Genomic DNA, 56,097 nt, shown 5'->3' with positions numbered 1-56,097 from the left:
CACTCGAAGGCAAAACCGCACTTGTGACCGGCAGTTCGCGCGGCATCGGACGCGCCATCGCGGAGGGGCTGGCAACCAAGGGTGCTGCCGTGGTCGTCAACTATGTCGGCAACGAGAAAGCCGCCAGGGAAGTCGTTGCCGCCATTGAAGGGAATGGCGGAAAAGCCGTCGCCATCCAGGCGGACGTCTCCAGCATCCCCGACATTCGCAGGCTGTTCGACGAAACCGAAATGCAGATGGGGCCAATTGACATCGTCGTCGCCAATGTTGGCGTCGCCGTCATAAAGCCGCTCGTCGAGGCTACCGAAGCAGACTTCGACCATGTGTTCGGCACCAATGCCAAAGGCACCTTCTTCACGCTTCAGGAGGCCGCGCGCCGCGTTCGCGACGGTGGCCGCATCATTGCCGTCTCCACCGGTGGAACCAAGATGTTTTTCACGCAGACGGCGCTCTATCTCGGCAGCAAGGGAGCCGTCGAGCAGTTCGTCCGCGTCCTCTCGCGCGAACTCGGCCCGCGCGCCGTTACCGTGAATGCGCTGTCGCCAGGCTTCACCGACACCGACCTGCTTCCGGAGCGGGACCGGGCCGTGGCCGCAGGCATGTCGCCCTTCGACCGGATCGGAGCACCGCGCGACGTCGCCGATGTCGCGGTTTTCCTGGCTTCGGACGAAGCTCGCTGGCTGACCGGCGAGAACATCCAGGCCGGCGGCGGAGTAGCCTGACTACGGGGAGGTGAATATGAATGGTGGTGACGATTCACCGAAGCGGACGGAACGCAAGAACTGCTTCCATTCACCATCAACTAATCGGCCATCGTCTCCAGGCTGGCAAACCCCTGCGGTGCATCGCCTTCGTCGAATGGCGTCGCCACCTCGACGAAAGTATCGGGATAGAAGCCGTTGAACCGTGTCCGGAGTGACAGCGAATAGGCGCCGATATGGCCGATCTCGATCCAGTCACCGGTATCGACGGTTTCGGGCAGCCAGAACGGCCGCGACAGTATATCCACGGAATCGCAGGTCGCGCCACAGACCTTGAACGGCACGATGGTCCTGTCCTCGCCATTGCGCGAGCGGATCGCCGGATCGGGGATGAAGCGTGCCGGCAGCGTGATCTTGCCGGTCCATGAATCCGACAGCGACGCCCAGATGCCGTCATTGATGTAGAGCCTTTTGCCCTTGCGCAGCAGCACGCGCACGATCAGCGACAGGCAGCGCGCCACGATCACGCGGCCGGGCTCGGCCACCAGCTGCATCTGGTCGAATTGGTACTCCTGGAGGTCGCCCGACAGCCGCGACATGATCTGGCCGAGCGACGGCATTTCCGGCTTGCGGCTGTTCGGATCATGACCGTATTCGGCGGGAAAGCCGCCGCCGACATCGAGCCCGGCAATGTCGAAGCCGACGCGGTTGCGCACCCAGTCGGCGGAGGCCAGCGCCCGCTCGTAGGTGTCGGGATCCTCGATCTGGCTGCCGACGTGAAAGCACAGCCCGACCTTGTAGCCGGTTCGGTTCAGCCGTTCGGCCAGTTCGACCGCATTGGCCGGTCCGGCGCCGAACTTCTTCGACAGTTCGTAGGCCGCCGAGCCTTTCGTCTGGATGCGCACGAACACGGTGATGGCGCCCGGATCGATGTCGAGAGCCCGCACCACCCTGGTCAGCTTGGTGATCTCGTCCTCATGGTCGAGCGAAATGACGCGAATGGCGTATTTTTCCAGCGCCAGCCTGATGTCCGACTGCGCCTTCACCGGGTGCATGTAGAGCATCTCGGCGTCCGGCGAGACGGCGCGCACGGCGGCGAATTCGCCGGGCGAGGCCACATCAAAGGCGCTGACGCCGGCCTCGACCAGCGCGTTGAGCACGATCTGCTCGCCATTGGTCTTGACCGCATAGGCGGTCTTGCCGGGAAACATGCCCATGAACTGTTTGGCGTCCGCCTTCAGCACCTGCGGGCGGAAGCAATAGATCGGATCGTCCGGGCGAAGCGCCAGCGCTGCCTCGCGGGCATTTTCGAATCGCTGCATGGACGAATCCCTTGACTGAGGCTGCGCACAATTAATCCAAGCTAGCGGCTAATGAAAACAATTCTATGTCTCGCCGCCCTGGCTTCGCGGCGCTACGCCGTTCTGTGCGCCGGTTATGAGCGAGCTAGGCCATCACTCAGGTTTCGGGTGGCCCTTGCCGCCGGACCGGTAGAGCGTGAACAGATGCCTGAAGAGAGCAAGGCATCTCGTCTGGGAGGACGACCAATGGCGATAGCTGCCACCACCACGATGCGCGGGCCGATGGTGCTCAAGGACTGGGCCCAGCTTCTGCTGCTCGGCGCCATCTGGGGCGGTTCGTTCTTCTTTGCCCGCATTGCGGTGTCGGAACTCCCTCCGCTGGTGCTGGTGCTGTTTCGCGTCGCCATCGCGGCGACCGCGTTGCAGCTCTACCTTGCGGTTCGCGGTCCGTCGTTTCGCCTCGCCTTGCCGCATGCCGGACTGTTTTTCCTGCTGGCGCTCGCCAACAATGTCATCCCTTTCTCGCTGATCTTTGCCGGCCAGACCGAGCTCGGCGCCGGTGTCGCCTCGGTGCTTAATTCGACCACGCCGTTCTGGACGCTGATCCTCGCCAACGCCCTGACCAGCGACGAAAAACTGTCGTGGAACAAGCTTGCCGGCATCGCCCTCGGTATCGCGGGGACGGCGGTGATGATCGGTCCTGGCCTTGTCGCCGGGCTCGGCGGGCCGGTCTGGGCGAAATTCGCGCTCATCGGTGCCTCGGTCTCCTATGCGGTTGCGCTGATGATCGCCCGCCGCTTCAAGGGTGTGCCGTCACCGGTCATTGCCGCCGGACAATTGACCTGCTCGACCATCATCATGATCCCGGTCGTTCTGTTCACCTATGACGCTGCCACTCTGTTTTCGGCCTCGCCGCCGGTATGGGCGGCGGTGCTGGCGCTGGCGCTGCTGTCGACCGCCTTCGCCTACATCCTCTATTTCAACCTCGTCGCCTCGGCCGGCGCCACCAACGCCTCGCTGGTCACGCTCATCGTGCCGGCCAGTGCCATCCTGCTCGGCTTGCTGTTCCTGGGCGAGCGGCTCGAACTGTTCGAATTGGCGGGCATGGCGCTGATTGCGCTCGGCCTCGTCACCATCGACGGTCGCTTGTTCGGGCGGCGTTAGAGCATGTTCCCCGACTCTCAGCTCGAAATCGATTCCGATTTCCGCCGCGGTAGCGCTGCCATGCTCGTTGCTGCCCCGGCTTCGCCACAAATTATTCACAGGTCCAACGCCGGCTTTTGACCAAGAGTTTCAATACCTAACGGCAAACGGCAGGTCGCAAATTCCACAATCTCGTCGCATTGCAGCAAAGTTTCTGCTTGCCTGTGGCACAAATGACCCTAGACTCTCGCCATAGCTCTTAAGAGGAGGCTATGACATGGGACTGACGAGGCCGATCAACGCATTGATGATTTGTGCTGCGTTTGCATTCATCGGCGCCCTCATTATGGGCGTCCTTCCATAAGGCCGCTGAGCGGGGGAAGACCAGCACCGAATATTACAAACCATTGAAAAGGCCGGGCATTTTGCCCGGCCTTTGCATTCCCCCGATCTTTGACATTTCAAAAAGGAGCTTGCCGCCTTACGCCGCGGCGGATCCCGCAGCCTCGACTTCGTGCGACCTGATGCCGATCATGTGGCAGATGGCGAAGACCAGATCGGCCCGGTTCATCGTGTAGAAGTGGAAATCGCCGACGCCGCGCTCGACAAGGTCCAGCACCTGCTCGGCGGCCACGGCAGATGCCACCAGCGCATGCGTTTGCGGATCGTTCTGCAGCCCATCGAAACGCTCGGCCAGCCATGCCGGCACCAAGGCGCCGCACCGCGCCGAGAAGTTGGCGACCTGGGTGAAATTGTGCACCGGCAATATGCCCGGCACGATCGGTATGTAGATGCCGGCCCGCCGTGCCCGCTCGACATAGCGCTCATAGAGATCGTTGTCGAAGAAGAACTGGGTGATCGCCCGCGTCGCCCCATTGTCGGCCTTGCGCTTCAGCATGTCGAAATCGGTGGCGAAATCCGGACTCTCCGGATGTTTTTCCGGATAGGCCGAGACCGATATGTCGAAATCGCCGGCGCCCTTCAGCGCATCGACCAGTTCGGCGCCATTGGCATAGCCTTCCGGATGCGGCCGGTAAGCCGCGCCGACGCCCTCGGCCGGATCGCCGCGCAGGGCGACGAAACGCTTGACGCCCATATCGGCGAACTCCCGGATCACCGCATCGACCTCGTGGCGCGCCGCGTCGACGCAGGTCATGTGCGCCGCCGGCGTCAGCGACGTTTCGTTGAGGATGCGCTTGACGGTGCGGGCCGTGCGCTCGCGGGTCGAACCACCGGCGCCATAGGTGACCGAGACGAATTTCGGCTTGAGCGGCTCCAGCCGGGTGACCGTGTCCCACAGCCTTGCTTCCATCTCGTCGTTTTTCGGCGGAAAGAACTCGAACGACACCCTGACCTTGTCGCCGATGTCGGGACGGCGGGAGAAGCGGAACTGGTTCATCAGGCGGTTTCCCCTATCGGATACGCATTGGCCGGTTGTCTGTCGTTGGAAGGCTCGGCAATCAGCATGCGCCGATCGCGGCCGAGCCAGAGTTTGACGGTGAGCTTGGCCTCGTTGCCACCGCGCGGTTCGAATTCCTGGCTGTCCTCGAGCTCGAGGCCGGCCTCGGAAAACCAGTCGGCGATTTGCCGGTCGGAAAAGCCGAGGCGCATATGCGCGTGCTCCTCGCGCAAGAACTCCAGCGTGTGCGGCGCGAAATCGACGATCACCAGCCTGCCAGCCGGGCGCAACAGACGCGCCGCCTCTCGGATGGCGCGGGCAGGATCGTCGAGATAGTGCAGCACCTGATGGATGGTAACGAGATCGAAGGCGTCGCGTTCGACCGGCGGCGCGAAAATGTCGCCCTGCCGCACCTGCGCATTCGAAATGCCGGCCTTGTCGAGATTGGCGCGCGCCACCGTCAGCATTTCGCGCGACATGTCGATGCCGATACCGCGCCGATAGAGCGGCGAAAAGATCTCGAGCAGCCGTCCGGTGCCGGTGCCGAGATCGAGCATCGACTGGAACGGCCGCTTGCCGACGAGCTTGATGAGGGCTGCTTCGACGGCGCGGTCCGGCACATGCAGCGAGCGGATATGGTCCCAGCTTGCGGCGTTGACCGAGAAATATTCGGCAGCCCGGTCCTGCCGCTTGCGCTTGACCGCGGCCAGCCGTTCGAGATCACGCTCGACCTGCGGATCGGCGCCGCGGATGCCGGAGACCAGCCTGAGCACAAAATCGCGCGACGTGTCGGAATCCGAAAGCCGGAAGAAAGCCCACGAGCCCTCCTGGTAGCGGCCGATCAGCCCTGCCTCCAGCAGCAATTTCAAATGCCGCGAGACGCGCGGCTGCGACTGGCCGAGGATTTCGGTGAGATCTGAAACGGTCAGATCGCCGCGCGACAGCAGCGCCAATATACGCAGCCGGCTGGATTCGGCAGCCGCCTTCAATGTATCTACCATCGTGTCGAGAGCGACATGCATGCGAGCATTCTCTTTGAAAAGATATAAACATATGTTTATGTCGGTTTTGATAGGCTTGCAAGCGCTATGTCGCTTCCGGACAAGAAAATGACGCATGCGCAGCGGATCGCGCAAAGCCGGATGCATCGAGGCGAGGCCCATGGTCGAAACGCGCAGCGGCGAAAAGCTCCTGGAAACCGACCCGGCAACGATGCCGCCGGATGGCCATGTCGTCTTCATCGGCCGCATCGCTTCGCCTTGGATCACGCGGGAGACTTGCCCCAAAAACATGAAGGCCGCGCGGGAGACGGGACAGCCGGCGCACTTGGTCATCGACCCGCTTTATCGTGAGGGCCTGCTTGGGCTGGAACGCGCCAGCCACGTGATCGTCCTGTCCTGGCTGCACCATGCGCCGCGGCAACTGATTATCCAGAAACCCCGCCATGCCATGGAGCCGAAAGGCGTCTTTTCGCTGCGCTCCCCTGCCCGGCCGAACCCAATTGGGCTGCATGTCGCCAGGCTGGTTGCCGTCGATATCGATACCGGCCGCATCGATCTCGATGCCATCGACGTGCTCGACGGCACGCCGGTCATCGACATCAAGCCCTACTTCGCCTCGACCGATGCCTTCGCCGCGGCGACCATGGCCGGGCGGGACGAGTTGTCCAGATCGGACGGGCAGTGAGCGCCCCGACCGGCCGCCGCCGCGCCATCGCCAAGGCACTGACAGCGCTCCTGCCGCTGGCGCCCTATGCCGACATGGAAAAGATCCGTGCCGATGCCGGCGCCGTGCACATGAAGACCTTGCCACCGAGCATTGCCGTGTGGCTGGCGACGATAGCGCATATTCGCCATGCCCATACCGACTACGAAAAGCTGCTGGCCGAAGGATATGACCGCGATTCCGCGCGCTTCTTCGTCATCGAGCAAACCAACATCGTGCTAACCCGCTGGCGTGCCACCCGTCTGCTCGATGATGAGGACGAGGAATAGAGCGATGGCAGACACACGCGTCGAGTTCTACGGCGCCCCCCTCTGTCCTGCCGACGTCAGGCCGGCAACATCGGAACTTTCAAAGCCAGAAACAAAAAAACCGCCTCGGAGGGCGGATCGTTGGAGCCAATTAGCACCATACCGAAATTAGTAGCATAGCTGCCGGCACAAAGCAAGAACAAAATACGCCGCGCGCGGCTTTGACTGGCTTTGCCGGCTTGCCTAGCAAACAATCAGGCCCGGTAAATCCACTGCTCCGGCACACGCACCGAAATCTCCTCGCCGGCAGTGATCGTGCCGGGTTTCTCGACCCAGGCGACGAGCCCGCGCAACCGCTTCGCCGCTTTCGGGAACAGCAGCGCGCCGGCCTCGACGTCGGCCATCCCGGCATTCTCGGCGACCGACCTTCCCGCGATCCGGCAAGGCCCGTTCTGCGCGTCGACCTTGACGGTCGCGCCGCCTTTGAAGAACAGCAGCGTGCCGGATGGCAACATCGAGAGGTGCGGCAGGCCTTCGATCACGAGATTGGCGCCGATCCATTCCGGCTTGATCTCGGCGATGCCCATCCGTTCGGCGACAATTGCCAGTTCGTCCGCTGCCACGATCGACAATTGCCGTTCGTTGCGCATCTCGGTGCCGCGCGGATACCAGGGTTCCCGCCCGCCGGATCGCCGCGTCGTGCCGGCGTGGAAATCGCCGTCGATGCCGTCGAAGCCGAGCTGCAACATGTCCACTGCCCGTGTCTCGAAATGATCGAACGGTGCGAGGTAAAGCGCTGCCACCCTGGCGGCGAGTTTTCGCGCGGCCACGATCTCGACCGGAGTTTCGGCTTCGGGAAAAAGATCCAGCATGGGTTCGTGCCTCGCGTGATACGCGCAATTAGCCGCGGTCAGCTCATCAGGTCCAGTCGAAAGCGCTGATGCTCCGATCAAGCGGACTGATGCGATTTGCCAGGCGCGCTCCGATGCCGGTGCCGTCCGTGCCGAAATAGTCAGAGCATGCGCAACAGCGCGCCGCCGATCGAGTAGCCGGCGCCGAACGCGCAGAGCAGGCCGTAGTCGCCGGCCTTCATGTCGGCATGGTTCTCCGACAGGGCGATGATGGCGCCGGCGGCGGCGGTGTTGCCGAGGCGCTCCAGCACCATCGGCGCGCGGTCATGGTCGACCTCATGACCGAAAGATAGTTTCAGGATCATGGCGTTCATCCGCGCATTGGCCTGATGCAGCCAGAAACGCCGGATCGCTTGCGGCGTCAGCCCGTGCTCGGCCAGAAACTCGACGATGAATTTGTGGCCGGCAACGGTGACTTCCTTGAACACCTTGTTGCCGATCTGCTTGATCAGATTGCCTTCCAGATCGATCATGTACGGATCGTCCTGGGTGGCGCGGGTATAATAACCGAGATTGGTGCGGATGCTGTTCGACATCTGCGTCCAGGTACGCGTATCCAGCACCTCGAATCGGCCCGGCCGCTTCTCGCCCTGGGCGAGCCCTTCGACGACCATCGACACGGAAGCGTCGCCAAAGATGAAATGCGTCTGCCGGTCGCGAAAATTGAGATGGCCGGTGATGATCTCCGGCGTCGACACCAGCACGCGTTTGTGCGCCCCTGCCCGCACCAGGTTGACGGCGATGTGCAACGCGGCCGCCGCCGACGAGCAGCCAAGCCCCATATCGAAACCGGCGCCTTTCGTACCCAGTGCCTGCTGCATCTCGATGGCGATCGCCGGATAGGGCCGCTGATGGTGCGAGGCCGAGCAGATCACCAGGTCGATATCCCCTGGCTTCAGCCCGGCATGATCGAGCGCCTTGCTGGCCGAGGCGATGCCGAATTCGGCCTCCAGCGACAGCGCATCGTCGGGCCGCGCCGGGAAGCGCGGCGCCATGCGGGTCGGGTCGAGGATGCCCTCCCGTTCGATGACATGGCGGATCTGGACGCCCGAGGCATGGACGATGAAGGCACTGTCCGATTTCTGCAGCAGCGGCTCGCCGGACACCTCGCGGCGGACGTTCTCCATGTCCACCCAGCTGTTGAAGCTGGCGACGAGTTCCTCATTGGTGATCGAAGCCTCGGGGATTTCAACGCCGATGCCGCTGATGATGACGCGATGCATTTTCAGTTCGTCCCGTGCGCAGGCGTTGCGGCTTCATGTCGGCGCCGCAAAAAGCTCGGCGCAACCTCTTTTGCACCTAGCCAGTTTATGCCGGCTTAAATCAAGTCCCTGGAAAGGGTCTAAAAGTTCCTAAGCAGCGCGCCGCGCCACGATGAAGAGACGGGGAAAGCGCAGCAACACCTTGCCGCTTGCCGTTTTCGGATAGGCTTCGCTGATCCTGGCCGCGTAGCGCTTCAGGAAAAGCTGCCGCTCGTCTTCGTCGAGCGGATCGAGGAACGGCTTCAGCCCCGTCGACTTCACCCATTCGACGATCGCCTCGGCATCGGCCAGCGGATGGTTGTAAATCGTGTGCCAGATATCGAGCCGATCCGAGAACGGCGACAGAAGGTCGTAATAGAACGAGACCGGCAGCAGCGGCGCGCGAGCCGCGCGCTCGAGCTTTTCGGTGAACGAGATCTCGGCCGCGGTCTCGCGCATCAGCCGGTGCGAGGGCTCAGCCATGTTGTCCGGCATCTGCACGGCAAGCGCGCCGCCGGGCGCCAAAAATCCCATCAGCCGCTGGAAGACTGCCGGATGCTCCGGCAGCCATTGAAACACCGCATTGGCAAAGATCACGTCGACGGGTTCGGTCGGCTGCCACGCCGCCGCATCCGCCAGCGCAAAGCTGACGCCGGGCAGACGCACTTTGGCCTTCTCGATCATGTCGGGCGAGGTATCGAAGCCGCTGATTTGCGCCTGCGGCCAGCGCGCGACCAGCAATTCGGTCGAATTGCCCGGTCCGCAGCCAATATCGACCACCCGGCGCGGTTCTGGCACCGGCACCTGCACAACGAGATCGCGCGCGGGCCGCGTGCGCTCATCCTCGAATTTCAGGTAGAGGGCGGCGGACCAGTCTTTTCCTGTTTTGAAAGTTAACTTTCCGCCCCGTGAATCTTTCTGTGCCGTCATAACGACTCGCCGCCATGCGTTGATTGACGTTCACGCATATTGCGTAGACCCTTTGACCATGAAAATGGGATTCCAAGAGACTCAAGCAGCATACGACAGCGGTTCGCAAAGCGCGAGAATCTGGACGGAGCGGTGGGCGTCAGAATGGCTGTACTGCCCCAACTGCGGGAATTCGCGCCTGACGCAGTTTCCGGCAAATCTCCCTGTGCCGATTTTTACTGCGATAAGTGCGATGATCAATACGAACTAAAAAGCGCAAAGAAACCGTTCGGCAGAAAACTCGCCAATGGTGCGTATAGCAGAAAAATCGAGCGGCTGAATTCGTCAACGAACCCCAACTTTTTTCTACTCAAATACGATTTTAACCAGCGACTGGTGGAGTCCGTCTGCGTTATCCCAAAACATTTTTTCACGCCAGCAATCGTAGAACGCAGGACGCCGCTCTCCCAAGCAGCACGCCGCGCCGGCTGGATTGGTTCGAATATCCTTCTTAGCCGGGTCCCTGAAGCGGGAAGAATCCACCTTGTCAGAAACGGTGTGATCACCTCGAAAGAAGAGGTTTTGGCAGCTTGGAAGCGAACTGTGTTCCTACGCGATGCGCCCCATGACACCAGGGGATGGCTCGTTGAGGTCATGCGATGTATCGAGTCGATCGGCACAGACGAATTTGACATCGACCAGGCCTACGCATTTGAGCCACAGTTGGCTCTCCTTTACCCGAACAACCAGAATATTAGACCTAAAATCCGTCAACAACTTCAGTTTCTTCGCGACAAGGGATATCTTAGGTTCCTGTCCCGTGGTCGATATCAGGTAGCGCGATAACGCAGGTGATCTACGTCAGATCGTTTTTGGTCAGGTCTAACAATGGCTTGGTATCTCAACAACTACAGATGTTATAAATGTCACAGGTATTGGGCTACTGATTGGTCCTGCGCCTGTGACGACGAGTGTCCATATTGCCAAGCGCGCAATGCGACAGCCATCGATAGCGTCGATCTGACCAACATTGTGGTTCAAGAGAACGACGCGTTTATAGTCCTTAACTCGCCACCGACGGCAGAACACCACCCCGACTACCGGGAAGTTGCGCGGTTCTCTTCAGCCAAACTCGCCGAGGACTTCATAGAGACACTCGACAGAGAATTCTAAACGAGGCGCACGGACTATCTTGTCAGCCGCTTATACGTCATGCGGTGCGGGTTGACGGCTTCCGGCCCGAGTCTACGGATCTTGTCCTGCTCGTAATCCTCGAAATTGCCTTCGAACCATTCGACATGGCTGTCGCCCTCGAAGGCGAGGATGTGCGTTGCCAGGCGGTCGAGGAACATGCGGTCGTGCGAGATGATGACGGCGCAGCCGGCGAAGTTTTCTAGCGCGTCTTCGAGTGCGGCCAGCGTTTCGGTATCGAGATCGTTGGTCGGTTCGTCGAGCAGCAGCACATTGCCGCCGGTCTTCAGCATCTTGGCCAGATGCACGCGGTTGCGCTGGCCGCCGGACAGGTTGCCCACCTTCTGCTGCTGATCGCCGCCGCGAAAGTTGAACGACGCACAATAGGCGCGCGTGTTGGCCTCGAACTTGCCGAGCTTGACCACTTCGGCGCCGCCCGAGATTTCTTCCCAGACGGTCTTGGTCGGGTCGAGCGCGTCGCGGCTCTGGTCGACATAACCGAGCTTGACCGTCTCGCCGACGCGAATGGTGCCGGCGTCCGGCTTTTCCTGGCCGGTGATCATGCGGAACAGCGTCGTCTTGCCGGCGCCGTTCGGGCCGATGACGCCGACGATGCCGCCCGGCGGCAGCTTGAATTCGAGGTCTTCGATCAAAAGCGTGTCGCCAAAGCCCTTCGACAGGCCCTCGACCTCGATCACTACATTGCCGAGCCGCTCGCCATGCGGAATGACGATCTGCGTGTCGCTCGGACGCCGCTTGTCGGCTGCATCCAGCAGATCCTGGAAGGCCTGGATACGGGCCTTCGACTTGGTCTGCCGGGCTTTCGGGCTGGACTGTATCCACTCGCGCTCGCGGCCGATCGCCCGCTGGCGGGCATCGTCCTCGCGGCCTTCCTGCTTGAGCCGCTTGGCCTTGGCTTCGAGATATTTGGTGTAGTTGCCTTCGTACGGGATACCGCGGCCGCGATCGAGCTCGAGGATCCAGCCGGTGACATTGTCGAGGAAGTAGCGGTCGTGGGTGATGATCATCACCGCGCCTGGATAGGCACGCAGATGCTTTTCCAGCCACGCCGTCGTCTCGGCGTCGAGATGGTTGGTCGGCTCGTCGAGCAGCAGCAAATCGGGCTGGCGCAGCAAGAGCTGGCAGAGCGCGACACGGCGGCGCTCGCCGCCCGACAGCTTGGTGACATCGGCCTCCTTGGGCGGACAGCCGAGCGCTTCCATCGCCATCTCGACCTGCTGTTCGAGATCCCAGAGGTTGAGCCGGTCCATCTCGTCCTGCAGCTTGGCCGACTCGTCCGCCGTCTCGTCGGAATAGTTCATCATCAATTCGTTGTAGCGCTCGATGATGGCGGTCTTGGCCGCGACGCCTTCCATGACGTTTTCGAACACGTTCTTGTTCGGATCGAGCGCCGGCTCCTGCGCCAGGTAACCGACGGTAGCACCCTCGGCCAGCCAGGCCTCGCCGCTCCACTCCTTGTCGATGCCGGCCATGATCTTGAGGATCGTCGACTTGCCGGCGCCGTTGGGGCCGAGGATGCCGATCTTGGCGTCCGGGTAGAAGGACAGATGGATGTTCTCGAGCACCTTCTTGGTGCCGTAGGCCTTGTTGAGGCCGGCCATGTGATAGATGAACTGGCGTGCCACGCGCGCTTTCCCTGAAAAGTCGACTGATGTCGGATTGAATGGAAGTTGGGGGCTATGTAAGCGATGCGGCCCCGAACGGCAAACAGTTTTGGCCCCAAGCGGATTTGGTCGCACCCACAAACGCTTAGCCGCTTCATTTCGTGCCGGCACCCAGGCGAAAGCTCCGGTTAACCATTCCGCGTCAAACAATGTTGGATAGGAAATCGCTGGCAGCCGCGATTTCGGGGAGAGAGATCGGGCCGTGTTGAACAGTTTCCTGCTTTTTGCCGAAGCGGTTCTCTATTTCGGCATCATGGTCACGCTTTTCCGGTTCAGGGGCCGCATCGGCCTCGGCGTCTTTGTTTGCGCCCTTGGCGTCATGCATTTCCTGGAAACCTATCTCGCCAGCGTCTTCTACGTCGCGCTGCCGTTCGGCATGGTATCGCCGGGCTCGGCTGTGCTGTTTTCCGGCAAGCTGGTCATGCTTCTGTTGCTCTACATCAAGGAGGACGCGGCGACCGTCCGCCAGCCGATCTACGGCCTGCTGCTCGGCAATGGCCTGATGATCGGGCTCGTGCTGATCCTGCGCCTGCACGACATCGCACCGCTGCCCGACGGCAAGCTTCCCGACATCGGCTTCATCGACGAGATGGGCTGGCTGATGGTGTGGGGCACGACGCTGCTGTTCGTCGACGCCATCCTGATCATCCTGCTCTATGAAAAGCTCGGCAAATATCTGCGCAAGGCGCTTTTCACCCGCATCCTGGTCTCCGTTGCGTGCGTGCTCACCTTCGACCAGGCAGGTTTTTTCACGGCGCTGCATTTCGTCACCGGTGCGCCGGTCGCCGTGTTTTTCGGCGGCTGGTTCGCCAAGATGGCAGCGGCCTTGGTCTACAGCACCATGCTGGTCGCCTATATCAGGTGGTTCGAGGCGCGGCAGGTGCCGGCGCCGCGCGGGCTTTCCGACATTTTCGACACGCTGACCTATCGCGAGCGCTATGAGGCGCTGGTCGAGCATGTCGGTCGCGACGGCCTCACCGGCCTGCTCCACAGGGGGCGCTTCGACAGCGACGGCGAGGCCGCCGTGGCCACCAGCCTGCGGACCGCCAGGCCGCTCAGCCTGCTGATCATCGATGTCGACCACTTCAAATCGATCAACGACCGCTTCGGCCACGCCGAGGGCGACAGGGTGCTGAAAGCCCTGGCAATTTTGCTTGGCGAACTTGTCGGGACCGACGATCAATTGTTCAGGATCGGCGGCGAGGAATTCGCCATCCTCGGCTGGCGTCCGCAGCCGCTCGCCAGACTGCTGGGCGAGACCGTCAGGCAAGCGGTCAAGACGTCCGCGAGCACCAGCCGGTTCGACATTACCGTCAGCGCCGGCATCTCGACGGTCAGCGAGACGACCCGTTGCCTTGCCGATCTCTTCGCGCTGGCCGACCAGCGTCTCTACAAGGCCAAATCCACGGGACGCGATCGCGTTGTCGGCGAACCGGGCGGCAACGAAGCAGACGGGCGCAACACATGGACCAGGCCGGAGCGCAGCGCCGGCGCGTAACGCTACCCTGGCCTGCGATTGGCTCAATCAGGGTTGTTTGCGCCGCTGCCATGCGCCGATCGCAACCGAAACCGCCATCAGCGCGATCGCCAGCCATTTCAACGCGGTAATAATCGGGCCGGCTTCGATGTCGTAGGCAATGAACAGAAGAATGCCCGGTACCAGCAGGCCGCAGAGCACGAGCGTGATCCGGTTGATCTGCCATGACACTTTTGCCGCAAGCGCCTGATCGCCGGGCACGGCGACAAGTGCGGCCCGCATTGCCTTCGGCGCCACCAGCGCGGTCGAAAGACGCAGCGAGATAGGCAGGCCGATGCCGATGATCAGCAAGGCGCATGCCGCCAGGAGCAGCGAAAACTTGAGCGCATTGGTTTCGGCCGGTAGCGGGAACAGCAGCGCCGCCAGCGGCAGGAAGATACAGAATATCCCGAACGCGGCGATGGCGATGAAGATCGCCGCGTTGACCAGCGTGAACAATTGGTACGTGCCGCCGTCGACGGGTTTGGCGAGCGTGGCCATGCGCGCCCACTCCACTTCGGTGTAGGAAAAGCCCGGCCACTCCATATGGCCGTCGCGGGTCGCCGTCATGCCCTTGGCCCAGAACGCCAACCGCGCCAGCGCGCCGCTCGTCACGCCACTCATCGCCACCCCCTGCGAATGATACCCCCCGGGATCATACCATCCCCGGTGCAAAGCGACAGTCGCGTACGGCCTGTTTACTGGAACCCGACGGCATCGACCGCGCCCTTCGGGCAGCCGGCCTTGGCTGTAGGCGCCGAGGCAAGCAGCAGGGCACCGAGCGAAGCGTTGGAAGCGATCGGGCCGGTCAGGCCGAGCGTCAGCTCGCCGATCAGCCGCCTGCCGTTCGAGGGATCGACCACGCAGGAAACGCGGACCCGGTCGCCCGCGCCTTTGCCGAAGGTAACGTCGAAGGTGCTGCGGATCTGATCGGATGTCAGTTGCTTGCCGATGTTCTTGATGAAGAGATCGCGCACCGGCGAAGCGTTCACCGCGCGCATCAGGTTCAAGGCGTCGGAGAAATACTCCTGCTGGCTCTTGCCGTAGCAGGTGCCGTGCTTGATCCACTCGTGCCTTTCGAGTGCGGACGCGGTGCCGGGCATCACCTGGTCGAGTTCCGATCGCGTTTTCGGGTCGAGGGTGACCGGCGGCAAATCCCGCCAGTGTGCCGGATCGTCGTTCGCCTTGTCGCTTGCCGCGACCTGGCAATAGAAATTTCCGTTCGGCTGCGGCCACAATCCATGCAAGGTGAAGTGGGTCGCATCGAAACCGGCGGCGGTCTGCGCCCGGCATTCGGTCTTGCTGGATTTGGTCTCGCAGAAAGCCGGCTGCCAGCTCAGCGCGAAGACATATTCCGGCTTTCCGGACGCCGATGGCTTGTTCGGCTCGGCAGGCGCCGGTGCAGCCGGCATCGTCGACGCGCTGTCGCCCGAAACATGACCGCAGCTGATCTTGACCCAGCGGCGCTCCGGATCGGCGCCCGGCACGCGAATGAGATAGTGCGTGGGCGCGTCCTTGTTGCCGGCCAGCAGATCATAACTCTGACCAGCCGCGGTCGAGACATTGCCGGGATTCTTGGCGCTCTTGATCGCCTGCGTTGCCGGACAGGCGGCATCGGCGACGAAAGAGCCGGTCATCTTCACATCGGCCCGCGCCGCGCTTGCGCCAGCAAACGCAAGAAACACCGTCCCCCATATCGCCCAAATCCGCATTCCGGCACTCCTCGTGATTCACGCCGCAAGCTAGAAACTTGCGACATGTCAGAATTACGATTTCTTTCGCCGGCCGTAAAAACAATCGCCAGCGCATTGAGAGGCTCCCGCGTGGTCGATCAGGATCCGCCCGCCTCCACCCGTTCCGTCAGGGTGCGCAGCAGATCAAGCGAGGCTTTCAGCGCGTCGGCGTCCATACCCTCCGAAATGCGGTTCGCCCAAACATGCTGGCGTGTGCCGATATTCTTGACCGCTGCCCGGCCGGCATCGGTTATCGACAACAGCTTGGCGCGGCGATGCGCCGGGTTGTCGGCGTAGACGGCAAGCCCCTCCGCAGCCAGTATGTCGGCCAGCCGCTGTACACTCTGACGGGCGAGACCCATGTCGCGGGCGATGTCGGCCACAGATTTCGGCTCCTTCAAAACTGCACCCAAAACCTGCCAGCGCGCTGCCGTCAGCCCGGTTGGAGCGGCCAGCCGGTCGGCCGCGTCCAGAAGACTGCCGTTCATCCTGAACACGGCAAGCACCAGTTCGGTGAGCACATTTGCCGCTTCGGTCCTGGTCGTCATTTCTGGCCGGCCTCGATGGTCGCGACGAAATTATTAACGGCTTCGGCTACGACCTCGGGCTTGTCAAGCATCACCCAATGGCCGCTGCCCGCCACGATCTGGCGCGGAATGTCCGTGCGCAGCCGGTGGAGCGCGGCTGGAGTGTCACTGGCCTCGGTAGCCAAAACGAACATAGGCCCGCGATACGCATCGAGTGCCGGCTCCGGGTTCCATTCGGCCAGCGCCTTGCCGACACCTGCCCTCGCCGCCGGATCGACCACTGCCGCATCGGCCAGAACACGCTGGCGAACAGCCGCGTTAGGGCCGGCAATCGACGTGTAATAGGCGTTCAGGACATCACGGCCTTGCGGACCGGCCAGATCGCGGACAAAGCCGTCACGAATCGCCTGCGGCAGCGCACGAGGATCGGTCGCCGGGTCGACGAGCAAGACACCGGCGACCCGGTCGGCATGGCTGGCGGCATAAGCGAGCGCCACGCCACCGCCGCCGCTGTGCGCGACAATGAGAAACCGCTTCAGGCCAAACGCGTCGGCCACGGCACCGACATCCATTGCACGACCGTCATAACCGTAGTCACCGTCCTGCGCCGGCGCGGAGGCGCCATGACCGCGAAAATCGAAGGCTACCGCCTCGCGGCCTTCGACGGAGAGCTGCATCACGCGGTCCCAGTGGGAAGCGCGGCTGCAATCTCCATGCAGGAACATGATCGGCAGGCCATTGCCGGCCTTGATCCTGTAAGTGGCAAGCTGGCCTTGCGGGCCTGGAACAGTGGACGTCATCATGGTCATCTCCCTGGTTTCCTGACTGAAAGCAGCAATCCCTGACAACAGGGTGGCCGTCGTGAAGGCGAAGCCCGCCAGCAAGATTGCACGCCGCGAAATGGCCCCGGTGGTTTTCACAGTCATACCGCCAATCTGCCGCTGACCATTTGACAGTATGCTGTCATGCAATCACATTGACAGCATGCTGTCAATTACGTCGAATGGGCACCTACGTCCCTTGACGTCGATCGCTGCGTCGCCCAACAGTCGCCGACGGGAGCGAGACATGCCATTTGACAAGCAGAGGATGCTGGCATCGCCGACGGGCGCCGAGCTCAACCTTTATGTGAAACACGCCAGCGGCCAACCGCACGCCATTGTCCAGATCAATCACGGGCTGGCCGAGCACGCGGCGCGCTATGCCCGCTTCGCCGATTTCCTCGGCGAGCGCGGCTACCAGGTCTACGCGCACGACCACCGTGGCCACGGCGCCACCAAGGCGCCCGATGCGCCACCGGGCAGGTTCGCCGATGCGGATGGCGGTGCCAAGGTCATCGCCGATGTCGCCGCCGTCCATGATCTCATCGCCAGGGAACAACCTGGCCTGCCGGTCATCGTCTTCGGTCACTCCTTGGGCGCGTCGGTCGCGCTGAACTTTGTCCTCCGCCACTCGCCACGCATCCATGCCGCCGCGATCTGGAACGGCAATTTCTCGGCCGGACTGCTCGGCCAAATCGCGCTGGGCGTGCTTGCCTGGGAAAGGTTCCGGCTTGGCTCAGACGTCCCGTCGCGCATGCTGCCCCGGCTGACGTTCCGGGCCTGGGGCAAGGCAGTGCCCGATCGCCGGACGCCATTCGACTGGCTGTCGCGCGATGCCGCCGAAGTCGAGAAATACATCGCCGACCCGCTCTGCGGCTGGGACGCATCGGTGTCGATGTGGCAGGACATCGTCAAGATGACGCTGCATTGCGGCAGCGACCGCAATTTTTCCGGCGTGCGGCGCGACCTGTTCGTCAATCTGGTCGGAGGCGAGCAAGATCGGGCCTCGGACAGCGGCAAGGCGGTCAGCCATCTTGCCGGCCGGATGCACATGATGGGTTTTTCGAATCTCGTTTCAAAGGTTTACGCCAAAACTCGCCATGAAAGCCTGAACGAGATCAACCGAGACGTCATCATGGAGGATTTTGCCGCCTGGGCCGACCGCGTGCTGAGGGCACAGTGATACTGGCCCATTGCAAGGGCCGTGACAGCGGCGCGCGGGATTGATAGAGGCTGCGCTTTCGACCAACCATGGTGATCCATGACTGAGCCGCCGCTCAAAGGCATCCGCGTCATCGAACTCGCACGCATCCTTGCCGGGCCATGGGCCGGGCAGCTGCTTGCCGACCTCGGCGCCGACGTGATCAAGGTCGAGAGCCCGGACGGCGGCGACGACACCCGCAAATGGGGACCGCCCTTCGTCATCGGCCATGACGGCGAGAACCTTTCAGCCGCTTATTACCATTCCTGCAACCGCGGCAAGCGCTCCATCGCTATTGACTTCTCGACGCCCGAGGGTGCCGAGACGGTGCGCCGGCTGGTCGCGACATCGGATGTGCTGATCGAAAACTTCAAGGTCGGCGGACTGAAGAAATACGGCCTCGATTATGACAGCCTGAGGAAAATCAACCCACGGCTGATCTATTGCTCGATCACCGGTTTTGGCCAGTCGGGGCCGTACGCGCCGCGCGCCGGCTATGATTTCATCATCCAGGGCATGGCCGGCATGATGTCGATCACCGGCGAAGCCGGGCGCGAACCGCAAAAGGCGGGCGTCGCTATATCGGATGTTTTCACCGGGCTTTATTCGGTCATCGCCATCCAGGCGGCGCTTCGCCATGCCGAGAAGACGGGCGAAGGCCAGCATATCGACATGGCGCTCTACGACACCCAGATCTCGACGCTCGGCAACCAGAACCTCAACTACCTCGTCTCCGGACAGTCGCCGGTGCAGATGGGCAATGCGCATATGAACATCGCGCCCTACGAAGTGGTGCCGGTGAAAAATGGCCACATCATCCTGGCGGTCGGCAATGACGGCCAGTTCGCAAAGTTCTGCGCTGCCGTCGGCCTCGACGAGCTGGCGTCGAATCCTGACTTCGCCACCAATCCCGCCCGCGTCGCCAACCGGGCAAAGCTGCGCGAGCACATGATAGAGGCGCTGAAGGCCTTCGATCGCGATCCGCTGCTGGCCAGGCTCGAAGCCGCTGGGGTTCCTGCCAGCCCGATCAATAACATCGGCCAGATGTTTGCCGACCCGCAGACCATAGCGCGCGGCATGCGGCTCGACCTCGATGACGGCCATGGCAATCTCTTGCCCTCGGTGCGGGCGCCGATGGTCATGTCCGGCACGCCGCTGGTCTATGAACGTCCGTCACCGCGTCTCGGCGAACACACCGAAGAAATCCTTGCCGAACTGGAGAGGTCAGGAAAATGAAGACCGGCGGACAACTCATCGTCGATGCGCTCGAAGCCAACGGAACGGACCGTATCTATTGCGTGCCCGGCGAATCCTATCTGGCGGTGCTCGACGCGCTGCACGACTCGCCGATCCGCACCATCGTCTGCCGCCAGGAGGGCGGTGCCGCGATGATGGCCGACTGCCACGGCCGCCTGACCGGCAAGCCCGGCATCTGCTTCGTCACCCGCGGCCCAGGCGCCACCAATGCCTCGGCCGGCATCCACATCGCGATGCAGGATTCGGTCCCCCTGATCCTGTTCATTGGCCAGGTCGCCAGCCACGCCAAGGGGCGCGAGGCTTTTCAGGAAGTCGACTACGTCAGGTTCTTCGGTGATATCGCCAAATGGGTGGTCGAGATCGACGACGCCGCACGCATCCCCGAATTTGTCACGCGGGCCTTTTCGGTGGCGACCTCCGGCCGGCCCGGCCCGGTCGTCATCTCGCTGCCCGAGGACATGCTGACCAGCCTCGCCGAGGCACCGCAAGCCCGGCATTACACCCCTGTCGAGACGCGGCCCGGCGAAGTCGAGCTCGACGCGCTGGAAGTGTTGCTCAACAAGGCAAAGCAGCCCTTCGTCATCCTTGGCGGTACGCGCTGGGATGCGCAGGCTGTTGCCCAGATGCGGACGATAGCCGAAGCCTGGTCGCTGCCGGTCGGCTGCTCCTTCCGCCGCCAGATGCTGTTCGACCATCTCCACCCGAATTATGCCGGCGATGTCGGCATCGGCATCAACCCCAAGGTAGCAACCGCCATCAAGCAGGCCGACCTCGTGCTGCTCATCGGCGGCCGTATGGGCGAGATGCCGTCATCCGACTACACGCTGCTGAAGAGCCCCTACCCCGACCAGACGCTGGTCCATGTCCATGCCGACGCGGGCGAGCTCGGCCGCGTCTACCGGCCGGCGCTGGCGATCAATGCCTCGCCTGCTGCTTTCGTCGAAGCCTTTGCCCGACGCAAGCCGGCTGCAACGCCGGTGTGGGCGGCTGAGGCAGCGAAGCTGCATTCCGCCTATCTCGACTGGTCGACGCCTCCGGAGAGCGGCCCCGGCGCCGTCCAGATGGGGCCGATCATGAATTATCTCGAAACGATACTGCCGGACGACGCCATCCTCACCAACGGCGCCGGCAACTACGCCACCTGGGTGCATCGTTACCATCGCTTCCGGCGTTTCGGCACGCAGGCAGCACCCACATCCGGCTCGATGGGCTACGGCACGCCGGCGGCGGTCGCCGCCAAGCAGCTCTATCCCGACCGCGACGTGATCGCCTTCGCCGGCGACGGTTGTTTCCTGATGAACGGCCAGGAATTCGCCACCGCCGTGCAATACGCACTGCCGATCATCGTCGTTGTCGTCAACAACGGCATCTACGGCACGATCCGCATGCACCAGGAGCGCGAATATCCCGGCCGTGTCGTCGCCACGGATTTGAAGAATCCCGACTTCGCGGCGCTCGCGCGTGCCTATGGTGGTCATGGCGAAACAGTCGAGAAGACCGCCGACTTCGCGCCGGCCTTCGAACGCGCCCGCGCCAGCGGCAAACCGTCGATCGTCGAGATCAGGCTCGATCCCGAGGCAATCACGCCGACGCGGACCATGACCCAGATACGGGACAGGGCCTGAGCGCCAACGGGAGGTCGAATCCCTTCCCAAGCTTCAACAGGTTGATCGCAGCGCTATGATCGCTGCGCTACATCGTCGACGGCGCCTTTTCTATCTGCCCGCGGATCTCGCCATCCGCGTGGGCCGCGGTGTGGATGTTGACGTAGTACTTGCCCGCCTCCAAATCGGTCGCCTGGGCATCGGTCAACGTCGCCGAGCCCTTGATCGGGCTCCTCAGCTTGCCTTCGAACGGTATCACCGGGTCGGCGTTTTCGCCCTTTGCCGCCGGGCCGTGAATGTGTGCGGCCTTCGCCGGCCCGCTGAGGCCGGAATATCTCACTGTCCAGCTGAGTTTCTTGGTTGTGGTGTTGAACCTGAGCGTGGCGGTGCCCTTGCCCTTCGTTGTGACGGGCGGGCTCTGCTGAGCACCATCGAGCGTCGCAGTCATCTTTATGGTTTCGGCCAGGGCCGGTGAAGCAGAGAAGATGGCTGCAGAAATGGCCAGCGCCGAAAGCATCGGCGTGAAGGACTGGATGCGCATGGAAACCTCCGTTGTGACACCCTTGAGGCGGATGCACCGGCACAACGATTTTGCAAGCGGATGTTTCCGCCGGTAACGTTCATTTTACATCCCACTAAAAAGGGGCGGTCGCCCGCCCCTTTTCCGCTACAAGCCAGTTTGACAGCCCTATTTGATGGCCTTGTCGGTGATCGCCGTCGTGTAGGCGCCGGTAGGCTCCTTGCTGATGATCTTCTGGTCGAGCAGCGCCTTGGCGGTGCGCTCGTAGGTCGCCGGATCGAGCTTGCCATCGGCATTGTCGATCAGCTTGGCGACTTCGCCCATCATGCGTTTCTGGTGATTCTCGTCCTGGCCGCCATTGTCCATGACGATGCCGGCCGCTTCGTCGGAATTGTCGACGGCGTATTTCCAACCCTTCATCGAAGCGCGCACGAAACGCACCATCTTGTCCTCGAAGGCCGGATCCTTGAGCTTGTCCTCCAGGGCATAGAGCCCGTCTTCGAGCAGATCGTTGCCCATGGCGGAATAGTTGAAGACGGTCAGCTCTTCCGGCTTGTAGCCGGCGTCGATGAGCTGCCAGTACTCGTTATAGGTCATCACCGAAATGCAATCCGCCTGCTTCTGGATCAGCGGCTGCACGTCAAAGCTCTGCTTGAGCACGGTGACGCCGTCCGGCCCGCCATCGGTCTTGAGGCCAAGCTTGTTCATCCAAGCATAGAATGGATACTCGTTGCCGAAGAACCAGACGCCGAGCGTGTGGCCCTTGAAGTCGGCTTCTGTCTTGACCGGCCCGTCCTTCGGGCAGACCAGCTCCATACCGGCTTCCTTGAACGGCTGGGCGATGTTGACCAGCGGCACGCCCTTTTCGCGGGCAGCCAGCGCGCCGCCCATCCAGTCGACGATGACGTCGGCGCCGCCGCCGGCGATGACCTGCTCCGGCGCAATATCAGGACCGCCGGGCTTGATCTCGACGTCGAGGCCTTCGGCCTCATAGAAGCCCTTGTCCTTGGCGACATAATAGCCGGCAAACTGGGCCTGCGTGACCCATTTCAGCTGCAGCGTCACCTTGTCCGCGGCCATCGCCTGGAACGCGGCAAGCGACATCGCGCCGGCCAGCATCGAAACAACTAGTCTTTTCATGTTTTTACCCTCTGAAGTTAGCGCCCTAAACCCACCGCCCCTATCCACCACGGACAGAGGGATGCCAAAACGTGATTGCTCTCTCGAAAAAAGCGACCACGCCATAAAAGACCGAACCCGCAAGTGCTGCAACTGCGATTTCGGCCCACACCATGTCGATGTTCATCCGGCCGACTTCCGTCGAAATGCGGAACCCCATGCCGACCACCGGGGTGCCGAAGAACTCGGCGACGATGGCGCCGATCAGCGCCAGCGTCGAATTGATCTTCAACGCATTGAAGATGAAGGGCGCGGCCGCCGGCAGCCGCAGCTTGAACAGCGTCTGCCAATAGCTCGAGGCATAGGTGCGCATCAGGTCGCGCTCCATATGGCCGGAGGCGGCAAGCCCGGCGACGGTGTTCACCAGCATCGGGAAGAAGGTCATGATGATGACCACCGCTGCCTTCGACTGCCAGTCGAAGCCGAACCACATGACCATGATCGGCGCGACGCCGATGATCGGCAGCGCCGATACCATATTGCCGATCGGCAAAAGCCCGCGCCGCAGGAACGGCACGCGGTCGGCGGCGATGGCAACGAGGAAGCCGGCGCTGCTCCCCACCACATAGCCGAAGATGACCGCCTTGAAGATGGTCTGCCTGACATCGGCCCCCAGCACCGGCAGCGAGCCGACGATGCGGGCACCGATGGCGCTTGGCGGCGGCAGCAGGATGAAGGGAATGCCGGCACCACGCGTCACCGCTTCCCAGATGATCAGGATCCAGGCGCCGAAGATGGCCGGAATGATCAAGCGCAGGGCGGTTGACGCCCAGCGCGATATCGGGCGAAACGACGACAAGACCGTGACGCAGCGCCAGGCCAAAAACCACGCGGCGGCGAGCAGCAGATAGAAGGATGCGCGAGCGCTGCCCTCATTGCCGGTTATGCCGGCGAGCAGCATCCACGCCGCGCCATGCGCGCCAAGGAACAGCAACACCACCCCGATCATCGGTGGAAAGTTGTCGGCCTCGATTGCCACGAGCAGCAGAATGAAAATCGAAACCGTAGTCGCCATGCCGTAACCGGGCGTAGCACTGACGAGCGGCAAAACAAGCAGCGCGCCGACAAACAGGACAAGCGCGGCATACCCCTGCCAGGATCGAGGCGTGATTGAGGAAAGGCTCAGGATGGAGCTCATGCCGGCCTCCCGCCCATGGCGCGGTCGACAAGGCGCCCGGCAATGCCGACCAGCATAACCAGCAGCGCCGCCACCACCGACCCGGCAACCAGCGCCGACCAGATGTCGATGGTCTGGCTGTAATAGGCGCCGGCGAGCAGTTTGGCGCCAATGCCGGCGACGGCGCCGGTCGGCAGCTCGCCGACGATGGCGCCGACCAGGCTGGCGGCCACCGCCACCTTCATCGAGGTGAACAGGAACGGCACCGAGGCCGGCACCCGCAATTTCCAGAAGGTCTGCGAAGGACTGGCATTATAGGTGTGCATCAAGTCGAGATGGGTAAGCTCGGGCGAGCGAAGCCCCTTCACCATGCCGACCGCCACCGGGAAGAACGACAGATAGGTCGAGATCAGCGCCTTCGGGATCAGCCCGGTGATGCCGACAGCGGCCAGCACAACGATGATCATCGGTGCCACCGCCAGGATCGGAATGGTCTGCGAGGCGATGATCCACGGCATCAGGCTGCGGTCGAGCGTCGCCACATGCACGATGCCGACGGCGATGACGATGCCGAGCGCCGTGCCGAAGGCAAAGCCGAGCAGCGTCGACGACAGCGTCACCCAGGCATTGTAGACAAGGCTGCGGTTCGAGGTGATGCTGCGCAGAAAGGTGTTTTCGAAAAAATTCACTGCCACCTGATGCGGCGCCGGCAGCGTCGGCTTCGGCTGCGCCAGCGTCTTGCCGATGAATTCCACAATACCCGGTGTCTGATTGGCGCGGCGGTCGAGATCGCGCTGGAACGGCGTGTTGAGGATGACAGCCATGACGTACCAGACGACGACAACGCCCAGAAGGATCGAGGTCACCGGAACGATCTTGTCGCGAAACGAGTCCATTCTAGCAGGCCTCGCCGGGTAAGCGCCCTCCTCTCCCCAACGGGGAGAGGGTGGCTGGAGCGAAGCGGAGGCCGGGTGAGGATGACCTCGCTTTCGTCATCCTAGGGCGCAGCAAGGAGCGAAGCGACGCGGCGCAGACCCTAGGATCCATGCCGTTACCTTCCCGCTCCGAAGCGGTGCTGAAAATAGCTCCCTCTCTGGAAGGAACGGCGCTTGCGGTGGCTTGCCCGGCGCTTATTCTCGACCGCTTGCGCGTTTCGGCCGACGTCACGGCATGGATCCTAGGGTCTGCGCACGCCGCTTCGCGGCGGCTCCGCCCTAGGATGACGAATGCACGGTTAGCGCCTCCCTCGCGAGGGCGATGCACCTCCTGTGTCGAACGCGCAAGCCCGTTCCGCGCCGCCTCAATCATCATAGCTGTGCCCCGCCCTCAGCCCGTCCCGCACCCGCGCGGCGATGGCCAGGAACTCCGGCGTCTCGCGGATATCGAGCGGCCGCTTTTTCGGCAGCGTCGATTCTATGACGTCGCTGACACGCCCCGGGCGCGGCGACATGACGACGATGCGCGTCGACAGATACACCGCCTCGGGGATCGAATGCGTTACGAAGCAGATGGTCTTGTTGGTTCGTTCCCAAAGCTCCAGCAACTGTTCGTTGAGGTGATCGCGCACGATCTCGTCGAGCGCGCCGAACGGCTCGTCCATCAACAAAAGGTCGGCATCGAAGGCGAGCGCCCGCGCGATCGAGGCGCGCTGCTGCATGCCGCCCGAGAGCTGCCAGGGGTATTTCTTCTCGAAGCCGCTGAGGTTGACGAGGTCGAGGGTTCGCTTGATACGCGCCGCCTGCTCCGCCCTAGACAGGCCCATGATCTCGAGCGGCAGCGCCACATTGCGCTCGATCGTGCGCCACGGATAAAGTGCGGCCGCCTGGAAGACATAGCCATAGGCGCGGCTCTGGCGCGCCTGCTCGGGCGTCATGCCGTTGACGGAGATGGCTCCCGATGTCGGCTTCTCCAGATCGGCGATCACGCGCAGCAAGGTCGTCTTGCCGCAACCGGACGGCCCGATGAAGGACACGAATTCGCCCTTGCCGATGGTCAGGTCGACATTCGACAGCGCCTGCACCGGACCATCGTTGGTCTGGAAGGTCAGGCCAAGCTTGCTTGCCGAAACAACGGCTGGCGATACTCCCGTCATCGGCCGTAGCCTGTCGCTTCCGGCCACTGCGGCGCCGGCCGGAATCCCATTGATTTTATCCCGATGTTGCTTTCCACTCGCCCAGTCCTACTCGCCCCAGTTTTACTCGCCTCAGTTCGACGCGCCCTTGTCCCATCACATAGACGCCCGGAGTTGCCCCGATGTCGCCCAAACCGACGTGCCATCTTATCCGCCCTGAAAGCTCTTATGAAGGCAAACAGGGCCTGAGTTATTTCGCCGGCATCGCCGCCGAAACAGTCGGCTCGTCCGGCATCTGCATGCATCTGCTGACCATGCCGCCGGGTGCCCGCGCCAAGGCGCATTTGCACGAAAACCATGAAACCGCGATCTATGTGCTCTCCGGCGAAGTCCATACCTGGTATGGCGACCGGCTTGAACAGCATATCGTGGTCAAGGCCGGCGATCTTTTCTACATTCCGGCCGGCGTGCCGCATCTGCCGGCCAATCTGAGCGACAGCCCCGCCTCGGCGGTCATTGCCCGCACCGATCCCAACGAACAGGAAAGCGTCGTCCTGCTGCCGGAACTGGACGGGTTGGTCGCCTGAAGCCGGCATCGAGGCGGCGGCCGTCATCGGCACCGTCACGAACATGATTTCAGCGGCCCTATCTCCTCAAGGCCGGGAATGGTCACGAAGAAACCGTCCCCTCCTTTGTTGACGACCTTGACGACATCCGTGGTCGTCCCGTCCTCGCCCTCGGCGAAACAGGTGGAGTTCAACAACTGGGTGCCAGGCATCGCCGTCAATCGCTGTGCGAACTCGCAGCCGCTGCCATAGGTTTCGACGCCGTCGGCGGTCAGCACGACATAATCGTCGCTGTCCTGATAACCGAGCCGTACGCCAGTGCAACCGACCTCATTGCCATAGGAACCGGCAAGGACGTCAGCCGCCGCCGGCCCGGCGGCAAGGATCACCGCGGCCAGTGAGATAATCGCACCGTGGCTCGCCAAGCTCAAACGCCCGTCGCCGGGATGCCTGTACGTTCCACCTTGCGCGGCGCGGAAATCTCCTTCCAGGTCGACAGTGCCCGGTTGACCGCCGCGTTGGGCTCGCGAGCGACGAACTCGCCATGGCCGGGCTTTGCCTTGACTTCGTTTTCCTCGATCGACAGTTCGCCGCGCGAAAAGACGAAGCGCGGCAGGCCGGTCACCTCGAAACCTTCGAAGACGTTGTAGTCGATCACCGACTGCTGCTTCTTGGCCGTGATCTTCTTCTTGCGCTTCGGGTCCCAGACGAGGATGTCGGCGTCCGCGCCTTCGACGATGGCGCCCTTCTTCGGGTACATGTTGAGTATCTTGGCGATGTTGGTCGAGGTCACCGCGACGAACTCGTTCATCGTCAGCCGGCCGGTGTTGACGCCGGTCGTCCACAGCACCGGCAAACGATCCTCGAGCCCGCCGGTGCCATTCGGAATCTTGGTGAAGTCGCCGACGCCGTTGCGCTTCTGTTTGGTGGTGAAGGCACAATGGTCGGTCGCCACCACTTGCAGCGACCCGGCCTGCAGGCCGGCCCACAGCGAATCCTGGTGCCATTTGTTGCGGAAGGGCGGGCTCATGACGCGGCGTGCCGCATGGTCCCAGTCCTTGTTGAAATACTCGCTCTCGTCCAGCGTAAGATGCTGGATCAGCGGCTCGCCGAACACTCGCATGCCTTTCTGCCGCGCGCGGCGGATGGCCTCGTGCGCTTGCTCGCAGGAGACATGCACGACATACAGCGGCACGCCAGCCATGTCGGCTATCATGATGGCGCGGTTGGTCGCCTCGCCTTCCACTTCCGGCGGGCGCGAATAGGCGTGCCCCTCCGGGCCGTTGTTGCCCGCCGCCAGCAGCTTCTGCGACAGGGCGGCCACCACGTCGCCATTCTCAGCATGGACCAGCGGCAGCGCGCCAAGATCGGCGCAGCGCTGGAACGACGAATAGAGCTCGTCGTCGTCGACCATCAGCGCGCCCTTGTAGGCCATGAAATGCTTGAACGAGGTAATGCCCCTGTCGACGACGGTGGCCATTTCGTCGAACACCTGCTTGCCCCACCAGGTGATCGCCATGTGGAAGGAATAATCGCAGGACGCCTTCGAGGTCTTGTTGTCCCACATCTGCAGGGCCTCGAGCAGCGATTGCTGCGGCGATGGCAGGCAGAAATCGACGACCATCGTCGTGCCGCCGGCAAGGGCCGCGCGGGTGCCGGATTCGAAGTCATCGGCCGAATAGGTGCCCATGAACGGCATTTCGAGATGGGTATGCGGGTCGATGCCGCCTGGCATCACATAGCAGCCGCTGGCGTCGAACTCATGGTCGCCATGCAGATCCGGTCCGATGCCGATGATCTTGCCGTGCTTGAACAGCACATCGGCCTTCCACGTCCGGTCGGCGGTGACGATGGTGCCATTCTTGATGACTTTGGTCATTTTCTTGTTCCCTTGTTCTCTCGCGCTTCTTGTGAGCGTCTTGTCGGTGTTACAGGTTGGGTCAGGACCAACGGGGCTGTAAATGGCCTCTACATGACTCCAACTTCCCGCAGTATCTCTTCGATACACCCGTCGAAAGATTCCGCCAGATCTCCGGTCGAAAACCGCAGCACACGATAGCCCTGCCGGCCAAACCATGCATCGCGTACTCGATCCTTGTCCATTTGCTCCGGCGTGAAGTGATGCTCTCCGTCTACTTCGATGACGAGGTTCTTCTCATGCAGAACGAAGTCCGCAATGTAAGGCCCGATCGGCGCCTGCTTCCTGGCATGCAGGCCGTAGAGATGACGGAACTCTTTCAATTCCGACCAGAGCTTGCGTTCGCCATCCGTCATGTTTCGGCGTAATGCCCTGGCACGTTTGATGGCGGCGGGGTCGATACCGGTCGGTGCCAAAACGAGTACCCCCACCCTCAATCTCTTCCCGCAAAGGCAGAGAAATCGCGTACGAATTTTTTGCGAAGAGGGACCCCCACCCTAACCCTCCCCACAAGGAGGAGGGAATGCTGCCGCGCAATCCGACTTACGACCTTGGCGTTGGAAACGTTGGTAATTTGCCGCAAATCGGCGCTGACAGGAGTTCCCTCCCCCTTGTGCGGAGGGTTAGGGTGGGGGTCCCTCTTCGCAAGAATCCGTCTGCTCCAGCCCAAACCTCTCACCCTACGATCGCCGCCGTGTCGACCACCGCATGGAACAGCACATCGGCGCCGGCCGCTGCCCATTCCTTGGTGATTTCCTCGGCCTCGTTGTGGCTGAGACCGTCGACGCAAGGGCACATCACCATTGCGGTGGGCGCAACGCGGTTGATCCAGCAAGCGTCATGGCCGGCGCCCGAGACGATATTGCGATGCGTATATCCCAAGCGCTCCGCCGCATCCCGCACAGCCTTGACGCAGCCCGCGTCGAAGGTGACCGGGTCGAAATGGCCGACCTGCTCGATTTGATATTTGATGTCGAGCGCGTCGCAGATCGTGTCGATGCCTTCGCGGATGCGCCCGTCCATGGCGTCCAGCACCTCCTTTTCCGGCGAGCGGATGTCGATGGTGAAGACGGTGCGCCCGGCAATGATGTTGCGCGAGTTTGGATAGACCTCCATATGGCCGACCGCGCCGACGGCGTCGGGTTGGTAGTCCATGGCGATCTCGTGCACCAATTCGATCACCCGCGCCATGCCGAGCCCGGCATTGCGCCGCTTCGGCATCGGCGTCGAGCCGGTATGCGCCTCCTTGCCGGTCAGCGTCACCTGCAGCCATTTCAACCCTTGCCCATGGGTGACGACGCCGATGTCGATGCCTTCATCCTCGAGGATCGGGCCTTGCTCGATATGCAGCTCGAAGAAAGCGTGGATCTTGCGCTCACCGACTTTCTCGGTGCCCTTCCAGCCTATGCGTTCGAGCTCCTCGCCAAATTGCTTGCCGTCCTTGTCGACATGTGAATAGACGTCGGCCTGGTCGAGCACGCCGGCGAATACCCCGGACGCCATCATTGCCGGCGCAAAGCGGGCACCTTCCTCGTTGGTCCAGTTGGTGACGACGATCGGGTGCTTGGTCTTGATGCCGAGATCGTTGAGCGAGCGCACGACCTCCAGGCCGCCGAGCACGCCGAGCACGCCGTCATACTTGCCGCCGGTCGGCTGCGTGTCGAGATGGCTGCCGACATAGACCGGCGGCAGGCTTGGGTCGGTGCCCTCGCGGCGGGCAAACATCGTGCCCATCTCGTCGACGCCCATTTCGAGCCCCGCCTCATCGCACCAGCGCTTGAACAGGTGCCGCCCTTCGCCGTCCTCGTCGGTAACGGTCTGGCGATTGTTGCCGCCGGCGATGCCGGGGCCGATCTTCGCCATCTCCATTATCGAATCCCACAAACGGTCTGAATTGATTCGCAGATTCTCGCCGGGGGCGGCCATTCAAGTTCCTCTCATTTACTCTCATATTAGGACGACGGTTCCCGTCGTCGCCCCTACATGTTGGGGAGTATCTAGTCCACCGCCCTCAACACTTCGCGCACATGGTCGATCAATTCGTTGATCTGGCCTTTGGTGATGATCAGCGGCGGTGACAGCGCGATGATGTCGCCGGTGGTGCGGATCAATGCACCGCGCTCGAACGCCTTCACAAAAGCCGAGAAGGCGCGTTTCGTCGGCTGGCCGGCGATCGGCGCCAGTTCGATCGCACCGATCAGGCCGATATTGCGGATGTCGATGACATTCGGCTCGCCCTTCAGCGAATGCAGCGCGTCCTCCCAGTACGGCGCCAGTTCCTCGCCGCGCGTCAGCAGCCCCTCTTCCTTGTAGGTGTCGAGCGTGCCCAGCGCCGCGGCGCAGGCGATCGGATTGCCCGAATAGGTGTAGCCGTGGAAGAACTCGATCATGTGCTCGGGCCCGGTCATGAAGGCGTCGTGGATTTCCTTCTTCACGAACACCGCGCCCATCGGGATGACGCCGTTGGAGACGCCTTTGGCGGTGGTCATGATATCGGGCGTGACGCCGAAATAGTCGGCGGCAAACGGCGTGCCGAGACGGCCGAAGCCGGTGATGACCTCATCGAAAATCAGCAAGATGCCGTGCTTGGTGCAGATCTCGCGAAGCTTCTGCAAATAGCCCTTCGGCGGCAGGATGACGCCGGTGGAACCGGCAACCGGCTCAACGATGACGGCGGCGATTGTCGAGGCGTCGTGCAGGGCAACGATACGCTCTAATTCGTTCGCCAGTTCGGCGCCATGTTCGGGCACGCCCTTGGTGAAGGAGTTCTTTTCCGGCAGATGGGTGTGTGGCATGTGATCGACGCCGCCGAGCAGCGTGCCGAACATCTTGCGGTTTGTAACGATGCCGCCAACCGAAATGCCGCCGAAATTGACGCCGTGATAGCCGCGTTCGCGGCCGATCAGGCGGGTGCGCGAGCCCTCGCCTTTTGCGCGGTGATAGGCGATGGCCATCTTCAGCGCGGTCTCGACCGATTCCGATCCAGAATTGGTGAAGAACACATGGTCCATGCCCTTCGGCGCGATATCGACCAGCCGATTTGCAAGCTCGAACACGATCGGGTGACCCATCTGGAACGCCGGCGCATAATCGAGCTCTGCCGCCTGGCTCTGGATCGCCTCGGTGATTTTCGGACGGCAGTGGCCGGCATTGACGCACCACAGACCGGCGGTGCCGTCGAGAACCTTGCGCCCGTCGCTGGTCGTGTAATGCATGTCCTTGGCGGACACGAACATGCGCGGCGCCTGCTTGAACTGCCGGTTTGCCGTGAACGGCATCCAGAATGCGCTGAGATCGTTCGGCGTGACTTTCAGCCGGTTGGACATGACCAAGACTTCCCCTTGTAACCCGTTTCGGTGCGGCTAACGCCTGGTCTTTCCAACACTTGGTCTTTGCTGCGTTTTCGTGCTACGCAAATTTTTGACCGGTTGGACAAACGTTAGCACCGCCTTATCAGCGGTCAAGGGATTACTAGCGGAAATGCGGCTTTCGAAGTGCGCTCCACAGGGCGGAGAAAAACTGGTCCAGAGAATTGGTCCAGACACGCCTCGCGGCGAGGGTTTTTCGAGGTGACGGGGGCGGTCGAAAGCTCCGCTCCTCGCCGCACCCGCATCCAGCTGGAAAAGCGCGAGCTCATCCTAGAGGCGGCGCTCGAAGTCTTCTCCACCAACGGTTTTCGCGGCTCGACCATCGACCAGATCGCCGAAGCCGCCGGCATGTCGAAGCCGAACTTGCTCTATTATTTCCGCCGCAAGGAGGACATCCACGAGACGCTGATGCAGCGGCTTCTCGACACCTGGCTCGCGCCGCTGCGCGAACTCGACGACATTGGCGATCCCTTGACCGAACTGCGCAGCTATATCAGGCGCAAGCTCGAAATGGCGCGCGATTTCCCGCGCGAGAGCCGGCTGTTCGCCAACGAGATCCTGCAGGGCGCGCCGCGCATCATGCCGATGCTGGAGGGCGAATTGAAGACACTGGTCGACGAGAAGGCCAACGTCATCAAGGGCTGGATGCGCGCCGGCAAGATTGCCCGCACCGACCCCTGGCACCTGATCTTCTCGATCTGGGCGACGACGCAGCACTATGCCGATTTCGACGTCCAGGTCCGCGCCGTGCTCGGCCCCGATCGCGGCGGCGACGGCCGCTTCGAGGATGCCGCAAGGTTTCTCGAGCAACTGTTCATTGACGGGCTGAAGCCGAAGGGCTGAGGCTTCAGCGAAGCGATGGGCATCACGCGCTGCGCCGCTCGGCCGGAAGCGTCTCCAGCAGTTGTTCGAGCTTGGCGATCGAGTTTTGCTCGGCGAGCGGCGTGTAGACGATCAGCTTCATGTCCGAGCCGTCGTCGATCGACAGGCTCATATGCTCGAACGCCATGGCGCCCGCTATCGGGTGCCGGACATGCTTCACACCCGATAGGTTGCGGGCCACGTCGCGTAGCGGCCACCAGGCGCGAAACTCCGGGCTCGAGCGCGTCATCAGCGCGATCAGCCGCTCGAAATCCGGATCGCCGACATATCTGGCGCTTTCTGCCCGGAATGACGCCAGCACGGCACGCGCCAGTTCCTCCCAGTCGACGAGCAGGCGCCGGTGCTGCGGGCTGGTGAAAACCATATGGACGATGTTGCGGGCATCGCCCTCCAGCAGACCATAGTCCCCGAACACGGCTGCCGCGGCAGAGTTCCAGGCCAGCACGTCCCAGCGCCGCCCAAGGACATAGGCCGGCTGCAGGACCAGGCTCTGCAGCATGTGCAGTAACGGGCTATCGACTTTTTCCGGCGCGTCGACGCGACGCTCCCGCTGCGGTCGGCCGGCAAGGATGAACAGATGCCGTTGCTCGGCCGTGTCCAGGCGCAGCGCCCGGCTGAGCGCCGTCAGCACCTCTGCCGATGGCCGAACGTCGCGGCCCTGCTCCAGCCAGGTGTACCAGGTCGTGCCGACGCCGGCGATCATCGCCACTTCCTCACGCCGCAGCCCGGGCGTGCGCCGGCGCAATCCGGTCGATATGCCGGTGGCCGAAGGCGTCAGCCTTTCGCGCCGCGAGCGCAGGAAGGCGCCAAGCTCGCGGCGGCGGCTGTCTTCGGCGGAATGCGTGGTGGAATCCATCGGCGCTATTATAGCAGTACCGATACCAGGATAAAGTTTGAACTGTTTGGCAAGTGGCTGGTGCCCCATCTTTCCGCTCAGAGCTACGAGATGGAGGCTCCGAACATGGAACTGAAAAACAAGACAATCCTCATCACAGGGTCTACCGACGGCGTCGGCCGCGTCGTCGCGCAAAGGCTCGGCGCCGGCGGTGCGCGCATCCTGGTGCATGGCCGCGACGCGACAAGGGGCAAGGCGATCGGGGCCGAAATCGAAGCCGCCGGCGGCAAGGCCGAGCTGCTGGTCGCCGATCTCTCCTCCCTGGCGGAAGTTCGCCGCCTCGCCGAGGCCGTGCGCGCAAGGACCAAGCGGCTCGATGTCCTCATCAACAATGCCGGCGTCGGCACCGCCGGCCCAAACGCGAAACGGCAGGTCAGCGCCGACGGCTACGAGTTGCGCTTTGCCGTCAACTATCTCGCCGGTTTCCTGCTCACCACGGAGCTGCTGCCGCTGCTCAAGTCCAGCGTGCCGGCGCGCATCGTCAACGTCGCCTCGGCCGGCCAGCAGGCGATCGACTTCGACGACGTCATGCTGACCCGCTCCTATGGCGGCGTCCGTGCCTACTGCCAGAGCAAGCTGGCGCAGATCATGTTCACCATCGATCTGGCGGAGCAGCTGAACGGCACCGGTGTCACGGTCAACAGCCTGCATCCGGCAAGCTACATGAACACTACGATGGTGCGGCAGGCGGGCATCACACCCTGGAGCTCCGTCGAAACCGGCGCCGAGGCCATCATCAACCTCGCCACATCGCCGGCGCTTGAGGGGCGAAGCGGCCTCTATTTCGACGGCCAAAGAAAATCCCGCGCCGATGCGCAAGCCTATGACGCTAAGGCGAGGCAGCAGTTGCGCGAATTGAGCCTCGGCCTTGTCGGGCTCGCACCCGCTTCCGCAACATCGAAGAAAGAAAATTCATGATCGAGAAAACGCAGCACGCCGTGATCGTCGGCGGCTCCTCCGGCATCGGCCTCGCCACCGCGACAAAGCTGCTCGGCCCGGGGATGAAGGTGACGATCACCGGGCGCAGCAGGGAAAAGCTCGACAACGCATGGCAAAGCCTTGGCGGCACAGTCGAAAAAGCTGCCTTCGACGCCGCGAAGCCGGACGAGGTTCGCCGGTTCTTCAGCGATCTCGGCCCTTTCGATCACCTGGTGCTGGCCGCCAGCGGCGGCAAGGGCCTCGGCGCGTTCGAAACGCTTGACCTGACCGACATCGGCGGCGGCGTCGACGAGAAAGTCCGGCCACAGCTCTCCTGCCTGCAGGCCGCCTTGCCGACGCTGAACAAGAGCGGCTCGGTGACTTTCATCTCGGCGGTGTCGGCGCAATTGTCGGCGCCGGGTGTCGCCGGCATCGCCGCCGTCAACGGCATGCTGCTGACCGTGGTGCCGATCCTGGCAATGGAGCTGAAGCCGTTACGCGTCAATGTCGTGGCGCCAGGTGTCATCGACACGCCCTGGTGGGACTTTTTACCCGATGAACAGCGCCATGCGGTGTTTGCCGATTATGCCGGCAGGACGCCGGTCGGCCGCATCGGCCGCGCCGAGGACGTCGCCGAGGCGATCGCGTTCCTGGTTTCGAACAGCTTCGTCACCGGCCAGATCCTGACCTGCGACGGCGGCTTGCGGTATGCGGCGTGAGCGGCTGCCTCCAAGAGGCATCAGTCGTTGTCAAAGCGACTGCGCGATCAGCGCCAGAAATCCTCCGGCCAGCGCGACGTTGCCGACAAAGCCATTGATGCGGGACGCGCGCTCCGGGCCCTGATGATCCCAGAAGTTATGGAACATCGGCGTGGCGACGATCAGGAACAGGATCAGGCATGCCGCCGCCGGAGCGGTCCAGATGCCCGCGATCACCAGTGCTCCGGCGATGATCTGCAGGACGATCCCCAGCCACAGCACCGGCCGTGCCTGCGGCACGCCGCGCGTCGTCATCAATTGGCTCACCAACGCCGCATTCTGGATGTTGCGCAGGCCGGCAAAGACAAAGGCGCCGCCAAGCAGCAGGCGGGCGGCGAATAGGATCTCACTATCAAAGTTTAAAAACATGCTGTCGGGGGTCCTTGGGCAGAAAAGAGGCGCGCGGCGCAAGGCCGCGCACCTTGTCCTCAGGCGGCCAAGACCGCTGGCATCGGATGGATTGCATGGAACGGAACGCAAAGCCGGTTCCAGGTGTTGATCATGCCGAGCGCCACCGAGAGCTTGACCAGCTCCTCTTCCGAGAAATATTCGAGCGTCCTTGCATAGAGTTCGTCCGACACACCGTTGTCGGCAATCCTGGTCAGCGCGTCGGTCCAGGCCAAGGCCGCGCGTTCGCGCTCTGAAAACAGCGGCGATTCCTTCCAGGCGGAGACGAGATAGAGCCGCTGCTCGCTTTCGCCGTCGCGGCGCGCTTCGCGGCTATGCATCTCGACGCAATACGAGCAGCCGTTGATCTGCGACGCCCTGAGCTTGATCAGATGCAACAGGCTTTTTTCGAGCCCGCATTCGTCGACTGCCTTGTTGAGCGCCGACACCGCCTTCATGATCTCCGGCGCCGCGCCGAAAAATTGCAGCCTCTGTTTCATCGTCTGTAGCCTTTCATGCTTGCTTGGTTGAACTTGATTTCTGCGGCCGCCGATGGCGCTCGACGAAGGCGCAGTTCGCGGCGACCGAACGGGGATCGGCATCGGCCGTGTATTCTGCAACGATGTCGGACAGCCGGGCGTCGGCGAGCGCGGCGCGATAGGCACGCTCGGCCTTCAGCATGGCTACGTTGATGCCGCAGGGTTTGACATAGACCGAGGCATCGAGCTTCGCTGGGCCGCGCTGGCGGATTTCGGCGCAGCGGAACGCCGGTTCACGCCCCTCGACGGCCAGCACGATATCGAGCAGCGTTATGCGCTCCGCCGGCCGCGCCAGCCGGTAGCCGCCGGACGGCCCCGGCACTGAATCCAGAATGCCGGACGCAGTCAGCGCGTTGAGATGCTTAAGCAGATAGCTCGGCGACAGCCCGAACGCTTCGGCCATGGCAGCACCTGGCAAGGTCGCGGCGCCATCAACGCCGGCAAGCATAGCGGCGCAATGAATAGCCGCCTCGACCCCTTCGCCCAGCTTCATTTCGCTCTCCTGTTCATGGATATAGATTATCGTGGATAACTTTTATCTGCAATAGGAAAGTTAAAAAGCGGCGCCCATGAACGCCGTTTTTTTTCCGCAATGCTACTCCGCCGCCACCTTGGCCATCGGATTGTTCGGATGCGTCGTCCAGTTGGCATAGATCGGCGACACCGGCCTGCCGGTGCGCTGGTCGATCACGCCGGCCGCCAGCGGCTCCATGGTGATGCAATTCTCGACCGGACAGACATTGACACAGAGATTGCAGCCGACGCATTCGGCCTCGATCACCTCGAAATGCCTGACGCCGTCGACCATGCTGGTGATCGCCTGGTGCGAGGTGTCCTCGCAGGCGATGTGGCAGCGGCCGCATTTGATGCAGGCGTCCTGGTCGATATGCGCCTTGGCGACGTAGTTGAGGTTGAGATACTGCCAGTCGATGACGTTGGGCGTGGCGCGGCTGACGATGTCGTCCAGCGAGGCATGGCCCTTCTCGTCCATCCAGTTTTCCAGGCCGGCGATCATCTCCTGCACGATCTTGAAGCCATAGGTCATCGCCGCCGTGCACACCTGCACATTGCCGGCGCCGAGCGCCATGAACTCGGCGGCGTCGCGCCAGGTGGTAATGCCGCCGATACCGGAGATCGGCAGGCCATGCGTTTCCGGATCGCGCGCGATCTCGGCCACCATGTTCATGGCGATCGGCTTCACCGCCGGGCCGCAATAGCCGCCATGCGAACCCTTGCCGTCGATCGTCGGCTCCGGTGCGAAACTATCGAGATTGACGCCGGTGATCGAATTGATGGTGTTGATCAGCGATACCGCGTCGGTGCCGCCGGCAAGGGCAGCGCGTGCCGGCTTGCGTATGTCGGTGATGTTGGGCGTCAGCTTGGTGATGACAGGCATGCGGGTGTTGGCCTTGCACCAGCGCACCACCATTTCGATGTACTCCGGCACCTGGCCGACTGCCGCACCCATGCCGCGTTCCGACATGCCGTGCGGGCAGCCGAAATTGAGTTCGATGCCGTCGGCGCCTGTCTCCTCGACTACCGGCAAGATCGCCTTCCAGGCATGCTCCTCGCAAGGCACCATCAGCGAGACGACGATCGCCCGGTCGGGCCAGTCCATCTTGACCTGCTTGATCTCGCGCAGATTGACCTGCAGGTCGCGGTCGGTGATCAGCTCGATGTTGTTGAGGCCGAGCAGACGACGGTCGGCGCCCCAGATCGCGCCGTAGCGCGGACCGTTGACGTTGACCACCGGCGGGCCCTCTTCGCCGAGCGTCTTCCATACCACGCCGCCCCAGCCCGCCTTGAAGGCGCGGATGACGTTATAGGCCTTGTCGGTCGGCGGCGCCGAAGCCAGCCAGAACGGGTTCGGCGACTTGATGCCGACGAAATTGTTGCGGATGTCTGCCATGCTCATGCCCTCCCGTTCGAGGTCAGTGCCCGATGAATGCTCTCCGCCGCATCGCGGCCTTGCGCGACAGCTGAAACAGTCAAGTCATCGCCGCCGAAAATGCAGTCGCCGCCGGCCCAGACGTTTGGCAGCGAGGTGCGCCCTTCCGCATCGACCTTGATGCGGCCGGCTTCCAGCGCGACCTCCGCACCGCTGCCGTTGAGCGCAGCCGGGACAAAACTCTGGCCGATCGCCTTGAACACCTGGTCGGCGGTCAACGTCAGCCGCTCGCCGGTGCCGACGAGCCGGTCGCCGTCCATCGCGGTGTATTCGAGCTCGATCGCCGACACCTTGCCAGCGTCGGCAATGACCCGCTTCGGCTGCAACCAGTGCCGGATGATGACGCCGTTGGCTGCAGCCAGATCCTGCTCGAATTCGGAGGCATTCATGTGCTCCGGGCCGCGCCGATAGCAGATCGTCACCTCTTCGGCTCCGAGCAGCTTCGATTGCACCGCCGCGTCGATCGCCGTCATGCCGCCGCCGATGACGACAACACGCCGGCCGACCGGCAGGCTGGCCAGATCACTGGCCTGACGAAGCTCGGCAATGAACTCGACAGCATTGCTGACGCCCGGGGCCTCCTCGCCATCCGCTCGCAAGGCATTGACGCCGGCAAGCCCCATGCCGAGGAACACCGCATCGTAATTCCTGGTCAGGTCCGACAGCTGGTAATCACGGCCGAGCGCCTTGCCGTTCTGGATGTCGATGCCGCCGATCGACGTGACATAGTCGACTTCGGCCTGGGCAAAATTGTCGACGCTTTTATAGGCGGCTATACCGTACTCATTGAGGCCGCCGGGCTTCGGGCGGGCTTCCAGGATGGTCACGTCGTGGCCATGACGGGCAAGCCGATGCGCGGCCGCAAGCCCGGCCGGTCCGGCGCCGACCACGGCGACCGTTTTGCCGGTCGGTTCGGAGCGCTTGTAGAACTGCTTGTTTTCGGCCATGGCGACATCGGTGGCGTAGCGCTGAAGGCGACCAATCTGCACCGGCTTGCCTTCGGCCACCTCGCGCACGCAGACTTCTTCGCATAGCGTCTCGGTCGGGCAGACGCGGGCGCACATGCCGCCCAAAATGTTTTGGTCAAAAATAGTCTTGGCCGAGCCGATCGGATTGCCCGTCGAAATCTGGCGAATGAACAGCGGGATGTCGATCGAGGTCGGGCATGCATTCATGCACGGCGCATCATAGCAGAAATAGCAGCGGTCGGACTCGACCAGCGCCTCGTGATGATCGAGCGGCGGGTGCAGGTCGGCGAAATTGTCGGCATATTGGTCCGGCGAGAGCCGCCCGCCGGCAATGCCTTGCTTGAACTGGCCTTCTGGCATCGTCAGTTCCCCATGTTCTTGTTTTGGGGAAGGCTAGCACGTTTTATTTTTTTATCAATTGGTCAATTTTCGGCGCAACTCGCTGAAACCTCTCGATAAAAACATGATAAATGCACTCATGTTTTTGAGCACCGTCCGTTGCGCCTCAATGGATGCGGCGCCCAGAATTGGCTACCAGTGGCGACAAGCTGTTCGAAAGCGCTTACGGGGCGGTAGGCGCTTGAGCATCGTGCGCGATTTTCAAACATTGGAGAAGGTGATGGACATTGTTCAGGAGGCGGTTCAGCGGTGGGAGCCTGTGGAAGATTTACCGCTGGCTGCCTGTCAGGTGTGACGTCTGAAATCCGACAACTACTTTGAATTGGCCGTCGAAGGCGACTTCTTCGTCGGGGCATCCGAACGAACCCTCAAGATCAACTTCCACGGAGTGCTAGCACTTTCGGCTCATGACGACATGTTGGGAGTGACCCATGTCAGCGCTAGCAGCTCAATCCCATTGATTGGCTCTGGCGGGCAAGCCTCCTATAGATGGCCCCTCCTCCGAGTCGAGAACTCGCACTGGTTGCGATCAATACCCGGGCCGACAGACGACTGTTCGCATTTCCTATTGCTCAGTCTCGAATGCACGGTAGAGGTGATTGCTCGTGAAGCCATAGCTGCTTGGATCTGACCCCTCGCTTCGCACCACGCCTTCCACAACCATTCCGGGCAGCGGGATAGGCCTTAGACTGGTGATGGTCCGCTCTGGTCAGGGAATGAGCGACATCCGGCGCATGGATCAACAACCCCTCGTTGACTGAGAGCAAAGTCGAAAACCGCAGGGCGCGCAACCCGGTAACATTTCCAATTTGCCGTCATCTTTTTTGGCCGCTGTCGGATTTTCGTCGTGAAGATCGTCCTAGAATGGATCGCGCATGATCGATGTACAAACCGCAAGGAGCACGACAATGCCACAGTCCCCCATGCCCTTCTTCTGGTACGAGCTGATGACCACCGATCTCGACGCCGCCGAGGCGTTTTACACCTCCGTGGTGGGCTGGAGGGGGCAGCCTTTCGAAGGGGCCCAGGGCATGCCGCGCTATATCGTCATGAATGTCGGCGAGCGCGGCGTCGGCGGGTTGATGACGCTGCCCGATGACGCGCGCAAGATGGGCATGCCGCCGGCCTGGGTCGGTTATATCCTCACCAGGGACGTCGATGCCGCAACGGCCTCCCTCAAGAAGGCTGGTGGCGCGGTTCACCGCGAACCCGACGACATTCCTGGCGTCGGCCGCTTCGCCGTCGTTGCAGACCCGCAAGGCGCGATGTTCAACTTCCTGCAGCCCAGCGGCCCCGACCAGCCGCCGCTACCGTTGGCGACCCCCGGCAACATCGGCTGGCATGAGCTCTACACGTCAGACTGGAAGGCGGCGTTCGATTTCTATTCCAGCCAGTTCGGCTGGGAGAAGGGCGACGCCATGGACATGGGTCCGATGGGCGTCTACCAGCTTTTCGCCTTCGGCGGCGAGCCCGTTGGCGGCATGATGAACAAGCCCGAGCAGATCCCGGCGCCGGTCTGGCAGTTCTATTTCAACGTGCCCGGCATCGACGCGGCAGCCAAGCGCGTCACCGACAATGGCGGCAAGATCCTGATGGGTCCGATGGAGGTCCCCGGCGGCAGCTGGATCGTACAGTGCACAGACCCGCAAGGTGCCCATTTCGCGCTGATGGCGCCGGTGCGGTAGGCGTCCTGACCAACCGAGTGCTGCTGCTGGATCATTCCAGCATCAGCACCGCAACTTTGAGACCGGCCTTTTTGGCGCCGCTGAGTTGGACGGTCGCCGCACCCGCCGCAAGCGTGAAACGCACGCTTTTGCGAATGCCAGGACAGGGTTTCACGCCGCTGAAATCGACCGAGCGACGGCATAGCCGTCCTGAACGACATCGACCCAGCCCTCGCCGGACAGGCTGATCTGGAGCTCGCCTCCGGCGGCACTGTCACGCTTGCCGTCGCGCCGAACGTGCCGGCTGCGGGCGTATGTTCCGGCGGCACGGCAAAGCTGATCGTATTAACCGGCACGAGTGCCAGTGACCTGCCACTGAACTGTCATCCAGTGGCGATTAGAGCCTTGGCCGTTCTGTTACGCCTCTTGGCGCGGCGTGCGCGGCCGCAAACAGCGCCTGCTCACGCGCAACCTGCCATTTAAAGGTGGCGCAGCATCATCGGCCATAGCAAAGCTGGTGCTTGCAAGGATTGCGAATAGGCTGATGACGATTTGTGAAATAAATCAACCCTAACCAATGAGCTTTGGCCTGATCGGCCAAGGTTTTTTCCTTGTGCTTTTTGTTAACGTGTCCCAAATCGGTTACGGTTCGTTCGGCGCTTCGTATATTGTTGCGCCTGAGGTTTTGGGCGAGGCATTGAAGTTATGCTTGAATTCAAATTGGCGCGAAAGCTTGTGCTCGGCGCTTGCAACATTTTGGCCTCGCTAGGCCATTCTGAGTTTGATCAACTCATATTGGAGATTGGGCTCGACGGTATAGATGCTGGGCGAGACAAGGGAGGCCGTCTCGCGCGTGCAATGGCGCTGGCAAGATTTGCGGTAGCTAACTCATCCGAATTGACTTTGGACGGGGAGCGGTTGGATATTTTTCTTGTCCAGAAAGCGGGGAACTTGGACAGGAACTATCCCAACGGAATTTTGAACGACGTCAGTGCTCAAAACCGCATGGATTTTTGGATCGCGTTGGACACCGAAGGTTTGAAGATGCTCGACGGCAAACTGGTGCCAAAGAATGCGGTAAGCACAGGACTGGGCACGAGAATTCTTTTTGGCGACCCGGTGCGAAGTGTTCGCAACGTTCACCCAGCGCTATTTGACAAAGCCGTTGGTCAACTCACCGCTGATCAGGTGCGCGATTTGGGCGCGGCTCTCGGCTCATCTACAGCGATGCCCGTTAAGGAGCCACCAGAAGTGCCACAACCTAAATCGCGGAAGGTGTTTGTCGTTCATGGACGCGACAAAAGTTCGCTGAACGAAGTCGAGGTGTTCTTGCGACGCCTCAAGCTTGAACCGATTATCCTTCACCGGAGTGCTAATGCGGGCAGATCGCTCCTGACGAAGTTCCAAGAGGTAGCCGAGGGTGCTTCGTTCGCCGTCGTTCTCATGATGCCGGAAGACGTTGGTGGCTTGGCGGGTGCAACCCCAGGAAAGCGAGCCCGACAAAACGTAGTGTTCGAGCTAGGATTTTTCATCGGCAAGCTCGAATCAAAGAACGTCTGCGCACTCATGGGCGAGGGTGTTGAGAGACCTTCAGACTTTGATGGCATCGGCTATGTGTCGTTCGGCGACGGCAAGAATTGGGAGCGCGAGTTAGCGAAAGAGCTTCGGGGAGCCGGAGTACCATTCGATCCGGGTGACGTTCTTTAGGCGAAATCTATCGTGCCCATGGCGGCGGTTCGCCCGCATTTCGCGCTGATCGCGCCGGGACGCTGAACCAGCCCGATACCTATCAAAATTGAACAGCCGCACCGCACCGTTGGTGCGATGCGAGCAAATGAATTGTCTCAGGGCGCAAAGTCATTCCGGCGCCAGCACCGCAACCTTGAGGGTCTCTTTCTTGGCGCCGCTGAGCTGGATAGTCGCCGGGCCGGCGGCCAGCTTAAAGCGCACGCTCTTGCGGATCCCCGGACGGGTCTTCATACCACTGAACCCCGCCGACTTCACGGCTTTGCCGTCCTGAACGACATCGATCCAGGCCTCATTAGACAGGCTGATCTGGAGCTCTCCCTCCAGGGGCACGGCCACGCTTGCCGTCGCGCCGAATGTACCGGCTGCAGGCGCACGTTCCGGCGGAACAGCAAAGCCGATCGTATCGACCGCTGCGAGCGTGAAATCCACCGCCTGCCCGATCGTCAGGGCACCGCCGGACTGTGCGGAGGGCAATGCCGGAAACAATGCCTGCTCGCGTGTCACCGGCCATTTGAAGGCATCACAGCCGGCGTCCCCGGCCATGGCGAAGCTGGTACCTGCAAGGATTGCGAATAGGCTGATGACGACTTTTTTCGTGGCGAAGTGAACCCACGTGTCTGGAGTATCTATGCATCAATACAACCATAGATATGTAAATGCAACCATAGAGAGAGCACATATGAAAGTCAGACTGGGGAATCATTTTCAATCACCGATTGTTGATGGCAGGCCATGGGAAGTGAGTAGTCCATTTCCGGGCGAAAATTTATGGCCGGTCCGGGAGGGGTAAAATGGAGTTTTAGATGAAGCTTTTTGACGGTCTTGCCAGATATCAGCCGCAGGCTTTGGCCGCATTGCGCATCATGACGGCGCTGCAGTTCATCGAGCATGGTACCCAGAAACTGTTCAATTTTCCCGTCAGCGATCACGCGGGCGCTCTGACCGGGCTGACGCTGACCGCTGCCCTACTTGAATTGGCCGGTGGCATCCTGCTGGCATTGGGGCTTTTGACCAGGCCGGTGGCGTTCCTTCTCTGCGGCGAAATGGCGATCGCCTATTTCATGGCGCACATGCCGCAGGGTTTCTTCCCGGTCAACAATGGCGGCGATTCGGCGATCTCGTTCTGCTTCATCTTCCTCTATCTGGTGTTTGCCGGCGCCGGCGCCCTGGCGCTGGACAACCGCCGCGGTGCCTGAAACGTCACCCACGCATCCGCTCGAAATTCGCGTCGAACAGCGGGATCGGCTGCATGCGCGCAGCGTGGCGTTTGCCCAGAAGCTCAATCTCGAAGCCGTCGGCTTCGTCGGCAATCTCTTTCGGCACATAGCCGATGGCGACGGACTTTTTCGAATGATGCGCGTAGCCGCCCGACGTGACCCAACCGCGCACGGCACCGCCGTACCAGATTGGCTCGTCGCCGATGACGTCGGCATCGACAGTATCGACGACAAAGGCCCGCAGCCGCAGTCTGCCGCCTTGCTTGCGCTCGGCCAACGCCGCTTGCTTGCCGATGAAATCGGCTTGCTTGCCGTAGGCGACGAAGCGGTCGAGCCCGGCTTCCAACGGTCCATAGATCGGCCGGTATTCGCGCGCCCATGAGCCGTAATTCTTCTCAAGTCGTAATGCGTTGAGCGCGCGCGAGCCGAACAGGCCGATGCCGAATTCCTCCCCCGCGGCCATCAGCGTCTGATAGGCGGCGCGCTGATATTCCGGCGCGACCCAGATTTCGTAGCCGAGATCGCCGGTGTAGCTGACCCGCCCGACCAGGCATGGCGCCATGCCGACGTCCATTTTGCTGATGGCCATGAACGGAAAGGCCGTATTCGACACGTCCGACCGTGTGACCTTTTCAAGAAGGTTCCGCGCGGTCGGCCCGGCGATCGACAGGCCGGTGAGTTTTGCTCCCAGCGCCTCGATGCTAACAGAGCCGTCCTTCGGCAGATGCGCTTCGAACCAGCGCATGTGGTACTGCTCGGCGACACCGCTGCCGGCCAGGAACCAATCCTTACTTGCAGAATTTGGACCGCCGAGGTTGGCCAGCGTGAAATCGCCGATCAACCTGCCGTCTTCCTTCAGCATCGGCGCTAGCGTCATGCGGCCGGGCCTTGGCAATTTGCACGCGAGCATACTGTCGAGCCAGGTTGCTGCGCCCAAACCGGTGACTCTGTATTTGGCGAATGACGAGATTTCCGACAGACCAACGCGTTGCCGAACTGTCTCCACTTCTTTCGCGACATGCTCGAAGTCGCTCGAGCGGCGCCAGGAGAATTCGTCCTTGACCCCTTCGGGCGCATACCACAGCGGCACTTCCAGCCCATAGGCGACGCCCCATTGCGCGCCCTCGGCCGACAGCAGATCATAGACCGGCGTCGTCTTGAGCGGTCGCCCAGCCGGCAACTCCTCGTTCGGGAAGCGGATCGAAAACCGCCGCGAATAATTCTCGCGCACCTTGGCGTTGGTATAGGCCATCGTCGCCCAGTCGCCGTAGCGCGACACATCCATCGCCCAGATGTCGGCGCCGGGATCGCCCTCGATCATCCAGTTCGACAGCGCCAGGCCGACGCCGCCGCCCTGCGAGAACCCCGCCATGACACCACAGGCCACCCAGAACCCCGGCAGGCCGCGCACCGGCCCGACCAGCGGATTGCCGTCCGGCGCGAAGGTGAAGGGTCCGTTGATGATCTGCTTGATGCCGGTGTTCTGGAATGCCGGGAAATGCCGGAAGCCAACCTCCAGCGACGGTGCGATGCGGTCGATGTCGGGTTCGAGCAGTTCGTGGCCGAAATTCCATGGCGTCTGGAACTCGGACCATGGCTTGTTGGCCTTTTCGTAAGTGCCCATGAGCATGCCGCCGCGCTCCTGACGCAGATAGAGCTCCCCGTCGAAATCGACTGCATGGATGATCTCGGTACCGGTCTTCTGGTTCCAGGCGGCGACTTCCGGCATGTCCTCGGTGATCAGGTACATGTGCTCCATCGCCAGCACCGGCAGCTCCAGCCCGACCATGCGGCCGACCTCGCGCGCCCACAGGCCGCCCGCGTTGACCACATGCTCGGCCACCACCTCACCCTTGTTGGTGATGACACGCCACAACCCGTCGGCGCGCCGCACAATGTCCTCGACCTTGGTGAAACGCTCGACCTCGGCACCAAGCTTCCTCGCCGCCTTGGCGTAGGCATGGGTAACGCCGGACGGATCGAGATGACCGTCCTCCTTGTTGCGCACGGCACCGACGAACTGCTTGGGATCGAGCAACGGCATCAGCTCGGCCGCCTCGTCAGGCGATATCTCCTCGAGCTCGATGCCGAGATAGCGGCCCTTGGCGACGACGCCGCGCAGCCAGTCGAGCCGCGCCTCCGTCGCTGCCAGCAAGACGCCGCCAGTCAAATGCACGCCGGTCGCCTGGCCGGACAGTTCCTCGATCTCCTTGTAGAGCGAGATTGTGTATTTCTGCAGCTTGGCGACATTGGGATCGCCATTGATGGTGTGCATGCCGCCGGCGGCGTGCCAGGTCGAGCCGGAGGTCAATTCATCGCGCTCCAGAAGCACGATGTCGGTCCAGCCGTGCCGGGCCAGATGGAACAGCACGGAGCACCCGACGACGCCACCACCGATAACCACGACCTTTGCATGCGATTTCATGGGATTCTCTCTGACGTCAACGAGTTGGATGGAAACGATGAATTCGGGGAGGAGCCCCACGAGCGCGAGCCTTCGATCATCACGGCTCGCTTTGCCCGATCGCTTCCTTGCGCTTGGCCACGTATGCCTCCAGCGCTTCGCGCCTGGAGATTTCCATCACCGGCTCGACATAGTCCTCCAGCGCCTTCTTCCAAAGCCTCGTCGCCCGCGCCGTGGCATCGAGCCCGCCAGCCTCCTGCCAGGCCTCGAAATTTTGCCAGTTGGACAGCATAGGCTGGTAGAAGGCCGTGGCGTAGCGCTCCAACGTGTGCGGCTCGCCGAAGAAGTGGCCGCCGGTCGGTACCGCACCCAGAGCTTCGACGGCGAGCTCGGCCTCGTTGACTTCGATCGGGCGCAAAAACTCCATCATGTGCTGGATCATCTCGACGTCGATGATGAACTTTTCGAACGACGCAGTCAGCCCGCCCTCCTGCCAGCCGGCGGCGTGGTAAATGAGGTTGCCGTGGCCGAGCACCGCGCCCCACAGCGCCATCAGCGTCTCATAGGCGCCTTGCGCGTCGGCGGCATTGGAAGCCGAGCCCGGCGTCGTGCGGTAAGGCAGCTTGTAGCGCCGCGCCAACTGTCCGGACGCTATATTCGCCTTGGTGTTTTCAGGCGTGCCAAAAGCCGGCGCTCCCGATTTCATATCGACATTGGAGGTGAAGGCGCCATACATCACCGGCGCGCCGGGGCGGACGAGCTGCGTCAGCACCACGCCGAACAGCGCCTCGGCATTCTGCTGGGCGAGCGCGCCGGCAAGCGTCACCGGGCTCATCGCCCCCATCAGTGTGAATGGCGTTACCGCCACCGACTGGCCGAACTCGGCCATTGTCATCAGCCCCTCGGCCATCATCTCGTCGAAGCGGCGCGGCGAGTTGACCGAAATGATCGTGGTGACGCCGGGATCGTCGCGCATCCCGTCAGGCGTCAGTCCGCGCGCGATTGCCATCATTTCGATGCCGTCGAGCGCCCTGCCGCGACCGATGGCCGAGACGTGAAAGCTTTTGTCGGTCAGTGTCAGATTGGCGAAATAGGTGTCGAGGTGACGGGAATTCGCCGGCAATTCCACCGGCGCGCAGACCTGGTTGCCTAGCATGTGGATGCAGTTGAAATGCTGCGCCAGCCGGACGAGATCGGAATAATCGCGCAAATTGCCGGCACGGCGGCCGCGCTCCATGTCGTGCACATTCGGCGGCCCGGCGACAAGCGTGAAGTTGATGGTATTGCCGCCGAGGTGGACGGCATGGGCGGGATTGCGCGGCGTAAGCGTATAGCTGGACTGCGTCGTCTTCAGCGCTTCCTCGATCATGCCGCGATCGATGCGGACGTTCATCGAGGCATGATCGACCTTGGCCCCGGCCTTCTCGAATAGCCACAGTGCCCGCAGGCTCATCACCTCGATGCCGAAATTCTCCAAAATATGCATAGAGGCTTCATGGATCGCCTCGATCTGGTCGGCCGAGAGCATCGCCATCGGCGGATAAGGGTTTGTCACCCGCCTGAGCGGCAGTTGTGGGATGGCGGTCGGTCCCCTGTTGCTGGTTCGCTCGGCGCCGCGCTTGCGTCTTGGTTCGCTCATGCGGCGCATCAAAGCGCCGGCATGAGCATCGGGCTGTCAAGAATCCGCCACCTGCGGGCGTGATTTTAGCCAAGGCGCCATTGTGAGAATTTCACGTCGGTAAAAGCGACAGCAAACGTCGGAATATTTATACCTGTTCAGTGTCGGCCAAAGCGGCCGATGAGCCGTTAAGGAAGACAGCAAGATTCCTTTTATGTTTTCGGCCTAATGCTTTTCCAATGCGTAGGTCGAGTTTTAGTAAAATTGTAGCGATTGCCGTGCCGCTGGCGCTTTCGGCCTGCGCGACGCCGCCGAACCACATCAACGATGTGTGCGCCGTTTTCGACCAGAATGACGGCTGGTTCGACAATTGGCAGGCGGCGGCACAACGCACCGAGCAGAAGTACGGTGTGCCGGTTCCCGTGCTGATGGCGACGGTGCGCAAGGAGTCCGGCTTCAAGAGCAATGCCAGGCCGCCGCGCACCAAGCTGCTGGGCTTCATTCCCTGGAAACATATCTCCAGCGCCACCGGCTTCTCGCAGGCACTCGACGGGACCTGGGCGCAATACCAGAACGAGACCGGCAGCTGGGCGGCGCGCCGCACCAGGTTTGCCGATGCCGTGGATTTTGTCGGCTGGTATCATTCCAAGACCGCCGACACGCTCGGCGTCGCCCGCAACGACACATACAATCTGTATCTCGCCTACTATCTCGGCTGGAATGCCTACAAGCGCGGCAGTCGCGGCGACGCCGACGTGCAGCGCTATGCGCACGCCACGGAGCAGATGGCGCAGGACTACGCCGCTCAGCTACGGCAATGCGCGCCCTAGCCTACTAACGGCTCTCAGCCGCCCTTGGGTTTGCGTGGCTTGCGCGTGGCGTCGTCCGCCTGGCGGCCGTCGCCGACTGTCGGCGGCATGATTGGTGCCGACGCGCTATCGGCAGAGCTTGAGGTGCCGCCGGTCTCTGAAACCTCGTCGCGAACCTCATGACGGCGGGCTTTGGCGACCGCTTCTCCATTCTCCGCTACCTCGCCCTCGGCATCAGCTTCCGCGCTGCCGGTCTTGCCGTGTGGACGCTTGGGCGGATCACCGGCAAAGCCCGGACCAGTACCGTGCGACGCATCGTCCGGCACGCCCTCATTCGCGGCGTGCTCCTTGTCGAATTTGATCACCGGCTCCATTTTCGCCAGCACGTCGTCGGCCAGCCAGCACAGGCTCATATGGCCGTCGCCGAGATGCTTGACCGGCGGCACCTTGGTTTCGCAAAGATTGTCCGGCACCAGCTTCTTATAGCCGCAGCGCGTCTGGAACGGACAGCCCGAGGGCGGGTTCATTGCCGACGGAATGTCGCCTTCAAGCACGATGTGCCTTTTCACCACGCTGGTGTCGGCGATCGGGATCGCCGACAGCAGCGCCTCGGTGTAGGGGTGATAGGGCGGCGAAAAGATCTGGTCGGTCGTGCCTTGCTCGACGATATAGCCGAGATACATGACGACGACGCGGTCGGCGATGTAGCGCACCACCGACAGATCGTGGCTGATGAACAGCATCGTCGTCTTGTTCTTGCGCTGGATATCCATCAGCAGCTCGGTCACCGCCGCTTGCACTGACACATCCAATGCCGAGACCGGCTCGTCGGCCACCACCACCTTGGCGTCGCCTGCAAAAGCCCGCGCCACGCCAATGCGCTGTTTCTGGCCACCTGAAAGCTGGCGCGGCTTGCGCGACTCGAACGCCCTCGGCAGCTTCACCAGGTCGAGCAACTCCAGCATCCGCTTGCGGCGGTCGGCCACCGTGTTGCCGACATTGAACTTTTCCAGCGTACGGATGATCTGCGAACCGACCGAATGGCTGGGATTGAGCGTGTCGAACGGATTTTGGAACACCATCTGGATCGACGACACCGTGTCGACGCTGCGCTTCTCGATCCCGGTCGACTGGATCTCCTTGTTGCCGAGCTTAACGCGGCCGGAGCTTGCCGTTTCGAGGCCGAGCAGCACCTTGGCCAGGGTCGATTTTCCGCAGCCGGATTCGCCGACGATAGCGACGGTCTCGGATTCGCGGGCCATGAAGGAGATCGTCTCGTTGGCCTTGACGACGCGGCCCTCGCTCGAGCCGAACACTTCGCTGCCGCCGACCTTGTAATACTTCCTGAGGTCTTCGATCTGGAGCACCGGCGCACCGGGCACCACGCGCTCGTTGACCTTCTTGGCGCCGGGCGGCAGCGCCTCCCAGTCGATCTCGTTGAAGCGCACGCAGCGCGAGAAATGCCCGTCATGGCCTTCGACCGCGATCATCGGAATTTCGGCGGCGTTGCAGACGCCCTCGACGAAATGGTGGCAGCGCGGGCCGAAATTGCAGCCCTTCGGCCGCTCGTGCGGCAGCGGCAACTGCCCCGGGATCGAGATCAGCGGCCGCGAATTCTTGTCGGCGCCGGGCAGCGGGATCGAGCGGAACAGGCCTTGCGTGTAGGGATGGCGCATCCGGTCGAAGACGTCCTTGATCTTGCCGGTCTCCACCGCTTCGCCCGAATACATCACCGTAATGCGGTCGCAGGTCTCCAGGATCAGCCCGAGATTGTGCGACACGAAGATCATCGAGGTGCCGAACTTCTCGCCCAGCCCCTTGACCAGGTCGACGATGCCGGCTTCCACCGTCACGTCGAGCGCTGTCGTCGGCTCGTCGAGCAGGAGCAGCGCCGGCTTCGACAGCAGCGCCATGGCAATGACGATGCGCTGCTGCTGGCCGCCCGAAAGCTGGTGCGGATAGGAACGCATCATGCGTTCGGGATCCGGCAGCTTCACCGCGCGCACCATTTCCAAGGCGCGTTTATAAGCTTCGTCCTTCGACACCTTGTCGTGGATCAGTGGCACTTCCATCAGCTGCTGGCCGACCTTCATTGCCGGGTTCAGACTGGCCATCGGCTCCTGGTAGATCATCGCGATCTTGTTGCCGCGGATGGCGCGCAGTTCCTCATCGGACAGTTCTCCCATGTCCTTGCCCTGGAACTTGATCTTTCCGCCGACGATCTTTCCGATGTTGGAGAGGTCGCGCATGATGCCGAGCGACACGGTCGACTTGCCGCAACCGGATTCGCCGACAATGCCCATTGCCTCGCCGGGCATGACGGTGCAGGAAAAATCCATGACCGCCGGGATCTCGCCCTTACGGGTGAAGAAGGAGATCGACAGGTTCTCGATCTCGATGATCGGCTCATTGGTCGGCCCACTGGTCGGCTTGGCGGGATTTCGAACTGCCTCATTCATGGGTCGCTCCAATCCTTGTTCTTCAGGCACGTCGGGCCGAACCCGGCATCGGTCTTCCCGGCGTCAATCTTTCCCGGCATCAATCTTTCATAGACTGTTCGCGCAGCGAATCCGCCAGGAGGTTGAGGCCGAGCACGAACGACATCAACGCGATCGTCGGCGGCAGCGCCGGGTGGATGAAGGAGCGCAGCAGCCGGCTTGCATCCTTGATCGCCGTGCCCCAGTCCGGGCTTTCCGGCGCTAGTCCCAGCCCGAAATAGCCGAGCGTGCCGAGCAGGATCGTAGTGTAGCCGATGCGCAGGCAGGCGTCGACGATCAGCGGCCCGCGCGCATTGGGCAATATCTCCCACAGCATGATGTACCAGGGCGATTCACCGCGCGTTTGAGCCGCCGCAACATAGTCGCGCGTTTTGATGTCCATGACCAGGCCGCGCACGATGCGGAACACGCCCGGGCTGGAGGCGAACACCACCGCCACGAAGATGTTGAGCTGGTTGGGATCGATGTGGATGATTTTGAACGGATCGGCATCGAAGACAAGGCCGGCATAGATCCAGCCGCCAAGCACCAACGTCAGGCCAAGCAGGATATAGAGGCGGTCGGGACGGTTCTTGTAGCGCGTCCAGAACAACACACTGAAGAAGATGATCGGAAACAGGAAGAACAGCCCTGCCATCGCGTAGGGGATCGGCGTGTCCATGATGCCCGGCGTCACCAGCAGGTAGAACAGCAAGATCACCGGGAAGGCCAGCACAAGGTTTGCGAGGAAGGACAGCACCGTATCGATCCTGCCGCCATAATAGCCGGCCGGCAGGCCGAGCGTAATACCGACCATCAGCGCAAAACCGGTCGCCGCCGGCGCGATGATCAGCACGATCTGACTGCCATAGACCATGCGGGAGAACACGTCGCGGGCGAGCTTGTCGCCGCCGAAATAGTATACAAGTTTCGACGCCGGCTCGATCGCGCCCGGCAGCGCGTCCTTCATGATCGGCACCTGGGCAAGCGGATCGAAGGGCGAGATGGTCGACGCGAAGATCGCCGTAAACAGCCAGAACAGGCAGATGCCGACGCCGACGATGCCGACGCCGCTGTCGAAAAGCTGGCCGTAAAGGCCTAGTTTCTTCTTGTAGCCGAAGCTCGCTCCCATCACCAGGGCAAGAGCGATCCAGACCGGCCAGAAGCGGGCAAGCACGCCGAGTACGACGTTGAGGGCGCTGAGATATTCGACCTGCATCCGCCCGGTCTCCTATTGAACTCTGATGCGCGGATTGAGGAACGCGTAGCCGACATCGGAGATGAGCTGTGTGATCAAGACGATAAACACCGAGACCAGCGAGCAGCCGAGCAGAAGATCGATGTCGTTGTTGCCGGCAGCCTCGACCAGCGTGTAGCCGAAACCCTGGTATCGGAACATCACCTCGACGATAACGACACCGGTGAGCAGCCAGGGAAACTGCAGCATGATGACCGTGAACGGTGCGATCAGCGCGTTGCGCAGAGCGTGCTTTATCACCACGCTGCCGAAGGAGAGGCCCTTCAGCCGGGCGGTTCGGATATATTGCTGTGTCATCACCTCCACCATCGAGGCGCGGGTCATGCGGGCGATGTAGCCGATGCCGTAGATCGCCAGCGTCATTACCGGCAAGGTGAAATTGTAGAAGGTGATGCCCTGGCTGGCCGAGGCCGCCGAACCGTTCAGCACGCCGAGCCAGGAGGCGAAGATCACGGTGAAGATGACGCCCGAAACGTATTCGGGCGTCGCCGTCGAGGCGATCGAAGCCACCGACAATGTACGGTCGGTGCGTGAGCCCTCGCGCATGCCGGCGAGAATGCCGATCAAAAGCGAGATCGGCACCATTACGGCCAGCACGCAGAGCATCAGGATGCCGGTGGCGCTGAGCGCCGGAAAGAGTTTCGAAGCGACCGTCGTCTTGAACTTGGTCGAGCATCCGAAATCGCCTTGCAGGATGCCGGAGAATGTCGGCACGACCGGATCGTTGCAGAAGGAGAAACGCTGTGCGGGCTTGCCGGTCGCCGGGTCGGTCACCGGCTGCTTTGGCATGATGCCCAGCCATTGGCCGTAGCGGACAAAGAAATTCTGCCGATAGCCATGGTTGACCAGCCAGGCCTCAAGTTGCTCGGCGGATGTGTGCATTTCGGTCTGGCTGATCGCCAGCTTCTTCAGATTGGGCCCGAGATTGACCAGGAAGAAGACGATCATCGTCAGGCACAGCATCGTCAATGCCATGGTGCCGAGACGCCTGATAACGAAAGAAAGCATGGCGGTCCCCTGCCGGTCGGGTTGGGGGTTGGAACCGGTTTGCAAGCCGCCCTGCCGCCAGCGGCAGAACAAGCCTTCAGACCAGTCCCAGATGCAATACCCTTTTATTGCAGACCCCGGCCGAAGAGTCCGCAACTTTTTGCTGCGCCGACTTCCGGTCCATGGATCATGCAAAGAGCGACGGAAAGGGGCGAGACGCCCCTTTCCGGATCGTCCGGTCAGGCCTGCTCGAGCCAGACCTTGCCATAGTCGCGCTCGAAGGTCGGGTGCATCTTGTAGTTCTGCACCGCCTTGACCGAATGGCTGTAGAGCTTGCGCCAATAAGGCTGGATGATAATGCCGGAATCCTGCAGGATCTGCTCGATATCCTTCATCATTTCCTTGCGCTTGGCGGCGTCGGCGACTGCGAGCGCAGCGTTGAGCTTGGCATCCCACTCCGGATTCGACCAGGCCGTCTCGTTCCAGGCTTCACCTGTGCGGTAGCCGATCGCCAGAACCTGGACGCCGAGCGGCCGCATGTTCCAGTTGGTCATCGACAGCGGATACTTCGTCCAGTCGTTCCAGAAGGTCGAACCCGGCAGCACCGTACGCTTCACCTTGATGCCGGCGTCCCGCATCTGCGCGGCGATCGCATCGCCTGTATTCTTGTGCCAGTCCTCGTCGACCGTGATCAGCTCGTGCTCGAAATCGGCCTGGCCGGCTTCCGCCATCAGCGCCTTCGCCTTGGCCGGGTCGCGAGCAATCTTCGGCAGTTCGTAGTATTCCGGATGGATCGGGGCGACATGGTGGTTTTCGGCAACCGTGCCGGCATTGCCGTAGCCGAGCTGGAGGACGACATTGTTGTCGACCGCGAGCTGCAGGGCGTTGCGAACCTTCTGGTCGCCATAAGGCTTGTTGGTCACATTGGTGCGGCAGACGATCGTCGAGGCGGTGACGATCTCCGACTTCACCAGGTCCATGCCGTCGAGGATCGACACATAGTCGGCCGACGTCTCGAAATTGGTGTGTACCTCGCCTGCTTCGAAGGCGCTGACCATGGCCGCCGGATCGGTGCCGTAGTCGACGAACTCGATGCCGTCGAGGAAGACCTCACCATCCCACCATTTGTTATCTTCGCGGCGCTTGTAGACCACTTTCTGGCCGACATCGTAGGAGACCAGCTCGAACGGCCCAGTGCCGATCGGGCAGGACTTGAAGTCGCCGCCTTTTTCATCGAACGTCTTGTGGACGATGAGGCCGGGATAGTCGCACACGTTGGGAATGAGGGCGATATCCGGCTTGCTGAGCGTCAGCTTGATCGTGTGGTCGTCGACCTTGGTCACCGCGCTCTCATCCAGTTTGTCGTCCTTGACCAGCGAACCGAGGCGACCCGGCATGGAATTGCCTTCGGCCTTCTTGTCGGCCCAACGCTTGAGGTTGAAGATGACGTCGTCTGCGGTGAACGGATCGCCGTTGTTCCAGGTGACGCCTTTGCGCACATGCAGCGTGTATTCGGTAGCGTCGTCATTCACGTCCCAGCTCTCCAGCAGATAGGGGCGGAATGTGTATTCGGTGGTATATTTGACCAGCGGCTCGAGCGCCTGGCGCTCGGCATTGGCGATTTCCGACCAGTCGGCCTTGCGCGGATCCTTCGGATCCTTGATCCATTGCGCGACCTTCAACACGCCGCCTTTCTTGCCCTGGACCTCTTCCGCTTTGGCCGGCGTCGGGTCTGCAAGGCCAAGCATGCCATAGGCCATCGCCGTCGAGGCTCCGAAGACGCTGGCGAGAGCCAGAAATTCGCGACGATCCATCTTGCCTGCCTTGGCGTCTTCGGCCATGGCCAGGATGTGATCGGGAACGCGGTCGCCGTTACTCTTGTAGATCGTCATGACTAACTCCCATTGTTGGCTTTCTGCCTTTTAACATTCCGCATCCGCGCCATGATGTCAAAGACGGCACGGATTGGGAACATGCCAAGGAATGTGCAACTTTGGAAGCAGGCCGGTTCGCGCGTTAACGACAGTCTTGGCGCAAATTTGCTAGTGCGCCAGGGATTTCGCCCGAAATCTCCACGGGCAATTAAACCGGGACATTTGCTGCTGCGCCGCTCGTTCATCGGGCAACCAGCTGTTCTGCGCGAACGGCCGGTTTCAATATTCCCGTTCGTAGAAAACACCGCCTTTGGCTTCGCCGGCGTCGGTTGCCTCACCACGCAGCTTGACGCCGCGCCCAACGTCGAGATCGACGGTTGCCTTGCCCGAGCCCGGCCTGTCGCCCTTCTGGATCGTCACGTAGGTGCGGTCGTTGAGATACTTGCCCGCCGAGACGGCGGTGCCGCCCTCTTCGTCGGTGATCACGTCGAGGT

52 protein-coding genes and 1 pseudogene (2 of these 53 running past the window's edge) are annotated in these 56,097 nt (G+C 62.0%); 18 read left to right on the top strand and 35 right to left on the bottom strand.

All coding sequences use genetic code 11. The features are described 5' to 3' along the window. Positions 1-722 carry the 3' portion of an SDR family oxidoreductase gene (locus NKJ84_RS04960; protein ID WP_352505581.1) on the top strand. 10 nt of this gene lie to the left of the window's left edge, so 722 of the gene's 732 nt are visible here — the last part of the coding sequence; its start codon lies off the left edge, out of view; its stop codon occupies positions 720-722. Between the two features lie 80 nt (positions 723-802). Here the strand turns inward: NKJ84_RS04960 and NKJ84_RS04955 are convergent, their stop codons facing one another. Continuing rightward, positions 803-2,023: an alanine racemase gene (locus tag NKJ84_RS04955; protein ID WP_352505580.1), complete on the bottom strand. Its 1,221-nt coding sequence runs from the start codon at positions 2,021-2,023 to the stop codon at positions 803-805. Between the two features lie 225 nt (positions 2,024-2,248). On the opposite strand from NKJ84_RS04955, the gene NKJ84_RS04950 reads away from it, so the two are divergent. Then, on the top strand, positions 2,249-3,166 hold the full coding sequence (locus NKJ84_RS04950; protein ID WP_352505579.1) for a DMT family transporter: 918 nt from the start codon (positions 2,249-2,251) through the stop codon (positions 3,164-3,166). A gap of 460 nt (positions 3,167-3,626) precedes the next feature. On the opposite strand, the gene metF is transcribed toward NKJ84_RS04950, so the two are convergent. Then, a complete protein-coding gene (gene metF, locus NKJ84_RS04945; protein WP_254819012.1) occupies positions 3,627-4,544 on the bottom strand; it encodes a methylenetetrahydrofolate reductase [NAD(P)H] in 918 nt (305 codons plus the stop codon). After that, positions 4,544-5,566 (bottom strand): ArsR/SmtB family transcription factor, encoded by a 1,023-nt coding sequence (locus NKJ84_RS04940; RefSeq protein ID WP_254819013.1) that lies wholly within the window; start codon positions 5,564-5,566, stop codon positions 4,544-4,546. The genes metF and NKJ84_RS04940 overlap by 1 nt, the downstream gene beginning before the upstream one ends. A 139-nt stretch (positions 5,567-5,705) precedes the next feature. Here NKJ84_RS04940 and tsaA point away from each other — a divergent pair, with 139 nt between their 5' ends. After that, positions 5,706-6,230, top strand: a complete 525-nt coding sequence (gene tsaA / locus NKJ84_RS04935) for a tRNA (N6-threonylcarbamoyladenosine(37)-N6)-methyltransferase TrmO (protein ID WP_352505578.1) — start codon at positions 5,706-5,708, stop codon at positions 6,228-6,230. Further along, complete coding sequence (locus NKJ84_RS04930; protein WP_254819015.1) at positions 6,227-6,538, top strand: DUF2293 domain-containing protein; 312 nt, start codon at positions 6,227-6,229, stop codon at positions 6,536-6,538. Before tsaA ends, NKJ84_RS04930 begins: the two co-directional genes overlap by 4 nt. 233 nt (positions 6,539-6,771) lie before the next feature. On the opposite strand, the gene NKJ84_RS04925 is transcribed toward NKJ84_RS04930, so the two are convergent. The 3 genes from NKJ84_RS04925 to tam form a co-directional block, all read right to left on the bottom strand. After that, positions 6,772-7,389, bottom strand: a complete 618-nt coding sequence (locus NKJ84_RS04925) for an MOSC domain-containing protein (RefSeq protein WP_352505577.1) — start codon at positions 7,387-7,389, stop codon at positions 6,772-6,774. 140 nt (positions 7,390-7,529) lie between these two features. Then, positions 7,530-8,651 (bottom strand): beta-ketoacyl-ACP synthase III, encoded by a 1,122-nt coding sequence (locus tag NKJ84_RS04920; RefSeq protein WP_352505576.1) that lies wholly within the window; start codon positions 8,649-8,651, stop codon positions 7,530-7,532. Between the two features lie 129 nt (positions 8,652-8,780). Beyond that, positions 8,781-9,599, bottom strand: a complete 819-nt coding sequence (gene tam, locus NKJ84_RS04915) for a trans-aconitate 2-methyltransferase (protein WP_352505575.1) — start codon at positions 9,597-9,599, stop codon at positions 8,781-8,783. 58 nt (positions 9,600-9,657) lie between these two features. Here tam and NKJ84_RS04910 point away from each other — a divergent pair. Both NKJ84_RS04910 and NKJ84_RS04905 read left to right on the top strand, forming a co-directional pair. After that, positions 9,658-10,136, top strand: a pseudogene (locus NKJ84_RS04910) (DpnI domain-containing protein); the annotation flags it as partial. A gap of 96 nt (positions 10,137-10,232) precedes the next feature. Continuing rightward, a complete protein-coding gene (locus tag NKJ84_RS04905) occupies positions 10,233-10,424 on the top strand; it encodes a hypothetical protein (RefSeq protein WP_352505668.1) in 192 nt (63 codons plus the stop codon). Between the two features lie 341 nt (positions 10,425-10,765). Here the strand turns inward: NKJ84_RS04905 and ettA are convergent, their stop codons facing one another. Beyond that, on the bottom strand, positions 10,766-12,415 hold the full coding sequence (ettA, locus tag NKJ84_RS04900) for an energy-dependent translational throttle protein EttA (protein WP_352505574.1): 1,650 nt from the start codon (positions 12,413-12,415) through the stop codon (positions 10,766-10,768). Positions 12,416-12,656: 241 nt separating this feature from the next. Here ettA and NKJ84_RS04895 point away from each other — a divergent pair, with 241 nt between their 5' ends. Then, positions 12,657-13,952, top strand: a complete 1,296-nt coding sequence (locus NKJ84_RS04895) for a GGDEF domain-containing protein (RefSeq protein ID WP_352505573.1) — start codon at positions 12,657-12,659, stop codon at positions 13,950-13,952. A gap of 27 nt (positions 13,953-13,979) precedes the next feature. Here NKJ84_RS04895 and NKJ84_RS04890 read toward each other — a convergent pair whose 3' ends face one another. The 4 genes from NKJ84_RS04890 to NKJ84_RS04875 all read right to left on the bottom strand — a co-directional run bounded on the left by NKJ84_RS04890 (position 13,980) and on the right by NKJ84_RS04875 (position 17,033). Further along, on the bottom strand, positions 13,980-14,594 hold the full coding sequence (locus tag NKJ84_RS04890; protein ID WP_352505572.1) for a hypothetical protein: 615 nt from the start codon (positions 14,592-14,594) through the stop codon (positions 13,980-13,982). A 74-nt stretch (positions 14,595-14,668) separates the two neighbouring features. Then, positions 14,669-15,682, bottom strand: a complete 1,014-nt coding sequence (locus NKJ84_RS04885; RefSeq protein WP_352505571.1) for a ribonuclease T2 — start codon at positions 15,680-15,682, stop codon at positions 14,669-14,671. A 119-nt stretch (positions 15,683-15,801) separates the two neighbouring features. Next, positions 15,802-16,251 carry a MarR family winged helix-turn-helix transcriptional regulator gene (locus NKJ84_RS04880; RefSeq protein ID WP_352505570.1) on the bottom strand — a complete coding sequence of 150 codons (450 nt, stop codon included), beginning with the start codon at positions 16,249-16,251 and terminating at the stop codon, positions 15,802-15,804. Then, a complete protein-coding gene (locus NKJ84_RS04875; RefSeq protein ID WP_352505569.1) occupies positions 16,248-17,033 on the bottom strand; it encodes an alpha/beta fold hydrolase in 786 nt (261 codons plus the stop codon). The genes NKJ84_RS04880 and NKJ84_RS04875 overlap by 4 nt, the downstream gene beginning before the upstream one ends. A 265-nt stretch (positions 17,034-17,298) precedes the next feature. Here NKJ84_RS04875 and NKJ84_RS04870 point away from each other — a divergent pair, with 265 nt between their 5' ends. From NKJ84_RS04870 to NKJ84_RS04860, 3 genes are all read left to right on the top strand, one after another. Further along, the gene (locus NKJ84_RS04870; RefSeq protein WP_352505568.1) at positions 17,299-18,234 is read left to right on the top strand and encodes an alpha/beta fold hydrolase; all 936 of its coding nucleotides are present in this window, start codon (positions 17,299-17,301) and stop codon (positions 18,232-18,234) included. A gap of 78 nt (positions 18,235-18,312) precedes the next feature. Beyond that, positions 18,313-19,488, top strand: a complete 1,176-nt coding sequence (locus tag NKJ84_RS04865) for a CaiB/BaiF CoA transferase family protein (RefSeq protein ID WP_352505567.1) — start codon at positions 18,313-18,315, stop codon at positions 19,486-19,488. Further along, complete coding sequence (locus NKJ84_RS04860) at positions 19,485-21,134, top strand: thiamine pyrophosphate-binding protein (RefSeq protein ID WP_352505566.1); 1,650 nt, start codon at positions 19,485-19,487, stop codon at positions 21,132-21,134. The genes NKJ84_RS04865 and NKJ84_RS04860 overlap by 4 nt, the downstream gene beginning before the upstream one ends. A 67-nt stretch (positions 21,135-21,201) precedes the next feature. Here the strand turns inward: NKJ84_RS04860 and NKJ84_RS04855 are convergent, their stop codons facing one another. The 5 genes from NKJ84_RS04855 to NKJ84_RS04835 all read right to left on the bottom strand — a co-directional run bounded on the left by NKJ84_RS04855 (position 21,202) and on the right by NKJ84_RS04835 (position 26,021). Then, complete coding sequence (locus tag NKJ84_RS04855; RefSeq protein ID WP_254819028.1) at positions 21,202-21,654, bottom strand: CHRD domain-containing protein; 453 nt, start codon at positions 21,652-21,654, stop codon at positions 21,202-21,204. A gap of 147 nt (positions 21,655-21,801) precedes the next feature. Then, the gene (locus NKJ84_RS04850) at positions 21,802-22,773 is read right to left on the bottom strand and encodes an ABC transporter substrate-binding protein (protein WP_352505565.1); all 972 of its coding nucleotides are present in this window, start codon (positions 22,771-22,773) and stop codon (positions 21,802-21,804) included. Positions 22,774-22,813: 40 nt separating this feature from the next. Beyond that, a complete protein-coding gene (locus tag NKJ84_RS04845) occupies positions 22,814-23,950 on the bottom strand; it encodes an ABC transporter permease (RefSeq protein WP_352505564.1) in 1,137 nt (378 codons plus the stop codon). Then, on the bottom strand, positions 23,947-24,825 hold the full coding sequence (locus tag NKJ84_RS04840) for an ABC transporter permease (RefSeq protein WP_254819031.1): 879 nt from the start codon (positions 24,823-24,825) through the stop codon (positions 23,947-23,949). The genes NKJ84_RS04845 and NKJ84_RS04840 overlap by 4 nt, the downstream gene beginning before the upstream one ends. Positions 24,826-25,229: 404 nt before the next feature. Next, positions 25,230-26,021: an ABC transporter ATP-binding protein gene (locus NKJ84_RS04835; protein WP_352453396.1), complete on the bottom strand. Its 792-nt coding sequence runs from the start codon at positions 26,019-26,021 to the stop codon at positions 25,230-25,232. A 161-nt stretch (positions 26,022-26,182) separates the two neighbouring features. Between NKJ84_RS04835 and NKJ84_RS04830 the strand changes: the two genes are divergently transcribed. Further along, positions 26,183-26,587 (top strand): cupin domain-containing protein, encoded by a 405-nt coding sequence (locus NKJ84_RS04830; RefSeq protein ID WP_352505563.1) that lies wholly within the window; start codon positions 26,183-26,185, stop codon positions 26,585-26,587. A gap of 35 nt (positions 26,588-26,622) precedes the next feature. Here the strand turns inward: NKJ84_RS04830 and NKJ84_RS04825 are convergent, their stop codons facing one another. The 5 genes from NKJ84_RS04825 to aptA all read right to left on the bottom strand — a co-directional run bounded on the left by NKJ84_RS04825 (position 26,623) and on the right by aptA (position 31,810). Then, the gene (locus NKJ84_RS04825; RefSeq protein ID WP_352505562.1) at positions 26,623-26,991 is read right to left on the bottom strand and encodes a hypothetical protein; all 369 of its coding nucleotides are present in this window, start codon (positions 26,989-26,991) and stop codon (positions 26,623-26,625) included. Positions 26,992-26,993: 2 nt separating this feature from the next. Next, positions 26,994-28,445, bottom strand: a complete 1,452-nt coding sequence (hydA, locus tag NKJ84_RS04820; RefSeq protein WP_352475407.1) for a dihydropyrimidinase — start codon at positions 28,443-28,445, stop codon at positions 26,994-26,996. Between the two features lie 89 nt (positions 28,446-28,534). Continuing rightward, positions 28,535-28,915 carry an endonuclease domain-containing protein gene (locus tag NKJ84_RS04815; RefSeq protein WP_352505561.1) on the bottom strand — a complete coding sequence of 127 codons (381 nt, stop codon included), beginning with the start codon at positions 28,913-28,915 and terminating at the stop codon, positions 28,535-28,537. A gap of 244 nt (positions 28,916-29,159) precedes the next feature. Further along, complete coding sequence (locus NKJ84_RS04810; RefSeq protein ID WP_352505560.1) at positions 29,160-30,410, bottom strand: Zn-dependent hydrolase; 1,251 nt, start codon at positions 30,408-30,410, stop codon at positions 29,160-29,162. 71 nt (positions 30,411-30,481) lie between these two features. Further along, positions 30,482-31,810: an omega-aminotransferase AptA gene (gene aptA, locus NKJ84_RS04805; RefSeq protein WP_254819041.1), complete on the bottom strand. Its 1,329-nt coding sequence runs from the start codon at positions 31,808-31,810 to the stop codon at positions 30,482-30,484. 243 nt (positions 31,811-32,053) lie between these two features. Here aptA and NKJ84_RS04800 point away from each other — a divergent pair, with 243 nt between their 5' ends. Continuing rightward, positions 32,054-32,695, top strand: a complete 642-nt coding sequence (locus NKJ84_RS04800; RefSeq protein WP_254819042.1) for a TetR family transcriptional regulator C-terminal domain-containing protein — start codon at positions 32,054-32,056, stop codon at positions 32,693-32,695. A gap of 22 nt (positions 32,696-32,717) precedes the next feature. Here the strand turns inward: NKJ84_RS04800 and NKJ84_RS04795 are convergent, their stop codons facing one another. Further along, on the bottom strand, positions 32,718-33,590 hold the full coding sequence (locus NKJ84_RS04795; RefSeq protein ID WP_352505559.1) for a helix-turn-helix transcriptional regulator: 873 nt from the start codon (positions 33,588-33,590) through the stop codon (positions 32,718-32,720). A gap of 105 nt (positions 33,591-33,695) precedes the next feature. Here NKJ84_RS04795 and NKJ84_RS04790 point away from each other — a divergent pair, with 105 nt between their 5' ends. Both NKJ84_RS04790 and NKJ84_RS04785 read left to right on the top strand, forming a co-directional pair. Continuing rightward, a complete protein-coding gene (locus NKJ84_RS04790) occupies positions 33,696-34,547 on the top strand; it encodes an SDR family NAD(P)-dependent oxidoreductase (protein ID WP_352505558.1) in 852 nt (283 codons plus the stop codon). Next, positions 34,544-35,266, top strand: a complete 723-nt coding sequence (locus NKJ84_RS04785) for an SDR family oxidoreductase (RefSeq protein WP_352505557.1) — start codon at positions 34,544-34,546, stop codon at positions 35,264-35,266. Before NKJ84_RS04790 ends, NKJ84_RS04785 begins: the two co-directional genes overlap by 4 nt. Before the next feature lie 30 nt (positions 35,267-35,296). Here NKJ84_RS04785 and NKJ84_RS04780 read toward each other — a convergent pair whose 3' ends face one another. The 5 genes from NKJ84_RS04780 to NKJ84_RS04760 all read right to left on the bottom strand — a co-directional run bounded on the left by NKJ84_RS04780 (position 35,297) and on the right by NKJ84_RS04760 (position 39,507). Then, complete coding sequence (locus tag NKJ84_RS04780; protein ID WP_352505667.1) at positions 35,297-35,674, bottom strand: DoxX family protein; 378 nt, start codon at positions 35,672-35,674, stop codon at positions 35,297-35,299. A 59-nt stretch (positions 35,675-35,733) separates the two neighbouring features. Continuing rightward, a complete protein-coding gene (locus NKJ84_RS04775) occupies positions 35,734-36,192 on the bottom strand; it encodes a carboxymuconolactone decarboxylase family protein (protein WP_352505556.1) in 459 nt (152 codons plus the stop codon). Positions 36,193-36,205: 13 nt separating this feature from the next. Beyond that, positions 36,206-36,724, bottom strand: coding sequence for an RrF2 family transcriptional regulator (locus NKJ84_RS04770; protein ID WP_352505555.1), 519 nt, complete (start codon positions 36,722-36,724; stop codon positions 36,206-36,208). A gap of 102 nt (positions 36,725-36,826) precedes the next feature. Next, positions 36,827-38,140 carry an NAD-dependent dihydropyrimidine dehydrogenase subunit PreA gene (preA, locus tag NKJ84_RS04765; protein WP_352505554.1) on the bottom strand — a complete coding sequence of 438 codons (1,314 nt, stop codon included), beginning with the start codon at positions 38,138-38,140 and terminating at the stop codon, positions 36,827-36,829. Between the two features lie 2 nt (positions 38,141-38,142). Next, positions 38,143-39,507, bottom strand: coding sequence for an NAD(P)-dependent oxidoreductase (locus NKJ84_RS04760; protein ID WP_352505553.1), 1,365 nt, complete (start codon positions 39,505-39,507; stop codon positions 38,143-38,145). 947 nt (positions 39,508-40,454) lie between these two features. Between NKJ84_RS04760 and NKJ84_RS04755 the strand changes: the two genes are divergently transcribed. Together NKJ84_RS04755 and NKJ84_RS04750 are read left to right on the top strand one after the other, a co-directional pair. Continuing rightward, positions 40,455-41,231, top strand: a complete 777-nt coding sequence (locus tag NKJ84_RS04755; RefSeq protein WP_352505552.1) for a VOC family protein — start codon at positions 40,455-40,457, stop codon at positions 41,229-41,231. A 684-nt stretch (positions 41,232-41,915) separates the two neighbouring features. After that, complete coding sequence (locus tag NKJ84_RS04750) at positions 41,916-42,917, top strand: TIR domain-containing protein (protein ID WP_352505551.1); 1,002 nt, start codon at positions 41,916-41,918, stop codon at positions 42,915-42,917. Positions 42,918-43,067: 150 nt separating this feature from the next. Here NKJ84_RS04750 and NKJ84_RS04745 read toward each other — a convergent pair whose 3' ends face one another. Beyond that, the gene (locus NKJ84_RS04745; protein WP_352505550.1) at positions 43,068-43,502 is read right to left on the bottom strand and encodes a hypothetical protein; all 435 of its coding nucleotides are present in this window, start codon (positions 43,500-43,502) and stop codon (positions 43,068-43,070) included. Between the two features lie 260 nt (positions 43,503-43,762). On the opposite strand from NKJ84_RS04745, the gene NKJ84_RS04740 reads away from it, so the two are divergent. Continuing rightward, positions 43,763-44,155, top strand: a complete 393-nt coding sequence (locus NKJ84_RS04740; protein WP_352505549.1) for a DoxX family protein — start codon at positions 43,763-43,765, stop codon at positions 44,153-44,155. Positions 44,156-44,159: 4 nt separating this feature from the next. Here the strand turns inward: NKJ84_RS04740 and NKJ84_RS04735 are convergent, their stop codons facing one another. Both NKJ84_RS04735 and NKJ84_RS04730 read right to left on the bottom strand, forming a co-directional pair. Beyond that, complete coding sequence (locus NKJ84_RS04735; RefSeq protein ID WP_352505548.1) at positions 44,160-46,601, bottom strand: GcvT family protein; 2,442 nt, start codon at positions 46,599-46,601, stop codon at positions 44,160-44,162. 79 nt (positions 46,602-46,680) lie between these two features. After that, complete coding sequence (locus NKJ84_RS04730; RefSeq protein WP_352505547.1) at positions 46,681-48,219, bottom strand: trimethylamine methyltransferase family protein; 1,539 nt, start codon at positions 48,217-48,219, stop codon at positions 46,681-46,683. A gap of 218 nt (positions 48,220-48,437) precedes the next feature. Between NKJ84_RS04730 and NKJ84_RS04725 the strand changes: the two genes are divergently transcribed. Then, complete coding sequence (locus NKJ84_RS04725) at positions 48,438-49,028, top strand: transglycosylase SLT domain-containing protein (protein ID WP_352505546.1); 591 nt, start codon at positions 48,438-48,440, stop codon at positions 49,026-49,028. A 14-nt stretch (positions 49,029-49,042) separates the two neighbouring features. Here the strand turns inward: NKJ84_RS04725 and NKJ84_RS04720 are convergent, their stop codons facing one another. From NKJ84_RS04720 to NKJ84_RS04700, 5 genes are all read right to left on the bottom strand, one after another. Continuing rightward, positions 49,043-51,466: a dipeptide ABC transporter ATP-binding protein gene (locus tag NKJ84_RS04720; RefSeq protein WP_352505545.1), complete on the bottom strand. Its 2,424-nt coding sequence runs from the start codon at positions 51,464-51,466 to the stop codon at positions 49,043-49,045. A 79-nt stretch (positions 51,467-51,545) separates the two neighbouring features. Beyond that, complete coding sequence (locus NKJ84_RS04715) at positions 51,546-52,703, bottom strand: ABC transporter permease (RefSeq protein ID WP_254819057.1); 1,158 nt, start codon at positions 52,701-52,703, stop codon at positions 51,546-51,548. 12 nt (positions 52,704-52,715) lie between these two features. After that, positions 52,716-53,750 carry an ABC transporter permease gene (locus NKJ84_RS04710; RefSeq protein ID WP_352491082.1) on the bottom strand — a complete coding sequence of 345 codons (1,035 nt, stop codon included), beginning with the start codon at positions 53,748-53,750 and terminating at the stop codon, positions 52,716-52,718. 218 nt (positions 53,751-53,968) lie between these two features. Continuing rightward, positions 53,969-55,621 carry an ABC transporter substrate-binding protein gene (locus NKJ84_RS04705; RefSeq protein WP_352505544.1) on the bottom strand — a complete coding sequence of 551 codons (1,653 nt, stop codon included), beginning with the start codon at positions 55,619-55,621 and terminating at the stop codon, positions 53,969-53,971. A 261-nt stretch (positions 55,622-55,882) separates the two neighbouring features. Next, on the bottom strand, positions 55,883-56,097 hold the final stretch of the coding sequence (locus NKJ84_RS04700) for a translocation/assembly module TamB domain-containing protein (RefSeq protein WP_352505543.1). 5,836 nt of this gene lie beyond the right edge of the window; only the last 215 of its 6,051 coding nucleotides appear in the window; its start codon lies beyond the right edge, outside the window; its stop codon occupies positions 55,883-55,885.

The organism is Mesorhizobium sp. M0048 (assembly GCF_040323405.1).
Lineage (GTDB): Bacteria > Pseudomonadota > Alphaproteobacteria > Rhizobiales > Rhizobiaceae > Mesorhizobium.
The sequence above is the reverse complement of the archived record's forward strand: the minus strand, read 5'-3'. Positions and strand labels throughout refer to the sequence as shown.

What these genes read in the sequence shown, in the direction of transcription:
- NKJ84_RS04780 (WP_352505667.1), bottom strand. Translation starts at nt 35,674, where the DNA reads ATGTTTTTAAACTTTGATAGTGAGATCCTATTCGCCGCCCGCCTGCTG.
- NKJ84_RS04785 (WP_352505557.1), top strand. Translation starts at nt 34,544, where the DNA reads ATGATCGAGAAAACGCAGCACGCCGTGATCGTCGGCGGCTCCTCCGGC.
- NKJ84_RS04710 (WP_352491082.1), bottom strand. Translation starts at nt 53,750, where the DNA reads ATGCTTTCTTTCGTTATCAGGCGTCTCGGCACCATGGCATTGACGATG.
- NKJ84_RS04750 (WP_352505551.1), top strand. Translation starts at nt 41,916, where the DNA reads ATGCTTGAATTCAAATTGGCGCGAAAGCTTGTGCTCGGCGCTTGCAAC.
- NKJ84_RS04770 (WP_352505555.1), bottom strand. Translation starts at nt 36,724, where the DNA reads ATGAAGCTGGGCGAAGGGGTCGAGGCGGCTATTCATTGCGCCGCTATG.
- NKJ84_RS04925 (WP_352505577.1), bottom strand. Translation starts at nt 7,389, where the DNA reads ATGCTGGATCTTTTTCCCGAAGCCGAAACTCCGGTCGAGATCGTGGCC.
- metF (WP_254819012.1), bottom strand. Translation starts at nt 4,544, where the DNA reads ATGAACCAGTTCCGCTTCTCCCGCCGTCCCGACATCGGCGACAAGGTC.
- NKJ84_RS04740 (WP_352505549.1), top strand. Translation starts at nt 43,763, where the DNA reads ATGAAGCTTTTTGACGGTCTTGCCAGATATCAGCCGCAGGCTTTGGCC.
- NKJ84_RS04870 (WP_352505568.1), top strand. Translation starts at nt 17,299, where the DNA reads ATGCCATTTGACAAGCAGAGGATGCTGGCATCGCCGACGGGCGCCGAG.
- NKJ84_RS04890 (WP_352505572.1), bottom strand. Translation starts at nt 14,594, where the DNA reads ATGAGTGGCGTGACGAGCGGCGCGCTGGCGCGGTTGGCGTTCTGGGCC.
- NKJ84_RS04725 (WP_352505546.1), top strand. Translation starts at nt 48,438, where the DNA reads ATGCGTAGGTCGAGTTTTAGTAAAATTGTAGCGATTGCCGTGCCGCTG.
- NKJ84_RS04845 (WP_352505564.1), bottom strand. Translation starts at nt 23,950, where the DNA reads ATGAGCTCCATCCTGAGCCTTTCCTCAATCACGCCTCGATCCTGGCAG.
- NKJ84_RS04875 (WP_352505569.1), bottom strand. Translation starts at nt 17,033, where the DNA reads ATGATGACGTCCACTGTTCCAGGCCCGCAAGGCCAGCTTGCCACTTAC.
- NKJ84_RS04775 (WP_352505556.1), bottom strand. Translation starts at nt 36,192, where the DNA reads ATGAAACAGAGGCTGCAATTTTTCGGCGCGGCGCCGGAGATCATGAAG.
- tam (WP_352505575.1), bottom strand. Translation starts at nt 9,599, where the DNA reads ATGACGGCACAGAAAGATTCACGGGGCGGAAAGTTAACTTTCAAAACA.
- hydA (WP_352475407.1), bottom strand. Translation starts at nt 28,445, where the DNA reads ATGACCAAAGTCATCAAGAATGGCACCATCGTCACCGCCGACCGGACG.
- NKJ84_RS04955 (WP_352505580.1), bottom strand. Translation starts at nt 2,023, where the DNA reads ATGCAGCGATTCGAAAATGCCCGCGAGGCAGCGCTGGCGCTTCGCCCG.
- NKJ84_RS04950 (WP_352505579.1), top strand. Translation starts at nt 2,249, where the DNA reads ATGGCGATAGCTGCCACCACCACGATGCGCGGGCCGATGGTGCTCAAG.
- NKJ84_RS04835 (WP_352453396.1), bottom strand. Translation starts at nt 26,021, where the DNA reads ATGACGGGAGTATCGCCAGCCGTTGTTTCGGCAAGCAAGCTTGGCCTG.
- NKJ84_RS04790 (WP_352505558.1), top strand. Translation starts at nt 33,696, where the DNA reads ATGGAACTGAAAAACAAGACAATCCTCATCACAGGGTCTACCGACGGC.
- NKJ84_RS04885 (WP_352505571.1), bottom strand. Translation starts at nt 15,682, where the DNA reads ATGCGGATTTGGGCGATATGGGGGACGGTGTTTCTTGCGTTTGCTGGC.
- NKJ84_RS04905 (WP_352505668.1), top strand. Translation starts at nt 10,233, where the DNA reads ATGCGATGTATCGAGTCGATCGGCACAGACGAATTTGACATCGACCAG.
- NKJ84_RS04840 (WP_254819031.1), bottom strand. Translation starts at nt 24,825, where the DNA reads ATGGACTCGTTTCGCGACAAGATCGTTCCGGTGACCTCGATCCTTCTG.
- NKJ84_RS04705 (WP_352505544.1), bottom strand. Translation starts at nt 55,621, where the DNA reads ATGACGATCTACAAGAGTAACGGCGACCGCGTTCCCGATCACATCCTG.
- NKJ84_RS04860 (WP_352505566.1), top strand. Translation starts at nt 19,485, where the DNA reads ATGAAGACCGGCGGACAACTCATCGTCGATGCGCTCGAAGCCAACGGA.
- NKJ84_RS04830 (WP_352505563.1), top strand. Translation starts at nt 26,183, where the DNA reads ATGTCGCCCAAACCGACGTGCCATCTTATCCGCCCTGAAAGCTCTTAT.
- NKJ84_RS04855 (WP_254819028.1), bottom strand. Translation starts at nt 21,654, where the DNA reads ATGCGCATCCAGTCCTTCACGCCGATGCTTTCGGCGCTGGCCATTTCT.
- NKJ84_RS04735 (WP_352505548.1), bottom strand. Translation starts at nt 46,601, where the DNA reads ATGAAATCGCATGCAAAGGTCGTGGTTATCGGTGGTGGCGTCGTCGGG.
- NKJ84_RS04795 (WP_352505559.1), bottom strand. Translation starts at nt 33,590, where the DNA reads ATGGATTCCACCACGCATTCCGCCGAAGACAGCCGCCGCCGCGAGCTT.
- NKJ84_RS04865 (WP_352505567.1), top strand. Translation starts at nt 18,313, where the DNA reads ATGACTGAGCCGCCGCTCAAAGGCATCCGCGTCATCGAACTCGCACGC.
- NKJ84_RS04850 (WP_352505565.1), bottom strand. Translation starts at nt 22,773, where the DNA reads ATGAAAAGACTAGTTGTTTCGATGCTGGCCGGCGCGATGTCGCTTGCC.
- NKJ84_RS04920 (WP_352505576.1), bottom strand. Translation starts at nt 8,651, where the DNA reads ATGCATCGCGTCATCATCAGCGGCATCGGCGTTGAAATCCCCGAGGCT.
- NKJ84_RS04720 (WP_352505545.1), bottom strand. Translation starts at nt 51,466, where the DNA reads ATGAATGAGGCAGTTCGAAATCCCGCCAAGCCGACCAGTGGGCCGACC.
- NKJ84_RS04715 (WP_254819057.1), bottom strand. Translation starts at nt 52,703, where the DNA reads ATGCAGGTCGAATATCTCAGCGCCCTCAACGTCGTACTCGGCGTGCTT.
- NKJ84_RS04755 (WP_352505552.1), top strand. Translation starts at nt 40,455, where the DNA reads ATGCCACAGTCCCCCATGCCCTTCTTCTGGTACGAGCTGATGACCACC.
- NKJ84_RS04730 (WP_352505547.1), bottom strand. Translation starts at nt 48,219, where the DNA reads ATGAGCGAACCAAGACGCAAGCGCGGCGCCGAGCGAACCAGCAACAGG.
- NKJ84_RS04940 (WP_254819013.1), bottom strand. Translation starts at nt 5,566, where the DNA reads ATGCATGTCGCTCTCGACACGATGGTAGATACATTGAAGGCGGCTGCC.
- NKJ84_RS04880 (WP_352505570.1), bottom strand. Translation starts at nt 16,251, where the DNA reads ATGACGACCAGGACCGAAGCGGCAAATGTGCTCACCGAACTGGTGCTT.
- NKJ84_RS04745 (WP_352505550.1), bottom strand. Translation starts at nt 43,502, where the DNA reads ATGGCCGGGGACGCCGGCTGTGATGCCTTCAAATGGCCGGTGACACGC.
- tsaA (WP_352505578.1), top strand. Translation starts at nt 5,706, where the DNA reads ATGGTCGAAACGCGCAGCGGCGAAAAGCTCCTGGAAACCGACCCGGCA.
- NKJ84_RS04810 (WP_352505560.1), bottom strand. Translation starts at nt 30,410, where the DNA reads ATGGCCGCCCCCGGCGAGAATCTGCGAATCAATTCAGACCGTTTGTGG.
- NKJ84_RS04760 (WP_352505553.1), bottom strand. Translation starts at nt 39,507, where the DNA reads ATGCCAGAAGGCCAGTTCAAGCAAGGCATTGCCGGCGGGCGGCTCTCG.
- preA (WP_352505554.1), bottom strand. Translation starts at nt 38,140, where the DNA reads ATGGCAGACATCCGCAACAATTTCGTCGGCATCAAGTCGCCGAACCCG.
- aptA (WP_254819041.1), bottom strand. Translation starts at nt 31,810, where the DNA reads ATGTCCAACCGGCTGAAAGTCACGCCGAACGATCTCAGCGCATTCTGG.